Origin of the sequence: Celerinatantimonas marina (assembly GCF_046054165.1) — a bacterium.
Classification (GTDB): Bacteria; Pseudomonadota; Gammaproteobacteria; order Enterobacterales; family Celerinatantimonadaceae; genus Celerinatantimonas.
Genome location: NZ_JBFNXK010000006.1, coordinates 56,976 through 114,646, shown reverse-complemented (window position 1 = coordinate 114,646; position 57,671 = coordinate 56,976). Strand labels below are relative to the sequence as shown.

Here is a 57,671-nt window from a genome sequence, read left to right as displayed (position 1 = left end):
AATCCTTTTTAAGATTGTATACAATAATTTATACAATCTTGATGCCATGTTTATAATAGATTGATAATTAAGATAATATTGTTTTTTACCAGAGAATGGTCATTATGTTTTGCACAAAACTAGAGCAAAATGCATCCCGTAATGCGCTTTTTTTGTGCTTTATCTTCTAGCTATGAGGGGAAAATGAATTTGTAGCAATCTTTGATAGCCTAAATGACTTTTAATTGTATACAATGATGTTTATCGTACGAAATTGTCTGAACAGTATGAAACGAGATCAACAAATCTATCAACAGATGCTGAAAGCTATTGTCGAACATCAGTTGGCTCCGGGGTTGCGGTTGCCAGAAGATAAGCTGGCCGAAACATTCCAGATTAGCCGGACGGGTGTTCGTAAAGTGTTACAGCGACTGGCCTTGGAGAAGTTTGTCACGATTGAGCCAAACAAAGGGGCGCATGTTGCCCGGCCTTCGGTAGACGAAGCGCGGCAGGTGATTGACAGCCGTATTATGGTGGAACCGTTATTGATTGAAGGGGTGATTCAGAATTGGAGTCCCCGGGGATACAGTCGTCTGGTGCGGATTGTTGAGCAGGAAAATGATCCGGAATTACGGAGTGACTTGGCGGTTCAGATTGATTTGACCGCACAGTTTCATATTGAACTAGCTGCATTATCCGGCAATTTAGTGATGGCGGATTTTGTACGGCAGTTAGCTTATCGTTCATCATTGGTGGTGGCTGTTTATGGCTCCCGACATAGTGTGGGATGTGACTGCGGCTGCCATCATGAATTATTACATATGCTGGAAGCCAAACAGATTGCCCCCTCGATACAATGGATGGATCGCCATCTACAGGCGATTAAGCAGTCTCTCCAGTTTAAGGATACCGCTGTCACCGGTGTCGATTTTCAGAAAATTTTCCAGCCCTTGAACTGATTGGAGATCTCATGCAGATCCACTTACTTAATCCGAATACGTGTCAGGCCATGACGTTACAGATGGCCGAAGCGGCCAAAGCGGTTGCGCTGCCATCAACGGTAATCCTCCCGCGGGAACCCGAACATGGACCTTTATCCATTGAGTGTGCTCGTGACGAAGTGATTGCGTCAGCGGCTTTATTAGATGAGATCCAAAAAGCTGAAACCTTAGCCGTCGATGCCCATATCATTGCTTGTTTTGGTGATCCCGGTTTAGATGCTGCCCGTGAAATAGCATCGGTACCGGTGATCGGGATCGCTGAGGCTGCATTTCATTTGGCCACTTTGGTGAGCTATCGGTTTGCGGTGGTGACGACCATGAAACGCACTATTGCGACCGCAGAACATTTGCTAGGTCGCTATGGGTTTGAGCAACAGTGCAGTGGGATTTATGCCAGTGATTTAGCGGTACTCGATCTGGAGCAGTTATCCGGTGAGCATTATGAGCTATTGCTCAGTGATTGTCGGCGAGCCCTAGCCGAAGGCGCCGAGGCGATTGTATTGGGCTGTGCCGGAATGGCTTATTTGGCTGGAGAACTGTCGGGAACATTGGGCGTTCCGGTGATCGATGGGGTATGCGCAGCGGTTAAGTTGGCCGAATCATTGTCTCAATTAGGTTTATCTATTGCCAAGTCTGGCCAATATGGTGCGCCATATCCGAAGTTATTCAAAGGACGCTATCAACATTGGAGCCAGCGTTAAGGAGTTATCAAGATGTCGATTCAGTTTTCAAATGCGCGTGATTATGTCGGTTATGCTCAGCAATTGCCGCAGGTCTGTTGGCCAGGAAACGCTCGTATCGCAGTCCAGTTTGTAATGAATTACGAAGAAGGCGGCGAAAATTCAGTGCAGCATGGGGACAGTCACAGTGAAACGTTTTTATCGGAGATGTTTGGAGCCGAAGCGTATCCTGATCGCCATTTGAGTATGGAATCCCTGTATGATTATGGGTCTCGGGCGGGCGTGTGGCGAATTTTAAATGAATTTCAGCGTCGGAAATTACCCTTAACCGTTTTTGCCATTGCGAGTGCCCTTCAGCGTAACCCAGATGTTACTGCAGCCCTGATTGAACAAGGGCATGATATTTGTGGCCACGGTCTTAAATGGATCCACTATCAGAATATGCCGATTGAAGAGGAACGGGAACAGATGCGCGAAGCGCTGGCCATCTACCAGCAACTGTTAGGAAACCATCCTTTGGGATGGTATACCGGGCGTGATTCCCCGAATACACGGCAGCTTGTTTTAGAACAAGGTGGTTTTAGTTACGACTCTGACAGCTATGCAGATGATCTGCCTTTTTGGATGCCTTATCGGGAAAATGGTGAAGATAAAGCCCATTTAGTTGTGCCTTATACGCTAGATAATAATGACATGCGTTACTTTTCACCCTATGGCTTTAGCCATGCTGATGAGTTTTTCTCGTATCTTAAAGATAGTTTTGATTGCCTGTATCGTGAAGGTGAGCAGACACCAAAAATGATGTCCGTGGGTTTACATTGCCGGATTACCGGTAAACCTTCGCGTTTTAAAGCATTGCAGATGTTCCTCGATTATATTCAGAGTAAACCGGATGTTTGGGTGGCCCAGCGGATTGAGATTGCTGAGCATTGGCGAAAACATCATCCATATTGTCCTGAATAATCTCAGCTATTTATCTTACATTTAAATTAAAACAGGCCCGAAATCGGGCCTGTTGTTCATGGCATCAACGAAATCGTCTCGATGTTAGCAAAGTTCAAAATGAGACATCGTTTGATCGAGCTGATGGGTCTGTTCTTTCAGGGATTTACTATTGAGTGCAATCTCCTGAAGATTTTCATTGAGCATATCAAGATGCTGATTCGATGAATGCACATAACTGCTCATATCTTGGCATATTTGGGATTGTTGGGTGGTTGCTTCAGCGATGTTTCCGTTCCGTTCTCGTAAATCGTTGACACCGGAAAGGATCGTACTGAAACGTTCACCTGTTTTATCAATCACTTGTAAGCAATCACTCGCAATCGCAATACCTTGCTGACTACCGGAAACGGCTTCGTCGGCTTGGGTTTGCAATTCTTGGATCATTTGGGCTATTTGCTCGGTAGCTTGTTGAGTTCGGGATGCCAGCTGACGCACTTCGTCGGCGACAACGGCAAAACCGCGTCCGTGTTCACCGGCCCGAGCTGATTCAATGGCTGCATTCAGGGCTAACAAGTTGGTTTGTTCGGAGATCTGGGCAATCGTTGATACGATGGACTGGATCGTAGTCACACCATTATTCACCGATTCGATCGCTTCTTGGCTATGCCCGAGCTGTTCATGCAAGCGGGTCATAAACTCAACCCCTTCTTTTAGCTGCGACTGTCCACTTTGACTTTCCTGGAAAGTCTGTTGGGCCTGTTCTGACGTATCACGAGTGTTATCCTGAATTTCACCCACGCCTTCTAAGATTTGTTGCATGGCTTGCTGTAGCTGGTCGGTTTGATGAAGCAACTCGTTAGTTTTCTGGGTAGCTTGATTCAGACGTTGATCAATCTGTTCCGATGCTTGGGTCACATGTTCCCCCATGAGAACTTGTTCTTGCATCAAATCATTGAGTTTTTGGCGACCCTGATCCAGATATTGGGCCAGCGTTGCAAATTCATCTTTCCCCTGAAGCTGTGTTGATTGGGTGAATTTGCCATCGGTTACCTGAGCAATACCGAATTTTAACCCTTTAATGCGTTGCCGGATATGTCGGGAAATTCCGAAAATACTGATTAACAGAAAGAGGCAACAAGCTCCGATGATGGAAAAAATCCCAATGGTAAGCCGTTTGGATAACTGATTTGAGGTGCTTAAAAATGATCCACCGATTAATACCGGTTGATCTTGATTGACCGGGTAGAGATAAGAGACCTTTGGTTCTTTTTTCTGAGTGAGTGGATTCAACATCATGTATTCAACTAAACGAGGTTGGTTCGTTTGGCTTACTTCGGCAATGGCTTGTTGCAGCGTTTCATGGCTGGTCAGTTGGATTGATTCGATCACCTTTCCTTCTTTTTTATGATCGTGAGGATCAATTAAGATCCGCCCGCTTTTTCCATCAACCAATACGTAATAACCGGAGTTATCTTTACCCCAACGAGCCGCATTGATTAGATATTTCAGAGCGATAAAGTTACCGGACATTTTTGTGGCTACATGACCGATGACGGTAACCTGACGTACTAGCGTCATTTTCTCATAACTTTCAATTTTATTCGTCAGTGTATACGTTGCCACTAAAGCACCTAAAAGAAGGACTAAAATGATAACGCCACTTTGTAATGAAATGAGAGTGGTGAGTCTGAATCGACGGTAGATGGCACCCATAAGATCTCCTGGACGTGTTGATAGCAACATCCTTACTCTGTCGCCCTGTTTGAACTAGAAATACTGATATTTCGTATACTAATCTGCAGACTCAGAATCCAGATGACAATGGATTCTGACCAAATTATTGAACTGTGTTGCAATAATAATGTGTTTAAGACAGGTTCTGTTAAATAGGATGTAAAAAAATAAACGTAGATCACAAATTAAAGTGTAATCGATTACAAATCATAAGGAGATCCTTGTACCTAAATCCATTCAAATTCTGAATTTGCCTTGGGGGTTAATTTCCCCCTCGGCTTTTGGACTGCATGTGAGTGAGGTCTATTGGGGTGGGATAGAACGATTGATTGAGTGTGTGTCGATTGATGATAAAGCCATTATTTTTGAAAAATAAATCTGTCTCTTTTATAAGATTGATCGGATGCCGGTTAAGCGTCATAACGAATGCAAAGTTGAAGCAATATGCTCCACTATATTGTTCGGATGAATAATGGAATTGACACAATATAAAGAGGGATATACAGCGCTATAATTATTTTATTCTGCTTGACTCCCCCATTAGGAGGCGATTTGTAGAATATTATAATGATCTTTTTATCAAAAACTAATGATTTAATGGTTAATTATAATTGATTAGTATGTTACTATCTGCCGTGAGATAGGAAAAGCTCTTATATCTGCAAAGGGATTTCCCGCTTTGCTTTTGCTCTACATCTATCAAGATATATTAAATACCCAAAGGTCAACTGGGTGTTTAATTAATGATCACTTTCCATTCAAAGATGAATAAAATAGGAACGGAATCATGGCTAATTACACTGAAATATTTAAAAGTAGTAAAGGAAATATATACGTTGAATGTTACTATAGCCCTATGGCAAAAGAGAGCGCTATTTTAGTCAACGGAGCCATGTCAACGACAGCATCTTTTTCTGCGACAGTTCGTAATTTAAAAGATAAAATGAATTTAATCTTATTTGATCTTCCTTTTATTGGTAATTCTGCACCTCATAATCCGGGGCTGAAATTGATTACTAAAAAAGATGAAGTTGCGATTCTTGAAGAGTTAATTGAGCACTATCAGCCTGATAATCTTATATCCGTTTCATGGGGAGGACTGGCATCATTGATGACATTGTCACATCGACCCAGTTCGATTAAACGGGCTGTTATTACGGCCTTTTCAACGAGGTTGAATAAAGCGATGTATAGCTATGTGATACGTGCTAAGGCATTGATGGAAAACCATCAATTTGAAGCTTCATCTGAACTTTTGAATCAGGAAATCGGTAAGTATCTACCTCGGGCATTGAAACGGGTTAACTACCGTCATCTTTGTCAGCTGAGTGAAGAAACGTATGCACAGGTTATCTTCCATATTGAACAGATCATGAAACTGGACCATCAGGATTATGTCTCTATGTTTGATAAAATTGATATTCCACTACTGTTTATTAATGGTGAAAAAGACGAGTACACGACGTTAGAAGATATTAAAGTGATGGGAGATTATCTCAAAAATTGTCGTTTTTGTGGTATTCCTCAGGCGGGACATTTTCTCGATCTGGAAAGTAAAGAGTCCTCTGAAGCGGTTGGAAGAGAATTACTGACATTTTTTAATCAGTCTGCCCCGGTTCGACAAATTGCCTAAATGATTCAAAAGGGTATTCGGTGGTTGGGAATAGCTGAATAATGGTTATAATTTTAACATTAATAAGCCTTATTTAAGTCATAATATAGAGATTATCATCGGTTTACCCTTTATTTTTATCAGGTATTCAACTTTAAAATTGATTATATATTTATCACATGGCTATTTAAAATATATAAAAACATATCTTGAGGTGAATAAATTATATCGCATAATAGCGATTATTTAATAATCGATTTAAATGACTGATAAAATGAATCTGATAAATATTCATACAGATTAGGTTGACTGTAGGTAATACTGTGCAGCTTTGCCAATATAGTCCTATTATGACTCATCGGATCGCATCACTAGATGAGATATTTTGTATGTTCACGACGTCGTGAATAAGAGCGATAAGAATTCGCTAAATTTAATCCTTCCATATTTCTGCCTATTGGATTTTTCGCTTCGATTTTAACCTTTCATGATGTAACTTACTGGCGTTTTATAGGGAACCATGAATAATAAGTGCTAGGATCTGCTGATCTTTTATGGTTGAGTCTTTGTTCAAATACAACGCATTTTGAACAAAACTGGGGTCTGTGACGCTGCATTAAAATCCGCAGGTAATCTGAAGATTGCTGTGTCCGAAAGTGTGGTAGGCGAGATTAAGTCATCACGGATCAAAAGCCTTTTTGTATTGGGGGCTGCACGGATGACTCTGAGTGGTTAGTCAGATCACGGGTTGATCCTGTTCGTCTCATCTATGGGGTGCTCCCATTAAAAAATTTATGAATAAGTAAGGGCTTGCATGTCACAGCTACACCGCATTATTTTGCTGCATACCCACCTGGCCGGGGTGGTTGAAATTGATGTTGATGCACATACCAATTTTTGTGGGACTAATGCTTCCGGAAAAACCACATTGCAACGATTGATCCCGGTTTTTTATGGGGAGCAACCTAATCGAGTGGTGCCGAAAACTCGTAAAAAATTTGATGAATTTTATCTGCCTTATCGAAATAGTTACATCATTTACGAATATCAGCGTGACGATCAAAGTCTCTGTCAGGTGGTGTTGACTCGTAAAAGTGAGGGTGGGGTGGAGTATCGGTTTGTCGGGGCACCCTATCAAAGTGAGCACTATTTAATTCAAAGTGAGCAAGGGCTAACCGCTCGAGCTTATGCGCAGTGGGCGGCTGCGATGCGTCAATATCCCGATGTGCAGATTTCTCCTAAAATCAGTGCCACGAGTGAGTATCGTAGCATTATTCAGAATGATGTTGCCGGGCTGCGTGGTAATCATTCGGATAGTTTGCGACTGCGTCGGCTTGCGGCTGAATACGGACTGGTGAGTGGTCCTCATCGGCTGCGGCACATCGAAAAACTGGTCAGTGCCGTGCATGCTAAAGAAGGCAAAATGGATACGCTGAAATCGATGCTGGCTGCGATTTTTGAGGAAGATGGCGTCACGTTGCCGACCACCAAAGTAAAAAATACCAAAGCACGGGAATGGATCCAGCAGATGCGTCAGTCGATGCGTCTTGAACCGTTGCAACAAAATTTTGAGATGCTCCAGCAATTGGCTGTGCAATTGGCGGGACATGAGCTCCAGCTAGCCCAATTATTGCCGGTACTTGAAAAGGACTATGAGCAGCAAAAACGTCTTTTCGCCGACGCTCAAGCGCAACTGGCTCAGGTTCGTGACGAACTCAAAAAAACACGGGAACAATATGTAACCGCCCGAGATGTTGCGCAGGCCGAACAGAGCCGAGTTGATGCGGATTTACAAGAAAAAACGATCCGGTTAGACAATTTGCAGCAACGGTTTGATGATTATGAAAACCAAAATATGCCCCAGTTACAGCGAGATAGTGCATCGTTGCCACTGTGGCGTGAAACGTTGGAAGAGCTCAAAGAACAGCATCATTTAATGCTGGAACAGCATCAGGATATTGAACGTCAATTAGCCCAGCGTAAGGCAAAGCTGGGCGATGCGTTGCAGCGTTTAAGTGAGCAGCATCGGGTCAAAACCCGCGATTTGCAACAGCAAAAAGATGCCTTGCGTGAGCGTCAACAGCAAAAACGTAGCGACCATGAGCATGACTATCAAAGCCAGCGGCAACACCTGCAAAACCAATTTCATCAACAAATTACCGATACGCTCAGTGAAATTGCCGTCTTGGAAAGTCAGCTGAATCATTCCTCATTGACGCCGGCGCAGTTGGAACCTCTACAACAGGCCGAATTGCGTTTGGAGCAGCTACAACAAAACTATCAGAGCGTCAGTCGGCAACAGGCTCGTTTGCAGCAACAATGGCAGCAAAGCCGTGAACTTCGTGAAAAAGCTGATCAGGCGCTCTCACAGATGCGGTTGAGTGTGCGGCAACAGCAGCAGGCGCTCGCACAGTTGCAAACTCAGCTGACCCCTCAAGAAGGAACGCTGCGTCAGCTGCTCCGACAGCATCAGCCCGGCTGGGAGCAGCGCTTCGGTAAAGTGATTGAAGCCAGTTTATTAGAACGTACCGATCTTTCACCGCAGTTTGACGACGCGGGTGAGACTATTTTGGGTGTCCGTCTGGATCTCAATGTGATTGATGCGCCTGAATATGCGCAAGATGAGACCGAGCTAACTGCACAGCTACACCGAGCTGAATTGCAGCTTGGATCCCTGCAACAAAAACAGCAACACGCCGAAAAAGAGCTCAATCAATGTCACGAAAATAGCCAATTATTGCGTGAGCAGGTTGAGCAAGCTCAGTGGCAGGTGACGCAAGCTGAACAGGATATCGATTATGCCCGCGAAGCTCGGGATCGCTTGCGTGATGAGCTCCAGCAACTCAATGTGAAAAACCAATGTAAATGGCGGGAACAGTTTGAAAATGCGCGTGCGCAACAACAGCAAATTGAGCAGCGCCAAGATAAAGCGTTGACCGCCTTAAATGATGATTATCAGGCGCAGAAACTAGAGTTTCAGCTGGATTGGGAAAGTGAGCTGCAAACCGTTGATGATGCAATTGAGATGCTGGAACGACAGCTGGAACAAAAACGGGATAGCCATCGGGCTCAGCTTCAAGAGCTAGAACAGGCCTTTAATGAAGAATTGTCGGATAAAGGGGTTGATCCGAGCCGGATTGCGCAATCCAAACAGCGTCAGCAGCAACTGCAGACTCAGATTGAATCCGTGGCGGCTCGTCTGGATGAGCTGGTGCAATGGCAGCGTTTTATGGAGCTGGACTGGCAACAGTACCGGCCTAAATTGCTTGAAGAGGAAACTCAACTTAAACAGATGCAGCGACAGTGCGTGAGTCAGCTTGAGCACCTGCATAGCGATTTCACCCAACAGCGTCAGCGCTTAGATGAGCGTAAAGAGCAGTGTCAGAATGAGTTGCATTATGCTGAAAGCTGGGTGCAGCAATTGACGCCACTCTTGACGAAGTTGCGCGTGTTGGATTTGGCCCCGGCGCAGCAGTCGCTGGCGGCCGGTAGTGATCTGACCGAGCGGATGAGCCGTGCCAGTGAAACTCTGGCCTCGCGTAGTCAATTGGAAAAACAGCTGCGAGATCAGTTGGAACAGTTTGAATTACTGTTGAGTAAAGATGCTGGAGTTGAGTTTTTAGATCGTCTTGATTATGAGAAACGTAAGCTACCGGAAAATAGTCCCCTTCGCGCATCACTGCATATTTTGGGAAATTTGCTGCATATTTTGCGTGATCAACAGCGGCAATTGCTGGAAATGGGCGAAAATATCGGCGGTGATTTAAAAAAATTCTTTATTGTGTTTCGGGATATCAATCAGCGGATTGCACGCCAGAGTAAACGACTCAGTGATGCGGTGGCCGATGATCTCACGTTGGAAGGCATTGAGCGCTCAGAGGTAAAAATCATTTCGACGATCGATGAACTCGGCTTTTGGGAACCATTGAAGCATTTTGCCAATCTGTATGATGAATGGAGCCAATCGGGTAAGGCACTGCCTTCCGATGCGTATTTAGATGCTTTGGCTGATGTGGTCGAATTGCTGCGAGCTAACGAACAATATCAGATGGAATCGCTCTTGCGTTTAGAACTACATCTTCGGGAAAGTGGCTCCGAGTTGGTGATTAAAAATGATCGGCAATTGCTTGAATCATCCAGCCACGGAATGGCGTATCTGATTTTATGTAAGTATTTGCTGGCATTTACGCGATTGATGCGCGGTGATGCGGTGGTGACGATCCATTGGCCGATCGATGAAATTGGGACACTCGCCTATCACAATGTTGAGAAACTCTTTCAGGCTTGTAGTGATAATCAAATTATTATTGTCGGCGCGTTTCCGAACCCGGAATCAGATGTTTTGATGCTCTTTTCACATCGTTATCTGCTGGCCGTGAATCAGCAGGATCCCACGCAGCGTCAACTGAAGCGGATCCAACCGAAACTGAGCCCGCTGGCCCAAACTTTGGCGCAAACGATGGAGATCCCCTCATGATCCAACACGGCCCGTTATTAGAGCGTTTACTGCGTGGTGAATTTATCTGTCAGGTCAGTGATGAGGATGCTTTTCGACATTTAAGTGACCTTAAGACACATGAGGATATTGATCACTATTTACGGCCATTAAACCGTCGTTTGGTGGCCAGTACCGATGGTTCCGTATTTTTTTTAGGATATGTGGAGCTCAACGGTGCCGCCCGTGAACAACTCACTCGCCAGTTTAACGAGACGATTCAGGCTTTATTACCGCTGCTGGAATGGATGCAATTGGTACAGGAAGCGATGGGGCAAGATCGGGCGCTCAGTGCGGGGGATACCCTGAAGTTACAGGAGTTTGTGCTGCGCTGCGAAGATAACCAAAGTCTGCGTCAGCGGCTGAATCAATTGGCCGCAGATCGGTTTTTTAATAGTCACAGTGAAGCATTGGATAATCAAATTAAACTGATCTTCCGCCGGCTGAAAGAGCATGGGTATTTGCTCCAGCCACATACGGAACGTCAGTATTATATTGTGACCGGGAAGATCGACTATCTGATTGAACTGATCCAGTTTATCCGTAGTGAAGAACATCTGCCGATCGAGAGTGAACCCACTCAGGAGGGCCTGCTCTGATGAGTGAAATGGCGCCGACTTCGGCGATTTTTCAAGTGGGTGCTAAACGGCTGGCGCTCTTGGGTAAGCATCATCAGGTGTTAATGAGTGCTTATGTCGAGGGGCAGGTTCCAGAAAATGCCGTCAGTGAATTGGCACTGAAAAAGCTGATCGATGCACGTATTTTGTGGCGACCGAGCCCCGATCAACCACTGATGTTACGGCCTTTGATGAGTGAGCTGATCGCTAGCATGATCGCCGATGAAAATCGGCGTCAGATCAATGCGGATGTTGCGGATAAACTGGAGCAACTTCGCCATCGCGTTGGCACTTATCGCCGCGCCGAGCAACAAGGGGATTATGCGATTGCTGAACTTCAGTTGCAGCGTTTAACTGAACAGGTCCATGATTTAAGTGGTCAGTTTGCCGAGGCGATTGATAGTCTATGGCATCGGCTCAATAGTGATTTTGGTTTTGTCGCCACACTTGAAGATAAAATCCGTGAAAATGAGCGGGCGCAAAGTCAACTGCGACGCCTACTGGATGGTTTGGAACTGATCGATTTTGAAGAACTGATCGGCCTTTGCGAAGGGAGTAATGGGCTGCGTAAGTTATTGGTGAGTCAGCTACAGATGCAATTGAGTGCGCATCACAGTAGTTTGCTTGAGGTTCAAAAGCGACTTGTCGAGTTGTTGGCGAAGTTCCGGCAACAGCAATCTCGTTCACTTCTGATCGCCAATACCGTTGCCTTTTTACGGCAACATCCGGGCTATCGACCATTGGATTATCCGAATCGCAGTGAGCTCCCCAGGTTGTTTAATGTGGCAGAAGCTATCATCCCGGCCGCAGCTATTGCATTGGATCGCAGTAGTGACCAAGTGCAATTGGCTGAGATTGTGAAAGCCGTACCTCGATCGCTGTCTGCTGAGGAACTCTCGGCTCCGGCCTCTATTGCAGGGGCCAGTCTTCCGGTGAATGATGCGGTGGCTTTGCGCCAGCAGGCGTTAAAGGCCGCAGTTGAACAGTTTTATTTGGATGTCGCTCAGTCCGGGAAGCGCATCAGTGCATTGGATTATCTGACGACCCACTCGCTTTCGTGGGATAGCGAGATGTGGTTGTATCAGATTATTGCTGAGTATCAGTCGTTACCGAGGCATTTGCAGCGACACCTCGAACTTAAGATGTGTGAGCAAAAGGCATCAGCGGATAATGACCTGCGATTGATTGAGGATCTCTTGATCAAAAAAGTGGTCTGACAGGCCCCTTTCCCCTTTCTGAATCGTTCACGACCGTGGATTTCCCGTTGTGACTGATTCCCTTGCGTTGATTCCCTACTGAGAGGTCGTTCAGTCTCTTTTTTGTAAAAACTGACATGGCTGGTCGACAAAGCCGAAGAAACTTATTAGGTTAATTATTTTGTTAATAAGGATGTTGTAGCAATGAATGATCCATCATCGTCGGGACTGTCGTTAACTTTGTTTCGGGGGCCTTATCAGTCCAACGGGGCTACACCTTGGTATGCTCAGATCGGCATTGGTACGCCGCCTCAGATCCTAAAAATAGCGCTGGATACCGGCAGTAACTTTAACTGGGTCTCTTCGGGGGTGAGTCCGGTGGCTGATCGTCAGCACTATGGGGGGCTTGCATTTAATAGTGAGTATTCGAGTACCTTTAAACTCCAGCAGCCTGATCATCCCGATGTTGACTTTGGACCCTGGGGAACCATGTCGGTTGAGCAGGGGGCGGATCGGATGAGTTTCCCGGTTGTCGCTTCTGTGGATGCGTCTGCAATCACGACACTTGACTCTGAATTATATTTATCTAAAAAGTACAGTGGTAACCAGTTTCAGGAGTTGAACTGGGATGGCGGTCTTGGTCTCCCTAGTTATAGTTCCCTGCCGAGTAGTCCGTCCCATCAACCGATCGCTTATCGTGGGATCCATCGCAGCCGTGAAGATCAGTCCTTTCATTTTGTGGAATCTTTGTTGGAAGCGGGCATCATGGATCCATCGCATTTATGGATTGCATTTGAAACTGATGCCGCGACTAATCAGGGAACCGTTAGTTTTGGTCAATTGGACCCTCGTTATTGTGAGAGTCATGAATATCTATTTCTGCCGTGGCAAAAGTCGAGTGTGGAATCGCTTTATTATGTTTGGACCAGTGAGTTTCAGTCGATGACGGTGGGCCAAGAGTTGATCTGTGCCAGTGATAGCGCACATCCTTATTATTTGTGTCTGGATTCGGGATCCTCACTGTTTAAAGGTGACCCTACGGTGATGCAAAAATTGCTGGAAGAAACCACTCGTACAGGAGATGTGCTGACGATTGATCTGGGGCCGGATGATAAGGGGTTACCGCAGCAGTTGGCGATCCCGTCGGATGTTTATCAGGTGACGATTGAAGCGGGGGACCATATCGGGGAGACGTTCCCACAGTTTCAACCCATGCAAGGGCTAGAGCAGATCGCGTTAGTCGGTTCCGTCTTGATGGACCATTTATATACCGTTTATCAGTATCAGATGGGCGCGAATGGTGCGATCGAACCGAAAGGGATCTGGTTATTTAATAAACTGGGGGGCGTGCCCATCATTCAGACTCAACAACCCACTTCAGCCGCTATTTTCAGTTAGGAGATTTGCATGAGTGAGTCACAATATCAGTTAGCTGGGCGCTGGGAGAACAGCTATCACTCAGTTATGGATCTGAACGTGGATCCTTTGGGCGTGATTACTGGCAGTTATTTTTCAACGACCGGTGCATCGGGAACCTATCCAGTATTTGGGCGTTGTGTTCCACAGGAACCGACGCAGGACAAGGGACAGGCACTGGTGTTATCCATTGACTGGCAAGCTCTGAATGCTAAGCCAAGTGATTATAATGGAACCTGGCATTGGGTCTCGACCTACTGTGGACAACTCAATGACCAAGGTGAACTGTCCTTGATTAATTCACTGGTTGCGACCGTCGATTATGACAATATGGCCGTGGGGGATTATGTGGATAAACTGGGTTTTATCCGCACCGGGGCTGCTCAGCCCTGCTCTTTGGATTGGCAAATACCACAGAAAGTCATCGACAATCCGATCAATGGCTCTTGGCGTGAGCTAGGCAGCGGGATCCAACTGAAATTGAAAGTCGTTAATTCCTACGGATGGGTGAGTGGTGTTATCGTATTTGCGGAGGGTTCGGCTCAGCCTTTTCAGGGATTTACCGATACGCTGTCATTGGCCGGAGTATCCTACCGACAGAGTCTCTCGTTAGCGACGATGAATCCTGACGGGAAGCCTTTTTCGTTAAGTGGTTATCTGGATTTGCAGCAAGCTCAACTGATCCTTACCGCCTGGCAAGCGAATGGAACCTCGATAGGTAATGCTTATTTGCAAGCGAATGCCGCATCCCTACGCTTGACGACAGCTTAGTCACTCCGATATTCATCTCTCACATAAGTTTCAAACCGCTGATGATTTTTGATGAGCGGTTTGTATTTTCGCTTTTCCATGCTCGTTTTCTATCAGGGTTGACTTGATCTTGATATCTATTTATCAATTATATTGATAGATTAGTTGATATTTTACGATCTTGGGTATTTTTGTTGACAGACGCTTTCAAAACAGGTCAGTTTAATAAGCATGCAGCTTGGATTGAAGCGGCCTGTAGGCTGTTTTAGTAATGTTTTGAAAGGGAAGGTGTAAGGATACTGAATGACTTCTTATCCGCATGACGACATTGATCACCAACAGGTGATGAAGGAGTGTTTTGCTCAGTTGTGGGAACATTCTGCTGATTTCATGTTTATTATGGCTGTCGAGCCTGATGGCGAATTTTCACTTTATGATAATAATCCGGCTTCCCGGGCTATGATGGGATTAAAGGAGGAGGAGCAGTATTGCCGATTGAGCCTTCGGAAATTCTGGAATGACGAGATTGTTGAGGGTCTCTATGCGGCTTATCACGAGGCGATTGAGGCCAGAAAACCGGTGAGTATTGAACAATATGTCACTGAATCGGGTCGGGACTTGTTTGCCAGCACTTTGTTCGTTCCCATTTTTGATGAATCTGGTCACCCTGCTTTTGTCTGTGGGGTCAGCCGGGATATATCCGATATCAAAGCTGCTGAGCAGATGGCGCTGGCTGCCAATATCAAGCTTCAGGAATATAGCCAGGCACTTGAAAATATTAATAAAAATCTGGATGACAAGGTTAAATCCAGAACTCGAGACTTAGAGCAGACGACTCAGGAATTAGAGATTGCTCTGGAAGCTAAATCGTCTTTTGTCGCGCGGATGAGCCATGAAATCCGTACTCCAATCAACGCGATGCTTGGAATGTGCTCACTATTACACAAAACCCCCTTAGATCATATTCAGCAGGATTATGTGGCTAAAATTCTGGATTCCGGGGAAGTTTTGCTGCGGTTGGTGAATGATATTTTAGATTTTTCCAAAATTGAAGTGAATGGGATCCAAATTGAACAGATTGAATTTGATTTAGAATCGGTGGTCTGTCAGGCCCTGAATGTGGGGGATCTGAAATCCCATGAAAAAGGGATTGAAATGGTCTTGGATATTGACCCCGCCGTTCCGGATAAATTGATTGGCGATCCGACCCGGATCCAGCAAATCGTGATCAATCTGATTGGGAATGCGCTTAAATTTACGGAGCAAGGGTCAGTATCGTTAAAAATTTATGCCGAATCGGCTCAGTTAAGTGATCAGATATGGTTGCATTTTGAGGTGACTGACACTGGGATCGGAATATCCAAGGCTCAGCAGGAACATCTGTTTCGGGCCTTCGCTCAGGCTGATGATAGTATTACTCGGCGTTATGGGGGCAGTGGATTAGGATTGTTTATTAGTCAGCGATTGTGTCAGCTGATGGGCGGTTCTATCTCTTTAGACAGTGAAGAGGGAAAGGGGAGCTGTTTTCATGTAGCCCTTCCTTTAAAAATCGCAGAGTCATCTCCCATGAGTCGGCATTTTAAAGAGGGAAGCGGACATAAGGTTTTAGTGGTGGATGATCTGGAATTATCCCGCAAAGCATTAACCGGTATGCTGGATGAGTTAGGTTATCAGGTCGAAACGGCGACCAATGGTCATCAGGCGCTTGAAAAAATCGCGCAGGCATTTACATCCGATCGGCCTTTTGAAGCGGTTCTGTTGGATTGGAAAATGCCCGGTATCGATGGTGTGGAAACTTCCCGACGGATCAAAAAGCTGTTTCATACCCAGCCCCCGCCGATTTTGATGATTTCTGCCTATCAGAAACAAGCGGTACTGGAACATTTACAATCAGGATTAATTAGTCGTTTTTTAGAAAAGCCGGTTTCGCCCTCCTCGTTATTTGATGCCGTTGAAGAAATATTATTTCGTATTGGACCGGTACATGCCCCAAGCACAGTATCAACCCCCATTGATTTATCAGCCTATCGTTTGTTGCTCGTGGAAGATAATTTAGTGAATCAACAGGTAGCTCAGGGATATCTGGATGACTGTGGGATTGAAGTGCTGATTGCCAATGATGGTGAAGAGGCCATTGAATTGCTCAAACAGCAGCCCGTGGATATTGTGTTGATGGATATCCAGATGCCGAAGCTCGATGGGTTATCGACCACTCGTTTACTCCGCAAACAGATGCATTTTCGACAGCCGATTGTCGCTATGACCGCTCATGTCAGTGACAGTGCCATCCATGAGTGTTTAAGCGCAGGGATGGACGCTCATATTGGTAAGCCCGTGGCTCCGAGCGAGTTATATCAGGTCTTGGCGGAATGTTTACATCAACCGTTACCTCACCCGGCAACTATTGCTGCGGCCACAAAATCTGTGGCGAATCCGCAATCTTTACAAATTGCAGCGTTATCGGCTATTTCAGGATTAGTAGTGCCTCGGGCTCTAAAACAGTTGGGAGGGCGTTATGATCTGTATCTGTCACTGGTCGAGACTTTCTATCAGCAATATGCCGCATGGTTGGATCGAGGGGCATTCGGCACGATGGCTGATGAGCAATTGGCGGATGTGGCTCATACTTTAAAATCGAATGCCGCGTATATCGGAGCATTTGAGTTGTCAGCTTTGGCTACCGAGGTTGAAAAACGGTTGCAACATCAATTGGATGTGGATCCGAAGCCGCTACTATTGGAGCTTTCGGTGATCATGAAACAGTTGGCACCCTTATTTCAGGAACGTCAGGAGCATGGGGTTGATCATCCGCAAATCTTAACGGCTGCGGATTTAGAAATATTGTTGGAACAATTGCAACAGTCTGATTTTTCAGTCGAAGTTACATTGAAATCATTAATGTCTCGTGTCCGTCATTATCCAGATGCTTTGGTCCGGGTGATGCAAATGAGCCAATATGTTAACGATGTCGAATTTGAAAAAGCATTTGAGATTGCAATTCGATGGAAAAATGAGCTACCGTAAATTTTAATGGTAGGGCATAAGTCGCTAAAGGATTGGATATTTAGATACGCCTACTGATATAAATCAGGTCTATTCTTAGGCTATCTGGTTTATCACAACGAAAAATAAAATGGCCGATTCGGCTATCTACCGGTTTGATCGTTCCGGGGAGAGGTATTCCTATTATGATTCGCAGCAAATATCGAATTAGGTGAGTGGATGGTGATAGCGGTAGAACAGCAAACAGGCCGGACCCAACGCGTGTTAATCGTCGATGACGAAGTGATTAATTTAAAAGTACTGAGTAACTTACTGCGCAGTGAAGTGAACGTTATCTTAGCAAAAAGTGGTGAGCAGGCGCTGCGGAAAGTGCGAAGTAGTGTGCCGGATTTGATTATTCTGGACGTGAAAATGCCAGGGATGAATGGATTTGATACGTTATCGGCATTACGGCAATACCCGCCGACTCATTCGGTGCCGGTGATCTTCATCACGGGTTTGAGTGATGAACACTATGAAGAAAAAGGGTTATTGCTTGGTGCTGCTGATTATATTTTTAAACCCTTTCATCCGGGGATCGTCAAAGCTCGGGTGCAGACGCATCTACAATTAGTGCATCAGCGGAATATGCTGGAGCATTTGGCTAACAGTGACAGTCTGACTTCGCTGGCCAATCGTCGACATTATAAGAGAATTTTGAGTCAAGAGTGGTTGAAAGCGATTCAGACCGAGCATCCGCTCTCACTAGCGATTTTTGATATTGATGATTTTAAGCGTTACAACGATCAGTTCGGACATGATGCCGGGGATCTGTTATTGCAGCAGGTTTCTGATTTACTGGCCCGGCATTTTGCGGATGAATCACTATTGATCTCCCGCTTTGGCGGAGAAGAATTTGTGGCTTTGTTGCCGAACTATCCGCAGGAACAAGCTCGGCAGCTGATCATGGCTGCGGTCGCGCTTATTGCCCGTGAAACGGACATCACCGTAAGTGCTGGTGGCTCAACGTGTATTCCGATCGATACGAGCTCCAGTTCCGATCTATTTTCGAAAGCGGATAAAGCGCTTTATGTTGCCAAAGATCGAGGGAAAAACTGTGTCATCTGGTCTGAAGAACTTTTTTTATGATCCCCGAAGTGTCTCCTGATTCGGGGCGGGTACTGCTTTGGTTAATCGATTAAATCCTGCTGTTTAAGCCAATGAAAAACCTGAAGCGCGGCCAGCGAGCAAAGTTGTTGATTGCTACTATCTACCCAAGCGAGCTGTTCTATCTCTGAGCTGGCTTGGGGGAGCCCGTCAGCTTGTCCAAAATAACAGGTGAGTTGGACGTCAATGCCTTCCGCTTTGCCATCGGCCTGAGAGCGGAATGTTTGAGCATAGCGTAGTGAATCGGCTTGAAGTGCAACGCTGAGTTCTTCCTGAATTTCCCGAAGCAATGCTTGTTGATCGCTTTCCCCGGCTTCTCGTTTGCCGCCCGGCAGATAAAATAATGTTTTCCCGTAAGAGCGAGTTAATAATATTTTACGATTCTGAATATGGATCCAGGCTAGTTTATCGATGATGGCTGTCATTCGCAGTATTTCTTTGATGATTCAATAAATGGCAGAGTACCGTGATTCTCAAACGGGTTCAACGGATAGGAATGAAAGAAAGCCTCACCGCCCTTGATCGTTTGAACCCGTGTTGTTCTTGGTTACGGACCATTAGTGCCAAATCTAATTTGGCTGTGTGCTTTGCACTGCATTCAAAATGTTTTATGGGAACAATATGCAACCACAGAAGGTCAATAGGCGCTCACTTTTGAAGGGATCGTACCCCAATTTTTATTGGTCGACTCACAATTTCTGCCAAGTTGACTCTTTTTCGGTGGACGGCCAATACATCTGGATCTTAATGAGAATAATACATGATTCTTGTCGTTTAATAATCCTGAAGACCACTTAAGAGGGTAAACATTGTCAGCCATGTTTTATCCCAACGTGGATGGTTTCTTTAATGGCCAGAGGCGGCTCTCTTGCGGATAGATGTCACGGATATGCGGGTCTTTTTTCGGTACAATGACGTGAGATTAAGGTGTATGGAGAGGCCTGATGAATCAAGAGCAACCCCCTATTTCAGATGGTATCTATGCGCCGGTGACGTTGATGGATATCGAACGGATGCTCAGTCGGTGGATCCAAGACAGCAGCGGCTTGCGGCAGATTGAATATGCCAGAGCGTCCGGGCATCCATCTTCACTGGCGTATCATGTCGATTTTCCCCGCTTAGAGTTGGTGATTTCGGGGCAGGTTTGCATGACGGTTGCCGGAGAAGATCAAGAATCCCGTTCGATTGTGCAGACACCTCAAATGGTGTTGTTTGTGCCGAAAGATGGTTGGAATGAACCCGATTGGGATCAACCCGTCAGAACGTTAAGTCTGTTATTTGGCAAGCAGCGTTTAGGTTTTAGCGTTATGGACTGGAATGGGCAGCAATTTACTTCGATGGGAAAATATCATGTACTACGCCGTGGCCCAAGAACAACGGCCTTTATGTTGCAGTCGCTTACCGAATTGAGCCTGCAACAATTCGATCAGCAAACGGCATTGTTGTTGGTGCGAGCGGTGCTGAGCTCGGTGCTGGATCTGATTCATCATCCCATTGAAAATTTATCGCGCAGTAAAGCCTTATTTGAAGCAATTCGTAATCATATCGGAACGCATTATCAAAGCCCTATGACCCGGGAAAGTCTGGCTCAGGCTTTTTATATTTCGCCTAGCTATCTGTCGCATCTATTTCGTAAAGAAGCTCATTTGTCATTTAACGAGTATTTAAATTATGTCCGGCTAGAACATGCGAAAGAATTGCTGAAACAGTATGATTTGAAAGTAAAAGAAATAGCTATGCATTGCGGGTTTAACGATAGTAATTATTTTTGCCGTTTATTTAAACAGCAGACGCGCCGCTCCCCTTCGCAATATCGGGTGCATTACCACAGTTTGCAGCAATAAAAGCGAAGCTTTAGGTAATATGGATACAGGTTTGTGGAGATAAACCGGAGATCTGTTCAATGGTTTTCATCACCCGGTTCGCTTCTCGTAAAAAAATGTTGGTTGAAACGCGGATTTGTCGGCAATGAGTGAATCGTTCTTCGCCTTCAACATTGATATCGGTAATGAGTAAAGCGACATCGGCTTTGGCAATATCGTCTTCCGTCAGTTTATTTTCGGTCCCTAATGCGCCTTGTGTTTCAACCCGGATACGGATCCCGCGTGCCGCACAGAGTTTTTCAATTTTCTCGGCCGACATATAGGTATGCGCAACTCCGGACATACAGGCTGTGACAGCAACTATGAACACAAGGTCTCCTTGGTTTTGAGCCAAAAACGGCGGATCGGCCGTTTTTCTCCGGTATCGATCCGCTCTTGATCATAGCATGTCTAGTATGGTTTTCCCTTCGCCGAATGCTTGTTCCCAATCGGCATGAAATTGAGCCAGACCGGAATCGGTGAGCGGATGACGGATCAGATTTTCAAAAACATCCGGCGCTACGGTGACACTTTGGGCTCCAGACATGGCTAAATCCTGAACCTGCTGCACATTTTTAAAAGATGCTCCCAACACTTTGGCGGGTAATTGGTGAACTTTTAACAGATGCACAATATCTGCGGCTACTTTGCAGCCATCACCGCCGATATTATCTAATCGGTTAATATAAGGCGCGAGGAATTCCGCTCCGGCGACCGCAGCCATCAGTGCTTGTTGGGCCGATAAAATAGCGGTTGCCGTAACGCGCATACCTTCTTGAGACAGTAAGCGAATGGCTTTCATTCCCGGTGCTGAAACCGGTACTTTTACAATAAATTCACCGCCGACAAACTCGTTTAACCGATGAGCTTCAGCGATCATGGTTTCGGTATCTGAGGCTGAAACCTGAGCGTGCAGCATGCGATCATCGCCGATGACCGCGCGAATGTCTTTAAGGATATCCGCCAGTGGCCGGTGTTCCCGAGACACAATGGTGGGGTTGGTGGTGACGCCTGCGACTGGATAGAGATCCACACAGCGGCGAATCGCTTCAATGTTGGCAGAATCAATCATGTAGAGCATAACGGTTTCCTGTAAAACAGAGTGTGAGTTTCAAAATTGTCTCCGGACTAGCCCCCAATAGTGACGGCGTAGCCCACCTGACTAAAACGGTCTTTAATGAGCTGGATCTGATCCGTTTCGGGAACTGGTGTGTCTTTCAGTGCGTAGTCCATATTCAGTAGGGTATATTTGTTGGACCCTAACTGGTGGAATGGCAACAGATGCACTTCGGTTACAGGAAGGGGGGCTAGAAAATCCAGGATCTCGTTGAGATTTACTTCGCTCATGGTGTAACCGGGGATCAGCGGTATCCTCGGAATCACCGGGTATCCTCCCAGGCTGAGCGCCCGAAAATTATCCAGAACTTGTTGGCTGTGAATCCCGGCAATAGCTTTGGCTTGTTCTGGATTGATGATCTTTAAATCAAATAAAATTTCATTGCAGGAAGCGGCCATTTTCAGTAATGGTTTTTGACCGCCGTGGCCGGTGGTTTCGATAGCTGTGCGAAAGCCGGCTTGTTGCAGTCGTTGTAGCAACGCGGTCGCAAATGGGGCTTGTGCCAGTACCTCACCTCCCGACAAGGTCACCCCCCCGGATGAGGTGCGATAAAATACCGCATCGCGTTTGCAGATGGCCACAATCTCATCAATGGTCATATCCTGACCAATTTGCTGATAAGCCCCGGAAGGACAAGTTTCAACATCGTGTGTACATGCTTGGCAATGCAGGCACTGCTGTTCGTGTCGGACATATTGAATGTCCGGTGACCGGCTTTCCGGATTCGAACACCAGGGGCAATGTAGCGGGCAGCCTTTAAAAAAGACTACCGTGCGAATGCCGGCCCCATCATGCAGTGAGTAACGCTGAATGTTGAAAATTCGTCCACGCATAATAACCTCAGAGTTGATGAGCGGTACGACGAATAATGTCGTCTTGGATTTCTTTACTGAGTTCGACAAAAAAGGCACTGTATCCGGCCACGCGAACCACTAATCCGGCGTAATCTTCAGGATGTTGCTGCGCTTCACGCAGGGTTTGTGCATTGACGACATTAAACTGAATGTGCACCAGTTTGAGTTTCATAAAGGCTTCTAAAAAATCGGCTAGTTTGTTTAGCCCCTGTGGCCCTTCGAGAGTGGCTGGTAAGAATTTCACATTCAGCAGGCTGCCATTGGACAAAAGGTAGTTATCCAGCTTACTGACCGAACGCAGTACCGCAGTTGGGCCCTGATGATCTTTTCCGACCATCGGGGAGAGCCCCCCATCGGCCAGCTGCTCACCCGTATGGCGGCCATCTGGTGTTGCGCCGACCACCATGCCCAGTGGAATATGCGCAGAAACGGTGTATGAACCGGGAACAAAATGGCCGCCCCGCGGGTTTGAGTATTGTTCGACTTCTTTACAGTAAACGCGCAGTAGATGCGCGCTGATATCGTCAACCTCGTCAATATCGTTCCCGTATTTATGATATTTATGGCTCAGTTGGGCCTGTAATTTGCGGCCTGATTCACCGGCATAATCGCTGTTCAGACCATCCATTAATTGTTTGAAGCTCATTTGTTTTTCAGTAAATACAAACTTCTGCAGTGCAAATAGCGAGTCGCTTAAATTAGCAATCCCAATGCCCTGAACGCCGGAGAAATTATAACGGGCACCTCCTTCGGTAATATCCCGACCATTGACCACACAATCGTCAATAAACGATGACAGCAGCGGTACCGGAGCCCAGTCGCGGTGGCCGATATCACAAATATTGGCACCTTGAACCATCAGTTTGACGTAATGGCGGATATTGCTCTCGATGTCGGTGAGCAGACGTTCGTAGGTTAAATCTGGGGTATTTTCATGGGCACGCATGGTCAGTTCCATCACTTTAAGTAGATTGAACATCGCAATGTCATGCAAGCCGTATGTGCGTCCCGGAATCGACAATTCAACACACCCGACCACGGAGTAATCGCGGGCATCTTCCAATGACACGCCCCGGTTCAAAAAGGCCGGAACCACCACTTCATCGTTGAAAATTTGCGGGATCCCTGTTCCCAGTCGGATGGTTTCGGCTGTTTTCAGTAAAAATTCCCGCTCCATCAGTTCGTTGACGCGCACGCCTAAATTAGGTTGGGGTAACTGAATATGCTGGTACGCATCCAGACAGAGCGTCGATAACGTATTTTCGGCGCTGCGGCCGGTTTCGGTTAATCCGCCTAATAAGATGGTGTAGCCGGTTGGAAATCCAGCAAAGAATTTGGCACTACTGCTGGATCGCAGTAACACCACATCATTGGTCTTAATCCATAAAGATTGCAGAAGTTCCTGTAATTGTGCGGGATCATCGCCGCGATCGAGCGAGGCCTGATAAAACGGCATCATGTATTGATCAAACCGGCCCAGCGACAGCGAGCTGGCATTGGATTCAAACTGCAAAATAATATTCATATACCAAAACAGCTGACACGCTTGTTGAAAATCATGCGGGGCCTGTGTTGCTACGGTGGCACTGATGCGGGCGATGTCACGTAGCTCCTGACGGCGCTGGTTGTCGTGGCAATCGTCGGCCATTGTTTCAGCCAACACCTGATAACGGCGGATATGGGCGCTGGCGGCTTCGAGCAGCAGGGCAGCTGCGCGATAAAAATGATTATCGGGATGCTCGCGGCAACAGGTTTGCAATTCCTGTGTCAGCAGTCCCAGACCGCTATTGAGCAAGCGCGGAAAATTAATGATGATGTGACCCTGACCCTTATCGGTTTGGTTCACACTGAAAATGCGAGTGCTTTGCGCTTGTTTGACCTCATCGGACATCCGTGAATTAATGAAATCTTTCATCGAACGGCCTTGCCAGTAGGGCAGCAGCTGTTCGCGGTAGATTTGTTTATCGCGTTCAGAAATAAAAAACTTGTCTTGTGGACGTGAGTCCAGAGTATCGAGTTCTTTATCGATCCAGTACGGATCCATTTCCGGCGAAATAATTCCGCTGCGGGGATTGATTGTGCGATTTCCGGCAATTAGTTCATCATCGCGGATCGATATCTGTACGTTTTCCAGAATGTATTGCACCGCTTTAGCCCGTCTGATCTGAACGTGTTCACCTTCGGTTTGACGGTGACTTTCGGTATAGAGCAAAGCTCTTTCGAGGGAGATTTCCCGAGGGCGAGCAAATAACGCTGTTTTCAGTCGGGTGATACGTTCACTGGGCATGGTAGGCGCTCCTTAAACAACATGAAAATGAAGGCGGGGTCTGTGGTCAGACCCGCCGGTTGATTTAGGCTATTTTGGCCAGTAATGCTTCAAGTTTATTCATTATCGCATCGGCTCGTTTGACGGCGTCACTCACGCCAATCCGGACGATTTTTTTACCGGTGAAACGATCTTCTTTTTTAATGCCGATATCGTTGGTGAGTAGCACAATGTCGGCGTCTTTAATATCAGAGGCGCTTAGTTCGTTTTCTAAACCAATGGACCCCTGAGTTTCCACTTTGACGTCCCAGCCTTTGGCTTTGGCTGCATTTTGAATGGCTTCAGCAGCCATATAAGTATGGGCAACACCAGACGGACAAGCGGTTACAGCAATTATTTTTGTCATGGTAAAATCCTCATTGATTGATTCGGGAGACAACCTTATGGACATTTCAGATCCATCAGCCAATTTCAATTTCCAGATCCAAGTCATCATCCGATGCGTTGGTCTCTTGTTTTAAATTTTTCTGTGGAATGATGTGTTTCAGCAGAATAATCAGCGCTGCGGCCACTACGGCACCGAATAGGGTACTGAGAATGTAGGCTATACGGCCTTCAACAACCGGTAACACGATAAAACCACCCCAGGCGGCATAGCTGCCGACACCCGATAGCGCAACGGCGACCGCACCGACAGCTGCTCCAATCATGTTGGCCGGAATGACGCGGAGTGGATCAGCGGCTGCGAATGGAATCGCGCCTTCGGTAATGCCGACACAACCCATGATGATGGCGGCTTTCCCGGCTTCATGTTCTTCTTTGGTAAATAATTTTTTGGAAGCCAAGCTGGCAAACCCGCAAGCCAAGGGTGGGATCGCAATGGCTGCTGCGTTAATGGCAACCACATTGGTAATCTGTTGGCCCACACACAGCACCATGAAAGAATAAGCCACTTTGTTAATCGGCCCTCCCATATCAAATGCGGTCATACACCCCATGATAATGGCCAGAATGACAATGCTGCCGCCTTGCATCCCCTGTAGCCAGTGGGTCAGTGAAACGGTCATGGCTCCGATGGGTTCAGCAAGCACCCATTGCATTGCACCGGCGGTAATTAAGGTCCCGAACACCGGGATGATCAGAATAGGCATGACCGAGCGCAGGACTTTGGCGACCGGAATTTTTTTCAGGTAATAAACCACGATGCCACCGAGCAAGCCGGCGATAATGGCACCGAAGAAACCCGCGTGGAAATTCTGTGCAACCCAGGCCCCAATCGCCGCGGGGGCCAGTGCTGATCGATCGGCAATTGAATAACCAATGTAGGCGGCCAGAATCGGGATCATCAGCGCCAGTCCTGCACCCCCAATGGTAAAGAGGTCCTTCAGTACGCCATGATCAGGAACGGCACCTTTGCCGGAGATCATCACGGAAGCTGCCAGTAGAATACCGCCGGAAACCACGAACGGAATCATATGTGAAACTCCGGTCATTAGATGCTGGCGAGTGTTTTTTAGTATGTGGATAAGTTCACTCATCGTTCCCTCCCGGGGATTACTGTGTAGGGATACAGAACTGGCGACACACGCATGTATCGCACCTCCCAATTCATTCAGCTCATGACTGAATCAATTGGATTGCTGATTACTATAGAAACTCGACGACAGGTTCGGGAGAAGAAAAAATAGCTAAATACTGGATAATTGTGCTGTTACTGATAAATAGTGATCAGACTCGCAAATGTCTCTGATAAAGGGGTTATTACGGATATAACAAATTTGAGAACTGCATCACAAGCTGAATGAAGTGAGCACAATTATCTAGTTTTTAGCCGCTCTGTCCCGTTGCGAGCCAGCCACAGCTTTTTATGATGAATTTAATTAATCTCATTTATCCAAAGCAGGTGCTCTCATGGCGAAAACAGTCTCTTTTACTTGTGAACTGCCGAATGGTATTCATGCTCGTCCGGCCAGTCATATGGAAAAATTCTGCAATGGATTCGCATCCTCCATCCAGTGGACCAATACCCGGACGGGAGTCACAGGTGATGCGAAAAGTGTTCTCTCTCTGGTGGGGACTGATACCCTGTCGGGGGATGAATGTCTGATTTCTATTGAAGGACAAGATGAAGATCAGGCCTTTGAACAACTCCAGCAGTTTTTGGGTTCCGAATTTATTCATTGTGATCAACCGCTCCCCGAAGCCATCCCCGATGATCAAGAGCAAACTCCATTGCCGCGTTCTTTAGCGCATCTGAACCCGACGGTGTGTCGCGGTAACAGTGTCAGTCAAGGTGTCGCGATGGGTAGACTAGTTGAACTGGCCGGCTTTGATTTTGATCAGCTCAATGACCTGCCTGATGCCCGCAGCCTTGAAGAGGAATCTACCGCGTTAAAATTGGGCCTGCGGACCTTACAGAACACCTTGGAAAACCAGAAAAAACGGGCGCGTGATACTGAAAAAGAAATTGTCGATGCGCACTTGTCTATTGTGATGGATCGATTGTTTGGGGCGCAGTTGCATGAACAGGTGGAAGCGGGCCATAGCTGTGCCACCGCCATTATTGAAACCGCTAAACATTTCTGCCAGCAACTGCAAAATTCTCAAAGTGAGTACATGCGCGAACGTGTGCTGGATATCCGCGACGTCAGCTTCCAGCTTTTGCAGCAGGTCTATGGCTCAGGTAGTTTTGATCAACACGCGCAATTGACCGAAGCGAGTATTTGTATTGCCGATGATTTGACCCCCAGTCAATTTCTAGAATTGAATAAAAATCATCTCAAAGGACTGGTCCTTAACCGTGGAGGCACCACATCACATACCGTGATTTTGGCCCGGTCATTTAACATTCCCACATTAGTGGGTGTCGATTTAGCCCCGCTGCGGTTATTGGTAGGACAGAGAGTAGCGCTCGATGCCAATGTCGGCGCGGTCGTCAGCCAGCTTGACGAAGCCGTCACCCGCTATTATCAGCAGGAGTTACGGGTTCAGCACCAGCTGGCTGAACAGCAGCAGGCATTTATCCACCAGCCGGGTCTGACTCGTGATCAACGCAAAATGGAAGTGGCTGCCAATATTGCCTTGCCCATTGAAGCCAAACCTGCGTTTGACGGGGGAGCTGAAAGCATCGGTTTATTTCGAACTGAAATGCTGTATATGGATCGGGAACAAGCGCCAGATGAAGACGAACTGTACAACCTCTTCTGTCAGGCGATTACGGCGGCCGACGGTAAAACTATTATTGTCAGAACGATGGATATCGGTGGCGATAAACCCCTAAATTATCTAAATATTCAGCCAGAAAACAATCCATTTTTGGGGTATCGGGCGGTGCGGATTTATCCAGAATTTGAAGCCCTGTTCCGTACTCAACTGAGTGCTATTTTGCGGGCCTCTGCTCATGGCGCGTTAAAAATTATGATCCCGATGATTTCTTCAATGGACGAAATCTTGTGGGTTAAAGAAGTGTTGGGTGAAGTGAAGCAAAAATTACGGGCCCAGGAAATCCCGTTTGATGAACGCATTAAACTGGGCATTATGCTGGAAGTTCCCTCGGTCATTTTCATTATTGATCAATGCTGTGAAGAGATTGATTTCTTTAGTATCGGGACCAACGATTTAACCCAGTATCTGATTGCGGTGGACCGGGATAACAAAAAAGTCGCCAAACATTACAATAGTTTGAATCCCGCCTTTTTACGTGCATTGGATTATATTGTTCGCGAAGTACACCGGCACGGCCGTTGGATTGGGCTGTGCGGCGAACTGGGTGCCAAAGGTTCTGTGCTACCGCTTTTGGTGGGAATGGAACTGGATGAAATTTCTATGAGCGCGCCCAGCATTGCGACAACCAAACAGCGATTGGCCCGGCTGGATAGCCGCCAGTGTCGATTGTTGCTGAATCAGGCTATGAATTGTCGCACCGCACTGGAAGTCGATCATCTGCTGGCGCAATTTCGCATGAGTCAGGAAAATATGCCGATGATTGCCCGCGATTGTATTTGGGTGGATGCCGATTTACGCAGCAAAGAAGAAGTTATCAAAACCATGACCGATAATCTGTTTTTGGCCGGGCGTTGTCGTTATCCGGTCAAACTGGCCGCGGACGTTTGGGCGCGTGAAGATGTCTTTTCAACCGGTTTAGGATTTGGTTTTGCCATTCCGCATACCAAATCAGAGCATATTGAACAGCCCACTATTAGCGTGGCGCGTTTGGCTAAAACCATCCGCTGGGGCGATGAAGACGTGCAGTTTGTCATTATGCTGACGTTGAACAAACATACCGCTGGTGATCAGCATATGAAAATTTTCTCAAAACTAGCCCGCCGGATCATGCACGCTGAATTTCGGGATGCCTTATTTAAGGCTGTGGATAGTGAAGCGATAGAACAATTATTACGACAAGAACTGGTCATGGAATAAAAAATAAGTAACTAAACGTGCAATACATCAAATCCGGTCTAAAGGGCCGGATTTTTCAAATTGTAGCATGCCATAAAATTCACGAGATATTGATAGCGCTTGGGCGTTCTTTCAGTGTGCGATGAATGGCAGTGTGGTAACCATAGAGCCCTGCTTCTTTGTGTCCAAACTTGGGCTGGCGTGTTGAAATTGAATTTTATAGTTCAACATGCGATTTAGAGCATGCGACTAATTTTGCCTTTTATCCTTGTCTGAAAGGATATTGGTTGGATATTGAATCGAAGAATTCAGCATTAATAGTTTTTTTGTCCACTTTTATCCCCGCATCCACTTCTTTGAGAATAGTGACGATTTGGGTTTTAGAAAATCGTGATTGTTTCATGGTTCTCTCCTACATCTATCAGTGTAGAAAACTCCATTTAATTTTGTGTCAGTATAAGGGAAGTGGACAAGAGTGGACAGTTGTACGTTTTTGCTAGGTCTACAGATTATTACCAATAAGGTAATGTTGTGTAGACCACTATCTTGTACAAATCGAATAGTAGGTCTACACTAAATAACCTATTTGGTAACTTAGTGTAGACCTATGGCTAAATCTGATGAGCTACTAACTGTATTTTCGAAAGCGGTTAGCGCTGGAGGAGGCGTTCACAGTGCAACTGAGCTTGCTTTTATGTTGGGTGTGCCCTGTGACTCTGCTTTTAGAAAGTTTCTGACAGATAGCGTAAAGAAGGGCTTACTAAGACGAGTGGTGAAAGGTTTCTATGAAAGTATGATCACCCCCCCTGAGCCTGAGATCGCTATTTATAAAACAATCAAAAAGTTACGTAGTGGCGTATTGAACTACATTAGCTTAGAAAGCCAGCTCAGTCATACTGGTGATATTTCGCAAATGATGATGGGTAGAGTCACAGTGGTAACTAAAGGCCGAAGTGGTCGTTTTGATACGCCTTATGGCGTGATCGAACTTACCCACACTAAGAAGCCAGTCGAACAAATCGCCCCTAATTTGTATTATGACCCCGACATCAAAATGTATCGCGCATTCAAAGAACAAGCGATGGCAGATCTAAAGCACTGCCGCCGCAATTTACATATGCTGGAGAGCTAAGTATGGTGCGTGTAGGAGATAAAGTATGCTGAAGCAACAACTTCGCCAAATTGTACAGTCAAACCCTGACTATGCAGCAGTCACGCCCGTGATAGAAAAAGAGATCTTGCATCATGACATTATGGACGTGCTGATTAAGCAAGGCGTTATGCAGCGATTAACCTTTGTTGGCGGCACCTCATTACGCATGTGTTACAACAGTAGTCGGTTATCGGAAGATCTTGATTTCAACGGCGGACATGACTTCAAACCATCCGAGTTTGAAGGGCTGGAGTCCGAAATACAGACCTATATTCAAAATAAGTATGAAACCGAAGTTTGGGTAAACAAGCCCTCGGGCGAGCAGCAAGGGGATACCGTTTCGTGGAAGATTAGTATCGTGAAAGAGCCTAATCGTCCTGATTTACCAAGACAAAAAATGCATATTGACGTTTGTGCAATACCCTCATTCGATATCGAAAAGCGTCCGTTAATCAATCATTACGACATTGTTGTGCCGACTGAAGGCATCCTAGTCCCTGTTCAATCACTACAAGAAACACTGGCCGATAAGCTTATTGCGTTAGCGTATCGAGCAAGGCGTATCAAGCCTCGTGATATCTGGGATATTGTTTGGATTAAACAGCGCGGGATTGATTTATCCAAGATATTGGTTGAAAAGAAACTCAACGCCCGACACAAGCAAGCAGATGACTTTCGACAGGCGCTATCTACTGCGTTAGCTAAGCTAATGTTGGAAGAGGAAGTACACAATGACTTCAATATGGAAATGAGCCGCTTTATCCCGAAGCAAATTAAAGAGAGAACCTTAGATAACCCAGAGTATTGGGCATACGTTCAGGGTGAGGTAAAAGCCATTGCATCTGAGTTACTGAATGATGGAACACCCCAAAATCCATTTGATATGGGCTAGTCTTTCCCCTTTGATCTTTATAACTTCGCTAGGTGTTAACGAACCCTCTTTAACTCTTTTATGCGTATAAAAATGTGGCCGACATTCGCAGGATCTTTTTGCCCATCACTTAAACAGGAACTGGTACTAGGCTAACTACCAACGAGCCCGAACGTGCAACGTTAAAGCTTATGGTAAATGGCAGATTGAGGCGTTTTTTTTTGCAGGGATACAGGAGCTAGAAATTGATGACTAGCACAGCTTATATCCCAGTTCCCCATTTTCCCCAGTTAGTCTTCGGAGAAAAATGTAATGAGTGAACAAACCTTCGTTTTGCCTAGTGAAGAAGTTCGTCCTCAAATGCTCAATCAATCAGGTCAGTGTGAGCGATTGATCAAAGAGTCTGACCGTAAGATGATCACTGGCGTCAGTCGCACTACGTGGTGGATGATGGAACGGCAAGGATTAGCCCTCCAACGGGTCAGACTGTGTGGTTTGGCAACTTTCAGATCTACTGTGGTGGATTGAGTAGAGAAAAGCCGCTTGAGTAAAGTCAGAGCCCTGTCCCATGTAGGGTGGGGCTTTTATATCGTCAATATTTGTTGAAGCCGATGGTAAGCTTTTGAATGTTTCTCTGGGTTCATTTTGGCGAGATTCTGCATTTTCCAACGAACAGCGGGTAACTGGTCGATTCCTGAAAGCTCCAAAAGAGACCAGTCGGGGGAGCGATTTTTGAAAGACAGTAAAAATGATCGCTCTTGAGGCGTCAAAGACGAGTTTGTGAGCCTCACCAGCTGCTCGCGAGTCGCTTCGAGTTCCGCTTGTGGAATGTCTTGCTCGGCCATATTCCGAAACTCCCCTTCATAAACACCTGAAATGTCCTTGAAGTTTGGTCTAAGTAGTTCGGCAATAGAACGTGGGTGGCTAATAATATAAACCAATAAGGCTTTGCGAAGCTCATCGGTGAGCCCCTCGTTATCAAGCAGTTGCTTGACGTCGAAAAGATCTCTCGGGTGTTGACGATCCAGTGCTGCACAGATTTTCCCTGCGTATAAATCGGCAAAACTCACCACAGCCATTTCGGCAAAGCCAAACTCATATTCAACGGCTTCACTTACCTGCATGACTTTGGGTTCGTAAACTGTGCCGCGTAATACGGGGGATAGCTCAATTTTAACTTGAACATTATCTCGCTCCACCAATAAACGTAGTGCATCTGATTTATCCTGGAAAGCGCGGACAATACGAGTATTGTCGATGTTAGCCGTGATCGTGGAGGCTAGAGTGTTTAGGTTGCTCTTGATAGTCTGCAGGGCTTCATGCCGTTCCATCATGGGCAGAAAAACCAAGTCGATATCAACCGAAAGTCGAGGAACGTCACGAACGAACAAATTAATAGCGGTTCCACCTTTAAGGGCGAAGCAGTCGTGCCGGGCAACGAAGGGAATGAGCTGCAGCAAGAGCTGGACCTGTCGGTAGTAGTGGCTTTGTCTATTCATGTTTTCACATATCCTTAGGCACTGTTATTTGCCAGGTTGGCTCTAGTTTGCCGCCTTTAGCGATCAGTCGTTTACCAGTGCCTAGTGCATACTGTTCTGGTGTGAGGTGCTTAAGCCAAGTGTGTTGATGTCTTCCTGCCAGCCAGAGAAAGAGTCGCTTTGCTTTGATACTGCTACAGGCTTTCAGCAAGGCGTCTAACTTTCGAGGCGAGAGGTTGTGCAACCCCTGCATAAGCTGGTCGGCATGTTCAAAGCTGATGCTGTTGGGCACCGCGGCCAAGAGCTCAAGGATGGCTTTTTCTGGACAGGAATACTGAAGTGGGTGGCATGATGCCTGCCAGTTGTCTTGCCGGAGATACTTATCGTCTTGCATCAACGTCTCGGGCCACAGGCGGCGCGTACCGTGCCACTCAAACTGTGCCGAGGCATCGATTCGGCTGAGCCATCTGGGGAGCGCTACATCGGAATAGAGCTGGACCCTTGGCTTGCTTCCTTTAGACAGGTAATGGCCAAGACCTTCTAACTCTAACGCGGTTAAACCTCCGACATGGACAGGCACACTGGCCATGCGTTGCAACGAGGCCGTGATTCCTTTCCAAGATAGCCTCGCTTCTTGCCTAGTGTAAACACCGGCTGCGACAGGGATCAGTGTTTGGCTCCGTACTGCATTGTCCAGAAAATGCAGGTTGAGTCCTTGCGTCTCCAGCCATGATTTGGTGGCGAGCATATCCAACGGCAGCAGTTTCTGTAGTTGCTGTCTGGCTTCAGTGTTCAGCATGACTGCTCCCATTTTGGTTTATAAAAAATAAAATACACGTTGATTATTGACGTGATTTTCACATTTTTCAAACTAATTTGAATTTTTAGTTTGTAAATTTATAATTTCACGTCAATGATTGCCGTGAAAATTGTGATTTAAAAACCGTGTCAAAATTGACAATCTTATTTGTCTCATCGCAATCAACAAAGCACAAGCCAAATAGTTCTCTCGACTGAATTGCGCAGGGATCACTCTGAGTTTGGTAAAGAACTCAACGACTTCGGTTTCGATCATAGGGTCGTTTGTAGCTTGTTCCTCCCCACCTGCATCTTTGGGTCGAAAAGGGCTTGCAGGGTTGAATTGAGGAACATCGAGCTTGAGGCCATGATCAAAAATGCGCTTGAGCATACGCATTACGTCGTTAGATATGGTTGGTTTTGGTGGTTTATCACCATAACTATTAGCGATATCCAGTAGGATTTCATCGATGTCGAGTGGTCTTATTTTATCCAGCTCGACTTTACCGATACGCCAAGCCACCTCTCGTTCGTAAAGGTTCTTTTCCTTTTCGTGGATAGTAATTTGTTGCCGACAGAGCTGATGATAGTCAACATACAAATCATTCAGTATTTTAAAGGGATTCTAATTTATTTTCTTGCGTTTTTGGGCAGGATCAACTCCTTCACGCTTGATCGCTAACCTCAGCTTAGCGGCCTCATCACGAGCATTGGTCAGTGACCAGTCATCAACTTTACCGATAGCGTATTCGCGCCGAAGCTTAGTTGCTGATGTGGTGTAGCGAAGCATCCAGTAGGTATTCCCGCGTTTGGGAATCATCAATACAGTCCATCGCCATCGGAATGTCGGACGGATGATTTTCCCTTGATCAGTTTTTTAACGGTTTTGTCATGCAAATTGCCAATTTTTCGACCTCAAAAAATTGGGGAGTACAATTTCGCTAAACAAACTATAGCGAGAAAATACTCCCCAATCTACTACTCATAACTACCCAAACTTAGTAGGTTTGTAATGGATGTTATGAGTGTCATTTTTTCATAATCTAATAATTTATAATGATTTTATGTCTATCTTTGACCACTGGTGAAGATTATTCGATGTTTTGGATCTGTTCCCGCATTTGCTCGATTAAAACTTTTAGTTCAACGGCGGCTTTGGTGATGTCAGCATCGATTGATTTGGAGGCGAGGGTGTTCGCTTCGCGGTTGAATTCCTGCATCATAAAATCTAAACGACGTCCGCATGGACCGCCTTTTTTTAGAATGTTGCGGGTTTCGGTGACGTGCGCATCTAAGCGATCCAGTTCTTCGGCTACATCTAATTTTTGCGCCAGCAGGACGATCTCTTGTTCAACTCGGGCTTCATCCAGCTCTTCCATTACTTCAGTCAGGCGGCTTTTAAGTTTATCACGCTGCCATTCAATTACCTGTGGCAGGCGAGAGCGAACAAAGGCTGCCTGTTCGGTAATGGCATCGAGACGAGTTTCGATCATGGTTTGTATTTTGCTGCCTTCACTGGCCCGGCTGGCTAGAAAATCGGTGATGGTTTGCTGCCACAAGGCCAGCAGTTGGTCACTGATGGCATCGGTATCTTGCTCCGGTGTTTCCATCACACCCGGCCAGCGCAGAATATCAACGGGGTTAATTTGTCCGCCGGCTTGTTGCTGAACCCATTGGGCACTGTTAATCAGTTGATCGGCCAGAGTCTGGTTTAGTTTTAATTCACCATTCTGGTTCTGGTTGGATTCAAAACGTAGATTACTTTCGACTTTGCCGCGTTGGAGCTGTTTGCGAATTTTATCTCGCAGTAATGGCTCCAATCCCCGGAAGTTTTCTGGCATGCGCCAGTAAGTTTCCAGATACCGCTGGTTTACGCTACGGATTTCCCAGACGGCATTTCCCCATTCGGCGTTCAGTTCGCGGCGGGCATATCCGGTCATGCTATGAATCATACGTTCAGTTCCAGAAGAAAATTTGTCCGATTATACCGGTTTCGTAGGATTCCGTCAGTCGGATTCATGGTCGTGATGCGTTAAAATCCGTATAATTTAGTTTATCTATCACCTCAAACAAAGGATTCGCAATGCGTCCAAATGGCAGAGCTGTCACTGATGTTCGCCCTATTTCTATTACTCGCCACTATACCCGACATGCTGAAGGTTCGGTTTTGGTCACTTTTGGGGATACACAAGTGCTGTGTACTGCAACAGTGGAAGAGGGCGTCCCCCGGTTCCTGAAAGGCAAAGGGCAAGGTTGGATTACGGCTGAATATGGGATGTTACCACGCTCGACTGGCTCGCGAATGGGCCGAGAAGCAGCGCGGGGCAAACAAGGGGGCCGAACACTAGAAATTCAACGTTTGATCGGGCGTTCTTTGCGGGCTGCGGTGGATCTGAAAGCGTTGGGTGAATATACCATTACTTTGGATTGTGATGTCTTACAGGCCGATGGGGGAACACGTACCGCGTCGATTAGCGGTGCATGTGTGGCTCTGATGGATGCTCTGTGGTGGATGCAGTCTCAAGGCAAACTCAAAGTGAATCCGATGAAATATCTGATTGCTGCGGTATCAGTTGGGATTGTTGAAGGCGAACCCCGTTGTGACTTGGAATATGTGGAAGATTCCAATGCTGAAACTGATATGAATGTGGTGATGGCAGAAGATGGCCGGATGATTGAAGTTCAGGGGACGGCTGAGGGCGAACCGTTCAGCCATGAAGAGTTATTGCAATTGTTAGAGTTGGCTAAAAATGGGATACAGTCCATTTTTGAGCTGCAACGAACCGTATTAAATGAACAGAAGTAACGACTGAAGGAAAAGGCAATGAAACCATATCAGCGAGAGTTTATTGAGTTTGCACTCAAACGTGGCGTTTTAAAATTTGGCGAATTTACCCTGAAGTCCGGCCGTAAAAGTCCTTACTTTTTTAATGCTGGCTTGTTTAATTGTGGCAGTGATTTGGCTCGACTTGGGGGCTTTTATGCGGCGGCATTAGTGGATTCTGGTGTTGAATATGATCTGATTTTTGGTCCGGCTTATAAAGGGATCCCGCTGGCCACCGCGACCGCGATTGCTTTAGATGAGCAGTATGATATCGATATTCCTTACTGTTTTAATCGCAAAGAAGCGAAAGATCACGGGGAAGGCGGAAACTTAGTGGGTGCTCCTTTGCAAGGGCGGGTCATGCTGGTGGATGATGTGATTACGGCTGGGACGGCAATTCGTGAATCAATGACCTTGTTTGAGCAGTATCCTTGTCAGCTCGCCGGAGTTTTAATTGCTTTGGACCGTCAGGAAAAAGGTAAAAGTGAGTTGTCGGCCATTCAGGAAGTTGAACGGGATTATCAGGCCAAAGTTACAGCGATCATTACGCTGACAGATTTAGTCGAGTATTTGGAGGTCTCTGAATATGATGAGCAGGCGCTCACGCTGATTAAAGCCTATCGCAAGCAATATGGCGTTGTTGCGGCTTAATCCGCCATGTGATGCGCGTGGTTTGTCGCTCCTCTAAAAGGCCAAGATCCAGTCTGCAAAACTAGAGTCGATAAATGCTGATGGATGGGGATTGGATGGTCGCCTGAGGCGGGCTCTTAATGATGGGAGAGGATCGATAGCCAATAAAGTGGATGAGGATTTGTTAATTTATAGGACGGTAAATTAACCGAATCCTCATCTAAGACTGCTCGTGCTTGTTACTTCTATTGGCAAAAACTTATTATTTTTAGAGGGCTGTCATTCAATGGTGAAAGATTAATCACCAATATTGAATTTTTTCATGGTATGAGCCCATTTTGCTGGTATTTTGTGAGCCATCTGCTGTACAGGACTAGCATTGCATGTTGAATCAGCAGGATAATCTTTGGCTATGGCATTAGAGCTTAAAGCAGCGAAGGCTGCACCTGTTGCAATCGCAACGATGACTGATGTTAATTTCATATTCTAGGTTCCACTGTTATTATTTTATGATTGTGCTCTTTTAATTGTAGGATCGGGGTTCATCTTAAGATAAGCCACCGCTACAATTCATTACTTCAAAAATCTATTAAAACATTGGGTTAGTGATTATCACCGATGTTAAATTTGTTCATGGTGTCATTCCAACGCTCTGGTGTATGGTGTGCCTGGCTATGAACGTTGGTTACTTGATCGGAATGGCCACTTGGCTGATCGGCTGCCATGGCATTGATGCTGAACAAACCTAATACTGAGGCCAAAATAGCGGCACTTAGCTGGGAAGTAAATTTCATCTGATTTCTCCTTTATTCTTGCTCTTTTGTTTTAAGGGCCTGATTTTTATCAAGCCGAAGCCGCTGCTAGCTTTAATAAGCTGCAGTGAGGTACCGTGAATCCTTCATTTTTATTTTTAACGGTATTTTGAGACCGTAACAGCCGAAATAGTTAGCTGTTAGGCAGGGGTTCGTCCTGGACCTTCGCCATGAAGTTGCATCCAAATAAGTTATAAAATACATAACTCATTTGTGTTTTAAGCCAACGAATTATCTTGTACATCTTGGGCAACATGCGTGCCTAAAATAGATAACACCGTTAGCATTAACAATAATTGTATATGGCAACTATTATCACTTTAACTTCAAAAAACATCAACATAATTTTGGTGTTGTTTTGATTGCATGTTCAACACATCTATTGTCGATAAACGCTATTTCAACGCAATCTGATTATTTTGTCATCCAAAATAAACTGAATAGAGTGTTCAATTTTATTCATAAATCATTAAGGATTCATCAACCTTAATCCTTAAATAGAATATGGGGGGATAAATTTATATTTCAATGCTAAAGCCAGAAAAATAAGTTTAAGCGCCGAGGAACACAACGCGGCGGTGGGCGATGGTGCGCGATAGCGAATGGGAAATATCTTAGCTTAAGGATAAACCAAGAGACCGGGTGGCCTCTTGGTCAACGCGTTATTGATCGGCGCGATCCAGGTGGACATCCATTTGTGGGAATGGAATTTCAATCCCGGCCTCATCCAGAGCATTTTTAATGGCTTCTAGCAGTGCAAACCGTACCGGCCAATAATCAGCGGTTTGTACCCAAGGTCTGACGGCAAAGTTAATCGAGCTATCGGCCAATTCCAGAACACCAATCGTGATCGGTTCACTAGTCAGAATGCGGGATTCTTGATCGAGTACGGTTTGGATCACTTGTTTCACATCCGCCAGATTAGATTGATATGAAACCCCGATGATTAAATCCAAACGCCTTTTAGAGTGTCGAGAATAATTCGTGATATGGCCATTGAAAACAGCCGAATTGGGAACGATGACTTCTTTATTATCGGGTGTGGTTAAAATGGTCGTCAGGATCTGGACATTCTGTACTGTTCCGGCGGTTCCGGCCATTTCCACATAGTCTCCCGCTTTAAATGGGCGGAATCCCACAATTAAAACACCGGCTGCAAAGTTGGATAAGCTGCCTTGAAGGGCTAAGCCAATGGCTAAACCCGCAGCCCCGATGACGGCGACAAATGATGCCGTTTGGACGCCTATTCGTGATAACGCTGCGATAATGACAATGGCGACGAGAGCGTATTTGCTCAAAGATGCCAAGAAAGAACTGATGGTCTTATCCACTTTGCGTTTAGTGAGTATTTTCTCCAATGTCGAAGCGATAAAACCGGCAATGATAAAACCGATAATCAGGATGGCAATGGCTGCAACAATATGCATTAAATACTCAATAATGAGTGCATTATTGTCTGATAACCAAGTAACCCCTTGGGAAATGATGCTCATAGTTGTGTGATTCGTGTGATGTATAGATATTTCAATTTAGCATAGCTCTGAGATTGTGTCTGAGAGATTTTTGGGGGGAATAAAAAAGACCCGTGAGGGTCTTAAAATGGATTAACTCTGAAGCAGTTGCTGATGAATGAACTGCCATTGTAATTCAAAATAATCAGTCGGTTTGAGTTTGAAATTGCTTCGAACAAACTGTGCAATCCGTCCTTCCGCATAGGCCAGTAATAAATTGGCTAACTGCCCTTCATCCAGATCAAATCCTTTGCCTTCCCGCAGCCGTTTTTCGCGCAAGATTTGTTTGAGTTGGGATTCGATTTTGGCATAGAGCGTATCAACTCTGACTCGTAATCGTTCATGCTCACCCTGCAAGGCATCCCCATTTAATAATCGGGTAATCCCCGGGTTTTTCTCCGCGAAACTAAGCAGCAGTTGCAAGACATGTTTGCAACGGGTCAGTGTATCTTTCTCTTCATCCTGGATCAGATTGATACGGGAGAGCAAAGAGTCTTCAATAAATTCCAGTAGCCCTTCAAACATCCGAGCTTTACTAGGAAAATGCCGGTATAACGCGGCTTCAGAAACACCGACTTGTTCGGCTAGACGAGCGGTGGTGATTCGTTTTCCCGGGCTGGTTTCCAACATCATGGCTAATGCCTGAAGGATTTGTTCTCGCCGATTCGTTTTATTTTTACCCGCCATTCTGACTTCCTGATTATCTGATTAGCGTAAAATAAATTTTAGTGGGTGCCTGAGTGACCGAATCCACCGTCACCCCGTTCACTTTCATTGAACTGGTTGACGATGGAAAACTGGGCTTGTACAACCGGAATAATGACCAGTTGTGCCACACGTTCACCAGGCTGGATGGTGTAGGCGGTTGCGCTGCGGTTCCACAGTGAAACTTTAAGTTCACCTTGATAATCTGAATCGATCAGCCCCACCAGATTTCCGAGTACCAGACCATGTTTATGCCCTAATCCAGAACGGGGCAAAATGGTGGCCGCTAGGCTGGGATCATGGATATGTATGGCGATCCCTGTCGGGAGTAATTCGGTTTGCCCAGGTTCTAGTGTTAACGGCTCATCCAGACAGACGCGCAAATCCATGCCGGCCGAACCGGGGGTTGCATAGGTTGGCAGTGGAAATTCCTGACCTACCCGGGGATCTAAAATTTTTAGTTCAATTTGTTTCATGCTGATATTGAGTCGCTATGAGTTGCATTAATTGGATCGCTAGTTGTTGTTTACTGGCCCGAGGTAAGGACTGCTCGCCATCCTGCCAGAATACCTGTAGCGCATTGTCATCGACATTAAAGCCGCTGTCGCTGCTGGATACATCGTTAGCGGCAATCATATCTAAATGTTTACGCTGCATTTTATCTTTTGCATATTGCGCAACATTTTGGGTCTCAGCCGCGAAACCTACGGTAAAAGGTTTGTTTTCTAATGCGGCAACGGCGGCGACTATATCAGGGTTACGAACTAACGTCAGCCGCATTTGCTCATCATTTTTTTTGATTTTTTGTTCTGCGACGGTATCCACCCGATAATCGGCAACGGCTGCACAGGCAATGAAAATATCACTCTGTGGCGCTGTTTTTAAGGCGGCCGCATGCATCTGCAGTGCTGTAGTCACATTGGTTCGTTGACAATGGGGTGGGGTCGAAAGTTGTACCGGCCCACTAATAATGTGGACGTGGGCTCCGAGTGCGATGGCGGCTTCAGCCAAAGCATATCCCATTTTCCCGGAACTATAGTTGCTGATAAAGCGAACCGGATCGATGGCTTCCTGAGTGGGTCCTGCGGTAATGGTGACGGTTTTACCGGCTAAAAGGCGTTCTGAAGGGGCTAGAAACTCGCTAATTGCTTCTGCCAGCTCTTCGGGTTGCAACATGCGTCCAGGGCCAACATCACCACAAGCTTGCTCACCAATGCCCGGGCCAAGCTGTAAAACACCCCGCTGGGCGAGTATGGAAAGATTATGCTGTGTCGCCTGAGCCAGATACATTTGTTGATTCATGGCGGGAGCAATCGCAATAGGGGCCGGAGTGGCCAGCAATAGGGTGCTGACTAGGTCATCGGCGATCCCATGGGCCAGTTTGGCAATGCAATTTGCCGTCGCAGGTGCCACGAGTACTAAATCGGCCCATTTAGCCAGCTCGATATGGCTCATCGAGAGTTCAGCATGTGAGTCCATTAACGCTTGGCTGACTGGATAACCGCTTACCGCTTGAATGGCCATCGGAGACACAAAATGACTGGCGTGTTCTGTTAATGCAACACGTACGGACGCGCCTCGTTCTCGAAAGCGCCGAACTACATCGGGGAGTTTATAAGCGGCAATGCCCCCGGTTGCCGTAATAAGTATTTTCTGGTTGGTTAACACGGGTTTCTTCCATGATCCAAATTGCTGTTACTCTATCATAAAATTGCTAAGGCACAGTGATTTCTATCAGGAGTTATTGTGGATGTATCGTTGATTTCGCTATGATAACATTAACTGATAATTTTATTATTAAAGGTTATTTGAATGGCAATTCTGGACTGGCCTGAAGCGGAACGGCCCCGGGAAAAGTTGTTAAGCCAAGGGGCTCAAGCGCTCTCCGATGCCGAATTATTAGCCATTTTTTTGCGGACGGGCGCTAAAGGCATCGATGCTGTGGCACTGGCCCGGCAGTTACTGCATGCTTTTGGATCACTGCGAAATTTATTAGGGGCCAGTCAGCCGCAGTTTTGTCGGCAACATGGCGTTGGAATAGCCAAGTATGTGCAATTGCAGGCGGCATTAGAGATGAGTCGGCGTTATTTGCGTGCATCATTGGCTGAACAGTCGGTTGTAAACTCTCCGGTGATAGCCAGAGACTATCTGGAAAGTGAATTAGCGAGCTATCAGCGAGAAGTCTTTGCATTATTGCTTTTGGATAATCAGAATCGAGTGATACAATTTGCGCCGATTTTTTTTGGAACCATTGATGCAGCCAGTGTTTATCCGCGGGTTGTGGTTCAGTGTGTATTGGAAAACAATGCGGCGGCTGTTATATTAGCGCACAATCATCCATCAGGTGTTGCTGAACCTAGTCAAGCGGACCGGTCGATAACAGATCGATTGGTTCAAGCGCTGTCTTTAATTGACGTCCGGGTTCTGGATCATATTGTGACTGGATGTGGACAAACTGTATCATTTGCACAGAGAGGTTGGCTGTAGCTGATTTATTCAGCAAATTTGATCTTTTTGTTGATTTCCCGCACGTTTTGCTGTATAAAATGCGGCCTTTCTGTCGTCCCGGGCGACGGCCTCACGGGGCAACAGATGCTCGAGCAGAAGTAATTTTTGGAGAAGACTGACATGTCTAGAGTATGCCAAGTCACTGGTAAAAAACCAGCCGTTGGTAACAACGTATCACATGCAAAAAACCGTACTCGTCGTCGTTTTTTGCCTAATTTACAATCACACCGTTTCTGGGTTGAAAGCGAGAAACGTTTTGTAAAACTGCGTGTTTCTACTAAAGGAATGCGTATCATCGACAAAAAAGGGATTGATGCTGTTTTAGCTGACATCCGTAGTCGTGGCGAAAACGTTTAAGGAGCTTAATCATGGCTAAGAAAGGTGCACGCGAGAAAATTCGTTTGAACTCAACAGCTGGTACTGGTCACTTCTATACCACTGACAAAAACAAACGTAACATGCCTGAAAAAATGGAAATCAAAAAATACGATCCCGTTGTTCGCAAGCATGTAATTTATAAAGAAGGTAAAATCAAGTAATTGATTGGTATCTTTTAAAAAACCCGGTTCATTGAACCGGGTTTTTTTATGCCTTAAAAAAGTTTGCAGCGATGGCATGTCAAGCTGCGCTGAAGTTGTTAAAACTAATCGTTTCATCGATGCCGGTGTTGAGCGTGATGTATTGAGCCTTCAGGCCGCTCAGCCGCATTGGTTTTGGCTGGCGATGGCGTGTCGCCCCAAGATGAAACGAGGATTCGCAAGGCGCTGTCTCAGGCCCCTGAATATCATCAAGCCAAAGGTGCTTATCATTTTATCTATCTCGCGCCTTGTTCCGCTCGTCTTGAGCCAATAATCCCACAGTTTTGTGACGACCCTAAAGGGGTGGACCGTCGGGCATGGCATCAGAAGATGAATGCTGACATCGTCCGTTTTTTTTCAAAAACATCTGCACTAAAGATTATCAAATAAAGTTTATGGCTGCGGGATAAATGAGTAAGGATCTGGGGCGTTTGTTCCCACAGATAACGTGCGTTGCATCTGCCGCGTTGATATTTATCGATATTTTATCTGAGAGTCTGCACAAATAGAGCAGAAGCCATGGTCAGCTGTGCCGAAAGCTGTTTATACTGACGGCGGTGTTGAACAAGAGGGATTCGATATGCGCTTAGGCCGTCGTGGTTGGAATAATGTGCTCATTTTTGTCGCTTTAGCGATGATCCTATTGTTTAAATTGACAGGAGAGCGTTTAAATCGCTCACCGTCCAGTGATGAAAAAGCGGCTCAGCAGGTGATAGAAAATGCCAGTGAGGCGACATTACTCCCACCTAATGTGGTGGTTCTGGAGTTGGATCTGCCGGGACGGGTGATCCAACGGGTGGGGACGGCTTGGCAGAGTACGCCTCCGGCTGGGCGTCCGGTGGTGACAGTGGATGCCTGGTTACACATTGTATTGCCGATATGGAAAAAAGCTTTGGGAGGAACGGTTCAGGGCGATGTGATCCGAGTTTTTGTGGCCCGCAGTAGTGAACCGCTGGAATTAACACTGTTTCACGTGAATGATCAGTATTTTATTTCCAACTGGCAGGGGCAACTGCTGAAATTAGATCAAAGCAGTTACAATGCTTTGTTTAGTCTGAATCCTTAATGGAATGAACTGAGTTATGCCGGAACTTCCAGAAGTTGAAACCAGTCGTAGGGGAATTGAACCTTGGGTGGTTGATCAAGTCGTTGAGCAATTCGTTGTCCGTCAGCCTAAGTTGCGCTGGCCTATTCCTGAGCAATGTTCCCAGATCGAAGGGCAGCGGATCCAAAAGGTTGCGCGGCGAGCTAAATACCTGTTATTGGAAACATCGGCGGGTATTTGTATTATTCACTTAGGCATGTCAGGAAGTTTGCATGTCGTTCCTGTCGGGACTCCGGCGCAGAAACATGATCATGTTGACTGGTGTTTGTCGAATGGTTCTTGCTTACGGCTCAGAGATCCGCGGCGTTTTGGGGCGGTGTTGTGGTGGGAGCTGCCTTTAGACGCGCATCCATTATTTAGCCGACTGGGGCCAGAGCCGCTCTCAGATGCTTTTGATGGGGAACGCTTATTCCAGTGTTCAAGGGCGCGTAGCATCAGCGTAAAACAGCTGTTAATGGATAATGCCGTCGTGGTCGGAGTCGGTAATATTTACGCGAATGAGGCTCTATTTTTGGCCCGATTACATCCGCAGCAAATGGCGAAAAGCATTTCTCTGGCATCCTATCAGCATTTGGCAAAGGCCATTCAGCAAATATTGGCTGTTGCGATAGAACAAGGGGGGACGACTCTGCGGGATTTTTCCCGAGTGGATGGCAAACCGGGTTACTTTAAACAACAATTAGCGGTCTATGGTCGAGCGGGCGAAGCTTGTTTAAATTGCGGGGCACCGATTCAAAGTTTACGTATCGGGCAGCGTAACAGCTTTTTCTGCCCGGTTTGTCAGCCGAAAACCAAGTCGTAGCATTAGCATTCTGCTGGGGTCGAGGCCGTTTTATTTCAGACCGTCCAGAAACTTCGATTCAGGGCTGTGACGGTGGTTGAGAAATTTAAAGAAGTATGGGCATGATAGGCTATGGATTTTCAGTTAATCCGCTTATCATTATGTGCTCAATCTATATTATTGAAATATAATCAAGGTTATGCATCCGTTGCTGTGAATTTTGCCGTTAAGGCTGCACACACTTCAGGCGCTACAAATTGAGTGACGTCTCCATGATGCATGGCCACTTCTTTGACAATCGTTGAAGAGATAAATGAGTAGTGTTCGGCCGGGGTTAAGAAAACACTTTCTAATTTGGGATATAAACGGCGGTTGAGATTAGCCAGTTGAAATTCATATTCAAAATCTGAAACGGCACGTAATCCCCGAAGTAAGATATTGGCTTGGTAATTTTTTGCAAAATCAACTAATAATCCTGTAAATCCGACTACCTGGACATTGTTTAAGTGCCGGGTGACCGTTTGGGCTAAATTAACACGTTCGGTTAAATCAAACAGGGGTTGTTTCGTTGGATTGGCTGCGATGGCAACGATCACTTCATCAAAAAGTGAGGCGGCCCGGCAGATGAGATCGTGATGACCATTGGTGATCGGATCAAAAGTTCCAGGATAGATGACCCGGTTTGTCATGGCGAATACCTATACGATGTGTCATTGATGAAGTAGGTATTATAACGGTTGAATGCAGCAGGGTGAACGATTTGAGTCACTTCTGTTTCTTCGTCACAATGAATAACGGGGTTAAGGAGAAATACCGTGGCGTCTAGCCAGCGAATTTTAGTTGCGATCAGCGATATTTCCGGTGATGGTATGCTTGCCTGGCCGGCGTTACAGATGCTGGTGCGTTCTTATCCCGGATGCCACATTGATTTGCTTGCGGGTCGATCAAGCGCGCTACTGGCGGCTGGCCTGGAAGGTATCGAGCAAATTTATGATGAGACTTTATTACGCCAGCAGTTAGGCGCCAGAAGATTACGGCAGCAGCTGCGTCATCAGCAATACAGTGATTATCTGTGTTTGTCTCCGCTGCGGCGGCATCGCTGGTTAGGGCGGTTGCTCGGGATCCATTTTCGGTTTTTGCCAACCCGAGGACGGCGCCGGTTTTGGGATGGTGAAGCGATTGGTCGTCCGATAGGTCCGATGTGCTGGCGACGAGTTTATGAAAAAGTCGTGCTGCAATGTCTGCAAAAGCATAAACAGGCCGTTGTTCAGCCGCAGAGTCCATATTGGCGGCATGCCGAGCTTTCTGTCCGAAACATGTCAGACCATGCGCTTGTGGTTGTTTATCCGGGGGTTGAAACAGGACCCAATATCGGTATTGATCAATATCAGCAGCTGTTGAGTAGTTTGAATTTGGTCTCGGGAGCGATCGAATTTGTTTTATGCAGCCGGGTTCATGAGTTGAGTTATTGCCAAGCGCTGGCATCCGGTTTGGCTCAGGAGCAGGTCGCGTGTCGGATTGCTGAATTCTCGCATGACTGGGATAGTGTCTCGAAGTTAATGCTGCAAGCGGATTTAGTCATCGGTGCTCAGGGCCCTATTTTATGGCTGGCCGGAGCGATGGATATCCCGTGTGTCGGTTTTGGGGCATTATCGCTGGGGTCGGAGATGTTACGCCATCCATTAGCTAATCTGGATCGTTGCCTCATGTTTACACCCCCTTTGGGGCGTCTGACTCAGGAAGATATTTCACTGATTAATGCGACTGACTCGGCCGTACGGATTCGGCATTGGTTTCATCAGCTCCATGCTTGAGCATTCGGAACTCAGTAATTTCAGCAATTTTCGCTAATACTTCTTCCGGTCGGATTTGTGCCATGGCTTCAGGATCACGGACTCGACAGCGCCAAGGCAGTTGTTCCGGTTCTTTTCCGGTTTGTTGGCGGATGAGTGTTTCCCAGTGATTGACTGCAAATTGTTCAAATCCATAAGGCCCTACTCGAGCTGGATTATGATGCGCATACAGCCCGACGACTGGGGTGTGCATCGCCGCAGCCATATGGGCTGGACCGGTATCAGGAGTGATTAATAGGTTGGCATATTTAAGTACCGCCATCAGTTGCTCCAATGTGGTTTGTCCAACGATATTAATGACAGGCTCAGAGAGCATGGATTCAATTTGCTCGGCCATTTGGAGTTCATTTTTAGCGGGACTGCCGACGAGTACAACGGGATAACCGAGTTGTTGCAGGGCTTGAATGACGGTGATATAGCCCTCGGGATACCAATTCTTATAGGCTTTACTGGCTGCCGGACAAATGGCCACAAATGGATGGACACAGCGCGAGGCTAAATCTTGGGCGTAAGTCAGGGCACTGTCGGATAGTTCAAATGGCCAACGAACCGGTGTGACTTTACAGCCTAATGTATCGGCAAAAGCCTGATAGTTGTCAATGACATGCATTCCTTTCGGGCAAGATGTTTTTTCATTGGTAAATAGCCATTGCCACTCATAGGCCCGGCTGCGATGATAACCTAATCGACGTTTAGCTTTGATGCCAAGCGTTAAAAAACTGGCTCTCAGAGAGGCCTGAAGATGGAGTAACACATCAAAATGTTGGTCAGATAAGGTTCGCCATATCGATAAGTAGGCCGCAAGCCCGGCTCGTTTATCACAATCGATAAGGGTTATATTCGGGATCATGCTCAGCAGTTGTCGTTCAGCTTTGCCACAGATCCATGTAATTGAGGCTTCTGGCCATGTGTCCCTGATCCGGCTTATGACTGTTGCGGCGTTACAAACATCACCGATGGCAGATAAGCGAACAATACAAAATGATGGCTTTGTTATTAAGCTGAATTGCATAGTTGCTATGAGTTAAGTTTTCCATTAAGGCTTTATTATGCAAATCCCGGTGAGCAATGTAAAATCGCTATGAGTAAATTAAATCAATCATCTAATGAAGATCATAAAAAACACGGAACCGCATAGTTGTATCTGGTTTGATGGTGACTTGTGGAGTGAGTGTCCATCTCAATTTTTCGACCCTTCTTACTGGCGTCAGCAGCGAGCTGTGGTGGGTCAGGCGCAGGGGCGAGGACAAGCTGTTTTTTTTCAGCATGCAGAGAGCCAGTATGTGCTGCGTCATTATCGTCGAGGCGGTATGGTTGGTAATATCAGCCATGATCGCTACTTGTATCTGGGGGCTGCCCAAAGTCGCTGTTGGCAAGAATTTCATCTGCTTTCTGAAATTGTTAAACGAGGATTACCAGCACCGGTGCCGGTGGCGGCGAGACTGGTTCGAGACGGTTTGTTTTATCGGGCGGATTTGATTACACAGCGGATCCGTCATGCACAGGATTTGTCTGAATTGTTGGTAACGCAGCGGTTATCCGTTGAAATATGGCAACAGGTCGGATTTGTCATTCGGCAGTTTCATAAAGCGGGCGTTGATCACAGTGACTTGAATATCCACAACATTATGCTGGATAGAGAGGGCAAAATTTGGATCATCGATCTGGACAAAAGTCGGTTGCGGAAAAAAACAGGTCATTGGGCTAAGGCTAATTTAGAGCGGTTGTATCGCTCTTTGGAAAAAGAGCAACAGCGAATGGCTCATTGGTATTGGTTGAAAAGTGATTGGCAGGCGTTATTGCAGGGATACCTAGGTGAGCATTAGCTGTCCCTGATCTTTGTTGAATCTTATGTCGATGATACGGATTTTGTTCTTGGTTGGGCTCTCGCCCATAAAATTTGTAAAATTATTCTGATTGTCATCATTTTTGCATCTTCATTATCTATCCTTAGACAAGAATATTGAATTGCTAGACAAGGAAGGATAGTGATGATGCAGGATATTATTTCAAGAATTGACTTTTCTAAGAATAAAAAGCTCAATTATTACTTGAGAAGCTATTTTCATTTGTTATTGCCAGAGCCGCTCTATCGGAAAACGCTATCGCTAACTCCGTTAACGGAAGCGAATCAGCAGATGATTTATGATCGGGTGGATTACTATCATAAATGGAGTCAGCCCTTCCGATTAGGGGAACACGCCATCTCTTTACAGCGTTTCCGGAGTGTTCCCAAAAAGACCTATTTTTTCGATTTATATCAGTACATGCGGTTGTTTCCTGAAGCTCATTTTAACTATTTGTTTGGCGATATTCGCCATGTCCCGGATGTACCCTCGTTTGTTAAAAGCCGCCCCATTAAGCCTCAAAATAGTGCCTCCATTCTATTAAATTTAAATAAAGTTAGACACTTTATACAGGTACAGGATCCGTTCTCTTTTGCCGAGAAGAAACCGTTATTAGTCTGGCGTGGCGCTGCTTATCAGCCGCATCGGATCCAGTTTTTAGCGCAGTATATCGGTCATCCACTTTGTAATATCGGACAAACGAATCAGTGTCGGAATCGTCAATTTATCAAACCCCGGATGACCATTGAGCAACAGTTACAGTATAAATTTGTGCTGTCGTTAGAGGGCAATGATGTGGCTTCGAATCTGAAATGGATTATGTCCTCCAATTCACTGGCGGTCATGCCTAAACCCAAGTATGAAACCTGGTTTATGGAAGGTCGGCTTCAGGCTGGGGTGCATTATGTGGAGATCCGCCCGGATTATGCAGATCTAGAAGAAAAAATGAAATTCTATCTGGATCATCCAGAACAGGCCCGGCAAATTATTGCCAATGCTCAGCAATGGGTCCGGCAATTTCAGGATCCAGCATTAGAAAATACCATTGCGTTGGCGGTCATCGGTCGCTACTTATATTTATCGACCCGATTAGAACCGGCCAAACAGGCATTAGTTCATCTGCCTGCCCGTCCGATCCTGAGTCATTAAAGTAGGGCCACTTTGCGATAGAGATCACTATAGCGCTGGGCGGTGGTTTCAATCGCAAAAGCTTGCATCGAGCGTTGTGCCTGTGCGGCCAGTTGCTGACGAAATGGTGGGTTTTGATAAAGCTCTAAAATCGCAGTGGCGAGTTCTTGGTCATTGCCCGGTTCGATGAGCAGGCCATTCTGACGGTCCTGAATGATGTCAACGATGCCTCCGGCCCGTGAGCCGATTACGGTCAGCCCGCTTTGCATCCCTTCGAGGATGACGGAGCCTAAACCCTCGCTATACGAGGGATGGACCTGTAAATCCGCCGCTGCAAACCAGTTTCCCATTTGCTCGCGAGGCTGTTTCCCGGCAAAGGTGACATTTTTAAGCGCATGGGCCTGTTGTTCTAACGCTGCTCGTTCTGGGCCATCACCTAAAAAGACCAATTGGATCGCCGGGGCTTGTTGCGCTAATACTTGCGCCGCTTTTACCGTCACATCAAAGCCTTTATGAGCCAGTAAATTTCCGGCCTGAATGACGATGAATTGATCGGCAAAGCGAGCTTTAAGCTGGGCCACCTGCTGTGGATCCACCGGATAACTGACCGGAGAACTCGGAATAATATGAATATTCGGATGATGGGTGGCCTGCTCGATACGGTCCGCGATCACTTGGCTTAATGCTACAGCGGCACTCGCCTGACGATAACTCCAGCGGAGTAGTTTTTTATTTTTAATTGGGTTATCGATACGACGGGTGACAAGATAAGGTACCTTATACAACCAGCCTTGAATGGCCGCCCAATAGATCGCTTTTCCCTCGTGCACATGAATGAGCTGACAGCCTTCGGTGAGCTGACGAGAATGCTTGAGCAAAAAATGGCTACAGGTGTATACCGGTATATCGAGTTGGCGAATTTTATCGGCAAATGGACTTTTCGGGTTGGCAACCACGGCTAATTGATAACCCAGGCGCTGTTGTTCCTGAATCAATTGCAGAGTTTGATTTTCGCCACCGCTATATCCGGAAGCTAAATTCACATGGAGGATTTTCATGATTTATCACCAGATATTTTTAAAGTCATCTTGCTTGGTGACGCTTGGATCACGATAGTATTCGATCAACTTTGCATATTTTAGATAACTGTTGATTGCGGAACTTATCGAGACCGTTAGGCCATCCATCCCATCTAAAAAGCCAAGTTTAAAAAAGTATTTTCGACAAAAAGCATTAAATCCATGCATGACTGGGGAAAAACGACTGACTTTTTTGTGCTTGGCATACATGATTTTGGCACTGCGGGAGCTGAAGTTTCGCCCAGGTTTAGCAAACAACTCGCCAATATTTTTGAATGAGTAGTGAATGATATCTTCCGGAAGCTGAGTCACATTGGCGGTATCAAGGCTACTGTGTTGCTTTACTTCTTTAAATTTAACGAATTTTCGATTGTAGAGCCGGGCACAATAATCCGGATACCAGCCACAGTGTTTGATCCAGCGCGAGCCGATCATATTCCGGCGGCGAAATGCAAAAGCCGTTTGTTCTTGACCTTCAAGCGTTAAATTTTGAATTGCTTGCTGCATTCCGGGTGTGACACGTTCATCGGCATCCAGCGAGAGGATCCAGTCATTGGAAGCATGTTCCAGTGCCACGTTTTTCTGAAAGCCATCCCCGAGATAAGGTTGGTGAACAATTTTAGCGCCCATCGATTCGGCGATACGAACGGTGTCATCATGGCTTCCGGAATCCACAACAACAATTTCATCACAGACAGGCTGCAGTGATTCGATACATGCCTTAATATGTTTTTCTTCATTCAGAGTAATGATATTTGCTGTTATAGGCATTCAATACACTCTCATTTTTCATTAGGTCCAACAGATCCTAGATAATATTCAATAGCGCTGATCGGGTCGATAAACTTCGGTGGTTATCTCAATAATGCAGCAACTGATCCAATGTTTTTTGTAAGGCGCCCCGATTGCGAGTCACAACCTGATGTGCTGCGTTAGAAGCTTGCGTATAAGCTTCACGTTGGCTGAGCCACTGAGCAATTTGTTCGGCTAGCTGATCGGTTTGGGTGTCAACGACCAGCGCGCCGGCGTGTTGGAGCTGCTGACTGATCTCACTAAAATTAAAATCATATGGGCCACTGACACAAGGCACGCCTAGCGCAGCCGGTTCTAGATAGTTATGTCCCCCGATAGGTTCCAGCGATCCACCCATAAGGGCAATATCACTCATGGCTAACAGATCGAGCAGCTCTCCCATTGTATCGCCGACATAAGTGAGTGTTTTTGCGGAGACGTCACTCTTTTCGCTACGGCGTACGATTGGACCAAAGCGCGAGGCCAACAGAGCGACTTCATCGAATCGTTCTGGATGGCGCGGGACTAACACCAGCAATAGCTTGGGATGGTTTTGGCGCAGCTGATGGGCCATTTCTAAAATCGGCTGATCTTCACCGCGATGCGTACTAATGGCCGCTAATACCGGGCGATCGCCGAAGAGACTATGCCGCTGCGCTCGGGCGGCGCCGATACGCGATTCATCGAGCGTGATATCAAACTTAATCGAACCGGTGGTTGCCACTTGATGGGCTTTAGCACCGATTTGAATAAAGCGTTTTGCATCATCGGGGTATTGCGCTCCAATCCAGTCGAGTCGACCGAATAATAATTCGGCGACGGTTGCAAAGCGTTGATAACGGCGTGCAGAGCGCTCCGACATGCGCGCATTGATGAGCGCTGTAGGAATGTTTCGGCGTTTGGCCAGCCACAGCCAGTTTGGCCACAGCTCGGTTTCCATGATCCATAATCGGCGTGGCTGATAGCGATGTAAAAACAAGGCAATACAAGGTAATAGATCAAAAGGGGCGAAGCGATGTTGTACGCGGTCACCTAAACGTTTTCTTACCTCTTCAGCCCCGGTTGCGGTAGTGGTCGTGACTAAGATCTGCCAATCGGGACGGGCTTTGAGCGTGGCTTTAATCAGGGCCGTGCTGGCAATGACTTCACCGACCGACACCGCATGAAACCAAAGATCGACAGGCTCGGTTCGTTTGCCAAAGCCAAAATGTTCGATCCAGCGGCGGCCAAATGCTCGCTTGCCCTGACGAGGCCAGTACAGCTTATAACAGGCGAAGAGCAGCCCGGGGCATAATAACAAGTTATAGGCGATAGCGTAGAGCGCTCGTTTTATCATCAGCTTAATCGAGCTCCTGCAGAGGAACTAACTTGCTTAAAGCGGCGATAGCCCCTGAAGCCGGTAACTCGGTTAAACATTTGAGGTGGCCCAGTGGGCAGGTGCGTTTAAAGCAAGGACGACAGTCGATATCCGTATGCAAAATTTCGACGGTTTGACTTAGCGGCGGTGTGTAATTGGGCGATGTGGAACCGTAAATGGCGACAATCGGTCGGCCCAGCGCCGCACCGATGTGCATCAGGCCGGAGTCGTTACTGATGACAGCACTGGCCACACTCATCAAATCGATCGCTTCGCCTAGCGAGGTCTGTCCCGCGAGCAGCTGGCAATGAGTACGCTGGTTTTCTCCAAGATGAGCTTTAATTTGCTCTGCAACCGGCAGGTCTTTTTTCGATCCAAAAATCCATACCTGACCGCCACGCTGAGCGATCCAGTGTTGAGCCACTTCCGCATATTGGGTTTCCGGCCAGCGTTTGGCGGGACCAAATTCGGCACCGGGGCAGATGGCAAGCACCGGTCGCTGCGTCGTGAGCTGCATTTTTTCCAGAACCAGCGTGACATCCTCAGGGTTGACCTGTAGATAGGGCGGTGGGATCTCTGGCAGATCTTGATCACTTCGCATCGCCGATTTATCAAACGCTAGCGCGGCGTAACGAGCCACCATCAGTGTAAAGTCACGTTTGTTGGATCGCAGATCGTTGAGTAGGCCATAGCGGCTTTCACCCTTCCAACCACAACGGTAAGGGACACGCGCAAAAAATGGGATCAGCGATGATTTGAGCGAATTGGGCAGAATATAGGCGCGGTCATAATGGCCTTTGAGTTCTCGACCGAGTTTCCAGCGTTTTTTCAGGTTAAATTCACCGTGGCCGAGTGGCATCCGGATCGCCTGAGAGACTTCAGGCATGCGCTCTAGCAGGGGACGGCACCAGTCGGGGGCCATCACGTCGATCCGGGCATCCGGATAGCGCTGTTGCAGTAACTGATAAAGACTATGCGACATGACCATATCGCCGACCCAGGCTGGGCCAATCACTAAGATATTCATATGAAGACAATGATCCGATCAAGACACAGCAACCACGCGGTGGCGTAGTTGCCGTGAAGATGGTTAATTAATTGCGATTGAGCCAAGCCATGTACTCACCGACCCCTTCGGCGACGGTTTTAAATGGTTTGTCGTAACCGGCAGCGCGCAGTTTATCGATATTGGCTTGGGTAAAACTCTGATAGCGGCCACGCAAGTGATCCGGGAATGGAATGTACTCGATTTCCCCTTTCTGGTGATAATGGACCACCGCTTCGGCTACCGCCTGGAATGGTTCTGCACGACCGGTGCCTAAGTTGAAAATACCGGATTGCTGCGGATGTTTGAAGAACCACAGATTTACGGCACAGACATCACCGACATAGACAAAATCTCGCAGTTGGCCGCCGTTTGCGTAACCATCCACGCCTTCAAACAATTTAGGATTTTCACCTTTATGGATCTGAGTATTGAGGTGGAAAGCGACACTGGCCATGCTGCCTTTGTGTTGTTCGCGTGGGCCATATACGTTGAAATAACGAAAACCCACGACCTGAGATTGGATCGAGGGCCAGATTCGACGGACATAGTTGTCAAATTGCAGTTTGGAATAGCCGTAAACGTTTAATGGACCTTCACAGGAAGGATCTTCAACGAAAGTTTCTGTAGTGCCATAAGTGGCGGCCGAAGACGCATATAAAAATGGAATTTCCCGATCTAAACAGTAATGCAGCAGCTCTTTGGAATATTCATAGTTATTTTCCATCATGAATTTCCCATCCCACTCGGTTGTGGCTGAGCAAGCCCCTTCATGGAAAACGGCTTCGATAGGACCTAAATCTTCACCGGAGATAATACGGGCAATGAATTCATCTTTATCCAAGTAATCTGCGATTTTGAGATCGACCAAATTGACGAATTTAGTGCCGTCAGTGAGATCATCGACCACAATGATATCTTCGTAGCCTTCATCATTCAGCGCTTTGACAATATTTGAGCCGATAAAACCAGCCCCTCCGGTAACAATAATCATCTGAAGTGTCCTTAAGATTCGAATCTGAGTAAATTTTAAAGGGCCGCTGCTTTAATAGCAATTTATCTTGGTCATCAATAACGGGATACCGCAGTAAATTGCTGGCAATAGTGAAGTGCGGCGGCGATCACCTGATGCATGTCGAAATACCGATACTGACCTAAGCGCCCGCCAAAATGAACTTGGGGCAGCGCCCGAGCGAGTTCCCGATAGCGTTTATATAAAGCCATATTTGGTTCATCATTAATGGGATAATAGGGTTCAGTGCCGGGTTGCCAGGCTTGGGGATATTCATAAGTGAGGTAACTGTGAGAGGTCGAGACCTGAGCAAAATGCTTATGTTCGATGGTGCGCGTGTAAGGCGTTTCAGGATCAGTATAGTTGATGACCGCATTACCTTGTACATTGGCGGTATCAAAGCGTTTGAGATCAAAGCGTAATGACCGATAGCCCAGATGACCTAATTGATACCCAAAATAGCGATCGATTGGGCCGGTATAAATAATGTGTTTAGCCTGTAAGGCCCACTGTGATGAGGCATCAAAAAAATCACAGTTGAGTGAAACGTCGATCCCTTCCAGCATGTTTTGTACCAGAGCGGTGTAACCATCCACCGGGATCCCCTGAAAATGATCGCTGAAATAATTATTATCAAACGTGAATCGCAGCGGCAGTCGGCGAATGATAAACGCCGGTAATTCACAGGCCGGACGTCCCCACTGTTTTTCGCTATATCCTTTAATCAGGGTTTCATAAATATCCCGGCCCACCAATGCCAGTGCTTGTTCTTCAAGATTCGTTGGGGTTTTCCCCTGCATTTCGGCTCGTTGTTGCTCTAATTTATGCAAGGCTTGCTGGGGTGTCGTCACCCCCCAGAGCTGATAGAAAGTGTGCATATTAAAAGGCAGGTTGTAGAGTTTGCCTCTGAAATTGGCTAGTGGCGAATTGGTAAAACGGTTGAACTGGGCAAATTGTTGCACGTAATCCCAGATGGCTGCATCACTGGTATGAAAAATGTGCGCGCCATAGCGGTGGATGGCAATGCCTTCTTTGTTTTCGGTATAGATATTTCCCGCGATATGATCACGTTGTTCGATGACTTTGACGCGATATCCGCGGCTAGAGAGTTGTTGGGCACATACCGCACCGTATAACCCACTACCTACAATTAAAAAGTCCCATTGGCTCATATCGTGGTCGTCTTTGTGGCCTGAATAAATGGAATAACCAAGCTGTTCTTACTTTTTTGATGGTTTATGTACTATGGTAACAATACTGAATTGTATTGTAGATAACCAGTTAGGGTCTCGTTCGTTATTTCAATAACGGGATGATGCGCGACTCATGTTGATCATGGACATCCAGATTTTTGCTATTGGGAAAGTGTTATTGGAGTGATGTCACTCAGCATTGAGTGACCCGTAAGAAAGTGGTTGGATCCGGCTATATCCAACCATGAATGAATCCTGATTAAGAGTAACGATGGCCGTTTGAGTTTCCAGAAGTGAGCGGTTCAGGCGATCAAAGGATTTCCTAAATGATAATTGGATTATGGATCTTTACGGGACTCGTTTGTATTTTTGCCGGGTGGCAAATGTGGCGCCGCAAACAGGCCTATCAACAGTTAGCCGAGTCTCAGGCTGGTTTTCAGTCTTTTTTTAACCAATCTTTTCAATATGCTACGGTTTTAGATCGCAATGGCGTCATCATCGCTGTGAATAAGCCGACGGAGCAATTGCTGAACAAAACGTTTGAAGAACTCCAGGGGGCTTATTTTTGTGATATCGAAGTGTTTCAGGCACAGGTGGAGCTGCGGAGTAAATTAAAAGCAGCGCTGGAACTGGCTGAACAGGGGGCTGTGGGCTGGGCTAATGTTGAATTCATGGATGACTATAACAAACATCATTTTATTGACGTGTCATTTCAGCCGGTATTGGATGAGCATCAGCAATTGCAACAGATTTTGGTTGAAGGCCGTAATATTAATCGGTTACATGCGGCTCGTCAGCAATTGGAGCAGAGTCGGCTGGAGTTTTGGACATTATTTGAAGAAAATCCGCTGTTATTGTGTCGTATCAATAATTTGGGAATGACGGTGCGCTGTAACCGTCAGGCGAGTGTTGAGTTGGGACGGGAAGCCCGTGACCTGGAGGGCAACGTTTGGGGGAATTTTTATGCTGATCCCGAGCTCCGGAGCACTTTTATGGATTACCTGCAACATGCGGAATCCGGGCAGGTTTATAGCCGGGATTTATGTTATCTGCATTGTACGGGAAAACATATCTGGTTTAATGAGTCGATTCGTAAACTGCCCAATAGCCATGATTTTTTATTAGTCGGCGAAAATATTACAGAGAAACGACGATTAACAGAGGAGCTGGCGTATCAGGCGAGCCATGATTTTCTCACTGGGATGTATAACCGAAGCTATTTTGAACAGCAGTTGGAAATTTTTTTGGAATCCGCACAGAACGGCAAGAAGCATGCCCTGATGTTTCTGGATTTGGATCAGTTTAAAGTCATTAATGATACACAAGGACATCTGGCTGGTGATCAGGTTCTCAAGCATACCGCCCTGTTATTAATTAATACACTCCCTCAAAATGCAGTACTGGCCCGTTTGGGGGGAGACGAGTTTGGCATTCTATTGCCGGAGATTACATTGGAAGATGCTCGTAGGATCGGGCAGTTATTGGTTCGTAATATCGCCGCGTTCAATTTCCACTGGGAAAACAAGATTTTTAATCT

At 46.4% G+C, this 57,671-nt stretch carries 55 protein-coding genes (1 of these 55 only partly in view); 27 read left to right on the top strand and 28 right to left on the bottom strand.

Annotated elements, in window-relative coordinates:
* The first annotated feature begins 266 nt into the window (after positions 1 to 266).
* The 3 genes from ABUE20_RS08375 to puuE are packed head-to-tail and all read left to right on the top strand — an operon-like array spanning position 267 to position 2,623.
* Positions 267 to 938 (top strand): GntR family transcriptional regulator, encoded by a 672-nt coding sequence (locus ABUE20_RS08375; protein WP_408619438.1) that lies wholly within the window; start codon positions 267 to 269, stop codon positions 936 to 938.
* An 11-nt stretch (positions 939 to 949) separates the two neighbouring features.
* Complete coding sequence (locus ABUE20_RS08370; RefSeq protein ID WP_408619437.1) at positions 950 to 1,681, top strand: aspartate/glutamate racemase family protein; 732 nt, start codon at positions 950 to 952, stop codon at positions 1,679 to 1,681.
* 12 nt (positions 1,682 to 1,693) lie between these two features.
* Positions 1,694 to 2,623 (top strand): allantoinase PuuE, encoded by a 930-nt coding sequence (gene puuE / locus ABUE20_RS08365; RefSeq protein WP_408619435.1) that lies wholly within the window; start codon positions 1,694 to 1,696, stop codon positions 2,621 to 2,623.
* A gap of 84 nt (positions 2,624 to 2,707) precedes the next feature.
* Here puuE and ABUE20_RS08360 read toward each other — a convergent pair whose 3' ends face one another.
* Positions 2,708 to 4,318 carry a methyl-accepting chemotaxis protein gene (locus ABUE20_RS08360; protein WP_408619433.1) on the bottom strand — a complete coding sequence of 537 codons (1,611 nt, stop codon included), beginning with the start codon at positions 4,316 to 4,318 and terminating at the stop codon, positions 2,708 to 2,710.
* Positions 4,319 to 5,126: 808 nt separating this feature from the next.
* Here ABUE20_RS08360 and ABUE20_RS08355 point away from each other — a divergent pair.
* The 8 genes from ABUE20_RS08355 (at position 5,127) to ABUE20_RS08320 (ending at position 18,556) form a co-directional block, all read left to right on the top strand.
* Entirely contained in the window at positions 5,127 to 5,972 is an 846-nt protein-coding gene (locus ABUE20_RS08355; RefSeq protein WP_408619432.1) for an alpha/beta fold hydrolase, read from the top strand.
* Between the two features lie 793 nt (positions 5,973 to 6,765).
* Complete coding sequence (locus tag ABUE20_RS08350) at positions 6,766 to 10,428, top strand: ATP-binding protein (protein ID WP_408619431.1); 3,663 nt, start codon at positions 6,766 to 6,768, stop codon at positions 10,426 to 10,428.
* Positions 10,425 to 11,045, top strand: coding sequence for a condensin complex protein MksE (locus tag ABUE20_RS08345; protein WP_408619430.1), 621 nt, complete (start codon positions 10,425 to 10,427; stop codon positions 11,043 to 11,045). The genes ABUE20_RS08350 and ABUE20_RS08345 overlap by 4 nt, the downstream gene beginning before the upstream one ends.
* A complete protein-coding gene (locus ABUE20_RS08340) occupies positions 11,045 to 12,280 on the top strand; it encodes a hypothetical protein (protein WP_408619429.1) in 1,236 nt (411 codons plus the stop codon). Before ABUE20_RS08345 ends, ABUE20_RS08340 begins: the two co-directional genes overlap by 1 nt.
* A gap of 183 nt (positions 12,281 to 12,463) precedes the next feature.
* On the top strand, positions 12,464 to 13,657 hold the full coding sequence (locus tag ABUE20_RS08335) for a pepsin-like aspartic protease (protein WP_408619428.1): 1,194 nt from the start codon (positions 12,464 to 12,466) through the stop codon (positions 13,655 to 13,657).
* A 9-nt stretch (positions 13,658 to 13,666) separates the two neighbouring features.
* Entirely contained in the window at positions 13,667 to 14,446 is a 780-nt protein-coding gene (locus ABUE20_RS08330; protein WP_408619427.1) for an avidin/streptavidin family protein, read from the top strand.
* A gap of 282 nt (positions 14,447 to 14,728) precedes the next feature.
* Positions 14,729 to 17,449 carry a response regulator gene (locus tag ABUE20_RS08325; protein WP_408619426.1) on the top strand — a complete coding sequence of 907 codons (2,721 nt, stop codon included), beginning with the start codon at positions 14,729 to 14,731 and terminating at the stop codon, positions 17,447 to 17,449.
* Between the two features lie 198 nt (positions 17,450 to 17,647).
* A complete protein-coding gene (locus tag ABUE20_RS08320; RefSeq protein WP_408619425.1) occupies positions 17,648 to 18,556 on the top strand; it encodes a GGDEF domain-containing response regulator in 909 nt (302 codons plus the stop codon).
* Between the two features lie 41 nt (positions 18,557 to 18,597).
* Here ABUE20_RS08320 and ABUE20_RS08315 read toward each other — a convergent pair whose 3' ends face one another.
* Positions 18,598 to 18,999 carry an NUDIX hydrolase gene (locus ABUE20_RS08315; RefSeq protein WP_408619424.1) on the bottom strand — a complete coding sequence of 134 codons (402 nt, stop codon included), beginning with the start codon at positions 18,997 to 18,999 and terminating at the stop codon, positions 18,598 to 18,600.
* A gap of 519 nt (positions 19,000 to 19,518) precedes the next feature.
* On the opposite strand from ABUE20_RS08315, the gene ABUE20_RS08310 reads away from it, so the two are divergent.
* The gene (locus ABUE20_RS08310) at positions 19,519 to 20,418 is read left to right on the top strand and encodes a helix-turn-helix transcriptional regulator (protein ID WP_408619423.1); all 900 of its coding nucleotides are present in this window, start codon (positions 19,519 to 19,521) and stop codon (positions 20,416 to 20,418) included.
* Between the two features lie 10 nt (positions 20,419 to 20,428).
* Here the strand turns inward: ABUE20_RS08310 and ABUE20_RS08305 are convergent, their stop codons facing one another.
* The 6 genes from ABUE20_RS08305 to ABUE20_RS08280 all read right to left on the bottom strand — a co-directional run bounded on the left by ABUE20_RS08305 (position 20,429) and on the right by ABUE20_RS08280 (position 26,211).
* Entirely contained in the window at positions 20,429 to 20,767 is a 339-nt protein-coding gene (locus ABUE20_RS08305) for a PTS fructose transporter subunit IIB (protein ID WP_408619422.1), read from the bottom strand.
* Positions 20,768 to 20,836: 69 nt separating this feature from the next.
* Positions 20,837 to 21,517, bottom strand: a complete 681-nt coding sequence (locus tag ABUE20_RS08300) for a transaldolase family protein (RefSeq protein WP_408619421.1) — start codon at positions 21,515 to 21,517, stop codon at positions 20,837 to 20,839.
* 47 nt (positions 21,518 to 21,564) lie between these two features.
* Positions 21,565 to 22,386: a [formate-C-acetyltransferase]-activating enzyme gene (locus ABUE20_RS08295; RefSeq protein ID WP_408619420.1), complete on the bottom strand. Its 822-nt coding sequence runs from the start codon at positions 22,384 to 22,386 to the stop codon at positions 21,565 to 21,567.
* A 7-nt stretch (positions 22,387 to 22,393) separates the two neighbouring features.
* Positions 22,394 to 24,694 carry a formate C-acetyltransferase gene (locus ABUE20_RS08290; RefSeq protein WP_408619419.1) on the bottom strand — a complete coding sequence of 767 codons (2,301 nt, stop codon included), beginning with the start codon at positions 24,692 to 24,694 and terminating at the stop codon, positions 22,394 to 22,396.
* Between the two features lie 64 nt (positions 24,695 to 24,758).
* Entirely contained in the window at positions 24,759 to 25,079 is a 321-nt protein-coding gene (locus ABUE20_RS08285) for a PTS fructose-like transporter subunit IIB (RefSeq protein WP_408619418.1), read from the bottom strand.
* A 55-nt stretch (positions 25,080 to 25,134) separates the two neighbouring features.
* Positions 25,135 to 26,211, bottom strand: coding sequence for a PTS fructose transporter subunit EIIC (locus tag ABUE20_RS08280; protein WP_408619417.1), 1,077 nt, complete (start codon positions 26,209 to 26,211; stop codon positions 25,135 to 25,137).
* A 373-nt stretch (positions 26,212 to 26,584) separates the two neighbouring features.
* Here ABUE20_RS08280 and ptsP point away from each other — a divergent pair, with 373 nt between their 5' ends.
* A complete protein-coding gene (gene ptsP, locus ABUE20_RS08275; RefSeq protein ID WP_408619416.1) occupies positions 26,585 to 29,095 on the top strand; it encodes a phosphoenolpyruvate--protein phosphotransferase in 2,511 nt (836 codons plus the stop codon).
* 241 nt (positions 29,096 to 29,336) lie between these two features.
* On the opposite strand, the gene ABUE20_RS08270 is transcribed toward ptsP, so the two are convergent.
* Positions 29,337 to 29,477 carry a hypothetical protein gene (locus ABUE20_RS08270; protein WP_408619415.1) on the bottom strand — a complete coding sequence of 47 codons (141 nt, stop codon included), beginning with the start codon at positions 29,475 to 29,477 and terminating at the stop codon, positions 29,337 to 29,339.
* A gap of 204 nt (positions 29,478 to 29,681) precedes the next feature.
* On the opposite strand from ABUE20_RS08270, the gene abiEi reads away from it, so the two are divergent.
* The 3 genes from abiEi to ABUE20_RS08255 all read left to right on the top strand — a co-directional run bounded on the left by abiEi (position 29,682) and on the right by ABUE20_RS08255 (position 31,626).
* Positions 29,682 to 30,206, top strand: a complete 525-nt coding sequence (gene abiEi / locus ABUE20_RS08265) for a type IV toxin-antitoxin system AbiEi family antitoxin (RefSeq protein WP_408619414.1) — start codon at positions 29,682 to 29,684, stop codon at positions 30,204 to 30,206.
* A gap of 25 nt (positions 30,207 to 30,231) precedes the next feature.
* The gene (locus ABUE20_RS08260) at positions 30,232 to 31,119 is read left to right on the top strand and encodes a nucleotidyl transferase AbiEii/AbiGii toxin family protein (RefSeq protein ID WP_408619413.1); all 888 of its coding nucleotides are present in this window, start codon (positions 30,232 to 30,234) and stop codon (positions 31,117 to 31,119) included.
* Between the two features lie 291 nt (positions 31,120 to 31,410).
* Positions 31,411 to 31,626, top strand: a complete 216-nt coding sequence (locus tag ABUE20_RS08255) for an AlpA family transcriptional regulator (RefSeq protein ID WP_408619412.1) — start codon at positions 31,411 to 31,413, stop codon at positions 31,624 to 31,626.
* A gap of 56 nt (positions 31,627 to 31,682) precedes the next feature.
* Here the strand turns inward: ABUE20_RS08255 and ABUE20_RS08250 are convergent, their stop codons facing one another.
* From ABUE20_RS08250 to ABUE20_RS08230, 5 genes are all read right to left on the bottom strand, one after another.
* A complete protein-coding gene (locus ABUE20_RS08250; protein ID WP_408619411.1) occupies positions 31,683 to 32,597 on the bottom strand; it encodes a nucleotidyl transferase AbiEii/AbiGii toxin family protein in 915 nt (304 codons plus the stop codon).
* Between the two features lie 4 nt (positions 32,598 to 32,601).
* Positions 32,602 to 33,375, bottom strand: a complete 774-nt coding sequence (locus ABUE20_RS08245; protein WP_408619410.1) for a type IV toxin-antitoxin system AbiEi family antitoxin domain-containing protein — start codon at positions 33,373 to 33,375, stop codon at positions 32,602 to 32,604.
* A 111-nt stretch (positions 33,376 to 33,486) separates the two neighbouring features.
* On the bottom strand, positions 33,487 to 33,897 hold the full coding sequence (locus tag ABUE20_RS08240; RefSeq protein WP_408619409.1) for a hypothetical protein: 411 nt from the start codon (positions 33,895 to 33,897) through the stop codon (positions 33,487 to 33,489).
* Between the two features lie 102 nt (positions 33,898 to 33,999).
* A complete protein-coding gene (locus ABUE20_RS08235) occupies positions 34,000 to 34,194 on the bottom strand; it encodes an integrase arm-type DNA-binding domain-containing protein (RefSeq protein WP_408619408.1) in 195 nt (64 codons plus the stop codon).
* Between the two features lie 271 nt (positions 34,195 to 34,465).
* Entirely contained in the window at positions 34,466 to 35,326 is an 861-nt protein-coding gene (locus tag ABUE20_RS08230) for a YicC/YloC family endoribonuclease (RefSeq protein ID WP_408619407.1), read from the bottom strand.
* Positions 35,327 to 35,457: 131 nt separating this feature from the next.
* Between ABUE20_RS08230 and rph the strand changes: the two genes are divergently transcribed.
* Both rph and pyrE read left to right on the top strand, forming a co-directional pair.
* The gene (gene rph / locus ABUE20_RS08225; RefSeq protein ID WP_408619406.1) at positions 35,458 to 36,180 is read left to right on the top strand and encodes a ribonuclease PH; all 723 of its coding nucleotides are present in this window, start codon (positions 35,458 to 35,460) and stop codon (positions 36,178 to 36,180) included.
* 18 nt (positions 36,181 to 36,198) lie between these two features.
* Positions 36,199 to 36,849 (top strand): orotate phosphoribosyltransferase, encoded by a 651-nt coding sequence (pyrE, locus tag ABUE20_RS08220; protein ID WP_408619405.1) that lies wholly within the window; start codon positions 36,199 to 36,201, stop codon positions 36,847 to 36,849.
* A gap of 276 nt (positions 36,850 to 37,125) precedes the next feature.
* Here pyrE and ABUE20_RS08215 read toward each other — a convergent pair whose 3' ends face one another.
* From ABUE20_RS08215 to coaBC, 6 genes are all read right to left on the bottom strand, one after another.
* A complete protein-coding gene (locus ABUE20_RS08215) occupies positions 37,126 to 37,311 on the bottom strand; it encodes a hypothetical protein (protein ID WP_408619404.1) in 186 nt (61 codons plus the stop codon).
* A gap of 119 nt (positions 37,312 to 37,430) precedes the next feature.
* On the bottom strand, positions 37,431 to 37,622 hold the full coding sequence (locus ABUE20_RS08210; protein ID WP_408619403.1) for a hypothetical protein: 192 nt from the start codon (positions 37,620 to 37,622) through the stop codon (positions 37,431 to 37,433).
* A 680-nt stretch (positions 37,623 to 38,302) separates the two neighbouring features.
* Complete coding sequence (locus ABUE20_RS08205; RefSeq protein ID WP_408619401.1) at positions 38,303 to 39,133, bottom strand: mechanosensitive ion channel domain-containing protein; 831 nt, start codon at positions 39,131 to 39,133, stop codon at positions 38,303 to 38,305.
* Positions 39,134 to 39,244: 111 nt separating this feature from the next.
* A complete protein-coding gene (slmA, locus tag ABUE20_RS08200; protein WP_408619400.1) occupies positions 39,245 to 39,838 on the bottom strand; it encodes a nucleoid occlusion factor SlmA in 594 nt (197 codons plus the stop codon).
* Positions 39,839 to 39,876: 38 nt separating this feature from the next.
* Entirely contained in the window at positions 39,877 to 40,332 is a 456-nt protein-coding gene (gene dut / locus ABUE20_RS08195; protein WP_408619399.1) for a dUTP diphosphatase, read from the bottom strand.
* Positions 40,319 to 41,524, bottom strand: a complete 1,206-nt coding sequence (gene coaBC, locus ABUE20_RS08190) for a bifunctional phosphopantothenoylcysteine decarboxylase/phosphopantothenate--cysteine ligase CoaBC (RefSeq protein WP_408619398.1) — start codon at positions 41,522 to 41,524, stop codon at positions 40,319 to 40,321. The genes dut and coaBC overlap by 14 nt, the downstream gene beginning before the upstream one ends.
* A 144-nt stretch (positions 41,525 to 41,668) precedes the next feature.
* Here coaBC and radC point away from each other — a divergent pair, with 144 nt between their 5' ends.
* The 5 genes from radC (at position 41,669) to mutM (ending at position 44,849) form a co-directional block, all read left to right on the top strand.
* Positions 41,669 to 42,343, top strand: a complete 675-nt coding sequence (gene radC / locus ABUE20_RS08185; protein WP_408619397.1) for a RadC family protein — start codon at positions 41,669 to 41,671, stop codon at positions 42,341 to 42,343.
* Positions 42,344 to 42,484: 141 nt separating this feature from the next.
* Positions 42,485 to 42,721 (top strand): 50S ribosomal protein L28, encoded by a 237-nt coding sequence (gene rpmB, locus ABUE20_RS08180; protein WP_408619396.1) that lies wholly within the window; start codon positions 42,485 to 42,487, stop codon positions 42,719 to 42,721.
* Between the two features lie 11 nt (positions 42,722 to 42,732).
* Complete coding sequence (gene rpmG, locus ABUE20_RS08175; RefSeq protein WP_408619395.1) at positions 42,733 to 42,903, top strand: 50S ribosomal protein L33; 171 nt, start codon at positions 42,733 to 42,735, stop codon at positions 42,901 to 42,903.
* A gap of 568 nt (positions 42,904 to 43,471) precedes the next feature.
* Positions 43,472 to 44,008, top strand: coding sequence for a hypothetical protein (locus tag ABUE20_RS08170; RefSeq protein ID WP_408619394.1), 537 nt, complete (start codon positions 43,472 to 43,474; stop codon positions 44,006 to 44,008).
* Positions 44,009 to 44,024: 16 nt separating this feature from the next.
* A complete protein-coding gene (gene mutM, locus ABUE20_RS08165) occupies positions 44,025 to 44,849 on the top strand; it encodes a bifunctional DNA-formamidopyrimidine glycosylase/DNA-(apurinic or apyrimidinic site) lyase (RefSeq protein ID WP_408619393.1) in 825 nt (274 codons plus the stop codon).
* Positions 44,850 to 45,025: 176 nt separating this feature from the next.
* On the opposite strand, the gene coaD is transcribed toward mutM, so the two are convergent.
* Positions 45,026 to 45,517, bottom strand: coding sequence for a pantetheine-phosphate adenylyltransferase (gene coaD / locus ABUE20_RS08160; RefSeq protein ID WP_408619392.1), 492 nt, complete (start codon positions 45,515 to 45,517; stop codon positions 45,026 to 45,028).
* Between the two features lie 126 nt (positions 45,518 to 45,643).
* Between coaD and ABUE20_RS08155 the strand changes: the two genes are divergently transcribed.
* Positions 45,644 to 46,642, top strand: a complete 999-nt coding sequence (locus ABUE20_RS08155) for a glycosyltransferase family 9 protein (RefSeq protein ID WP_408619391.1) — start codon at positions 45,644 to 45,646, stop codon at positions 46,640 to 46,642.
* On the opposite strand, the gene ABUE20_RS08150 is transcribed toward ABUE20_RS08155, so the two are convergent.
* On the bottom strand, positions 46,584 to 47,531 hold the full coding sequence (locus ABUE20_RS08150) for a glycosyltransferase family 9 protein (RefSeq protein WP_408619390.1): 948 nt from the start codon (positions 47,529 to 47,531) through the stop codon (positions 46,584 to 46,586). The two genes, ABUE20_RS08155 and ABUE20_RS08150, sit on opposite strands and share 59 nt — an antisense overlap.
* A 256-nt stretch (positions 47,532 to 47,787) precedes the next feature.
* Here ABUE20_RS08150 and ABUE20_RS08145 point away from each other — a divergent pair, with 256 nt between their 5' ends.
* Together ABUE20_RS08145 and ABUE20_RS08140 are read left to right on the top strand one after the other, a co-directional pair.
* A complete protein-coding gene (locus ABUE20_RS08145) occupies positions 47,788 to 48,507 on the top strand; it encodes a 3-deoxy-D-manno-octulosonic acid kinase (protein ID WP_408619389.1) in 720 nt (239 codons plus the stop codon).
* Between the two features lie 165 nt (positions 48,508 to 48,672).
* Positions 48,673 to 49,677: a glycosyl transferase family 90 gene (locus ABUE20_RS08140; protein ID WP_408619388.1), complete on the top strand. Its 1,005-nt coding sequence runs from the start codon at positions 48,673 to 48,675 to the stop codon at positions 49,675 to 49,677.
* Here ABUE20_RS08140 and ABUE20_RS08135 read toward each other — a convergent pair.
* The 6 genes from ABUE20_RS08135 to glf all read right to left on the bottom strand — a co-directional run bounded on the left by ABUE20_RS08135 (position 49,674) and on the right by glf (position 56,113).
* Positions 49,674 to 50,714 carry a glycosyltransferase family 4 protein gene (locus tag ABUE20_RS08135; protein ID WP_408619387.1) on the bottom strand — a complete coding sequence of 347 codons (1,041 nt, stop codon included), beginning with the start codon at positions 50,712 to 50,714 and terminating at the stop codon, positions 49,674 to 49,676. The genes ABUE20_RS08140 and ABUE20_RS08135 overlap by 4 nt on opposite strands.
* A gap of 6 nt (positions 50,715 to 50,720) precedes the next feature.
* On the bottom strand, positions 50,721 to 51,506 hold the full coding sequence (locus tag ABUE20_RS08130) for a glycosyltransferase family 2 protein (protein ID WP_408619386.1): 786 nt from the start codon (positions 51,504 to 51,506) through the stop codon (positions 50,721 to 50,723).
* A gap of 88 nt (positions 51,507 to 51,594) precedes the next feature.
* The gene (gene waaA / locus ABUE20_RS08125) at positions 51,595 to 52,863 is read right to left on the bottom strand and encodes a lipid IV(A) 3-deoxy-D-manno-octulosonic acid transferase (protein ID WP_408619385.1); all 1,269 of its coding nucleotides are present in this window, start codon (positions 52,861 to 52,863) and stop codon (positions 51,595 to 51,597) included.
* Positions 52,864 to 52,867: 4 nt separating this feature from the next.
* Positions 52,868 to 53,911, bottom strand: coding sequence for a lipopolysaccharide heptosyltransferase II (gene waaF / locus ABUE20_RS08120; RefSeq protein WP_408619384.1), 1,044 nt, complete (start codon positions 53,909 to 53,911; stop codon positions 52,868 to 52,870).
* 67 nt (positions 53,912 to 53,978) lie between these two features.
* Positions 53,979 to 54,923 carry an ADP-glyceromanno-heptose 6-epimerase gene (gene rfaD / locus ABUE20_RS08115; RefSeq protein WP_408619383.1) on the bottom strand — a complete coding sequence of 315 codons (945 nt, stop codon included), beginning with the start codon at positions 54,921 to 54,923 and terminating at the stop codon, positions 53,979 to 53,981.
* A gap of 74 nt (positions 54,924 to 54,997) precedes the next feature.
* Positions 54,998 to 56,113: a UDP-galactopyranose mutase gene (gene glf, locus ABUE20_RS08110; protein WP_408619382.1), complete on the bottom strand. Its 1,116-nt coding sequence runs from the start codon at positions 56,111 to 56,113 to the stop codon at positions 54,998 to 55,000.
* A 347-nt stretch (positions 56,114 to 56,460) separates the two neighbouring features.
* Here glf and ABUE20_RS08105 point away from each other — a divergent pair, with 347 nt between their 5' ends.
* Positions 56,461 to 57,671, top strand: partial view of a sensor domain-containing protein gene (locus tag ABUE20_RS08105; protein ID WP_408619381.1) — the 5' portion only. Its footprint extends 913 nt past the window's final position; 1,211 of the gene's 2,124 nt are visible here — the first part of the coding sequence; the start codon lies at positions 56,461 to 56,463; the stop codon falls past the right edge of the window.

Coding starts and splice junctions, on each gene's coding strand:
- ABUE20_RS08235 (WP_408619408.1), bottom strand. CDS start 34,194: ATGATTCCCAAACGCGGGAATACCTACTGGATGCTTCGCTACACCACA.
- ABUE20_RS08250 (WP_408619411.1), bottom strand. CDS start 32,597: ATGAATAGACAAAGCCACTACTACCGACAGGTCCAGCTCTTGCTGCAG.
- ABUE20_RS08145 (WP_408619389.1), top strand. CDS start 47,788: ATGAAGATCATAAAAAACACGGAACCGCATAGTTGTATCTGGTTTGAT.
- glf (WP_408619382.1), bottom strand. CDS start 56,113: ATGAGCCAATGGGACTTTTTAATTGTAGGTAGTGGGTTATACGGTGCG.
- ABUE20_RS08315 (WP_408619424.1), bottom strand. CDS start 18,999: ATGACAGCCATCATCGATAAACTAGCCTGGATCCATATTCAGAATCGT.
- ABUE20_RS08260 (WP_408619413.1), top strand. CDS start 30,232: ATGCTGAAGCAACAACTTCGCCAAATTGTACAGTCAAACCCTGACTAT.
- slmA (WP_408619400.1), bottom strand. CDS start 39,838: ATGGCGGGTAAAAATAAAACGAATCGGCGAGAACAAATCCTTCAGGCA.
- ABUE20_RS08205 (WP_408619401.1), bottom strand. CDS start 39,133: ATGAGCATCATTTCCCAAGGGGTTACTTGGTTATCAGACAATAATGCA.
- ABUE20_RS08335 (WP_408619428.1), top strand. CDS start 12,464: ATGAATGATCCATCATCGTCGGGACTGTCGTTAACTTTGTTTCGGGGG.
- ABUE20_RS08280 (WP_408619417.1), bottom strand. CDS start 26,211: ATGAGTGAACTTATCCACATACTAAAAAACACTCGCCAGCATCTAATG.
- ABUE20_RS08300 (WP_408619421.1), bottom strand. CDS start 21,517: ATGCTCTACATGATTGATTCTGCCAACATTGAAGCGATTCGCCGCTGT.
- ABUE20_RS08150 (WP_408619390.1), bottom strand. CDS start 47,531: ATGATCCCGAATATAACCCTTATCGATTGTGATAAACGAGCCGGGCTT.
- ptsP (WP_408619416.1), top strand. CDS start 26,585: ATGGCGAAAACAGTCTCTTTTACTTGTGAACTGCCGAATGGTATTCAT.
- rpmG (WP_408619395.1), top strand. CDS start 42,733: ATGGCTAAGAAAGGTGCACGCGAGAAAATTCGTTTGAACTCAACAGCT.
- ABUE20_RS08295 (WP_408619420.1), bottom strand. CDS start 22,386: ATGCGTGGACGAATTTTCAACATTCAGCGTTACTCACTGCATGATGGG.
- puuE (WP_408619435.1), top strand. CDS start 1,694: ATGTCGATTCAGTTTTCAAATGCGCGTGATTATGTCGGTTATGCTCAG.
- ABUE20_RS08345 (WP_408619430.1), top strand. CDS start 10,425: ATGATCCAACACGGCCCGTTATTAGAGCGTTTACTGCGTGGTGAATTT.
- ABUE20_RS08325 (WP_408619426.1), top strand. CDS start 14,729: ATGACTTCTTATCCGCATGACGACATTGATCACCAACAGGTGATGAAG.
- radC (WP_408619397.1), top strand. CDS start 41,669: ATGGCAATTCTGGACTGGCCTGAAGCGGAACGGCCCCGGGAAAAGTTG.
- ABUE20_RS08130 (WP_408619386.1), bottom strand. CDS start 51,506: ATGCCTATAACAGCAAATATCATTACTCTGAATGAAGAAAAACATATT.
- ABUE20_RS08320 (WP_408619425.1), top strand. CDS start 17,648: ATGGTGATAGCGGTAGAACAGCAAACAGGCCGGACCCAACGCGTGTTA.
- ABUE20_RS08270 (WP_408619415.1), bottom strand. CDS start 29,477: ATGAAACAATCACGATTTTCTAAAACCCAAATCGTCACTATTCTCAAA.
- ABUE20_RS08370 (WP_408619437.1), top strand. CDS start 950: ATGCAGATCCACTTACTTAATCCGAATACGTGTCAGGCCATGACGTTA.
- waaF (WP_408619384.1), bottom strand. CDS start 53,911: ATGAATATCTTAGTGATTGGCCCAGCCTGGGTCGGCGATATGGTCATG.
- mutM (WP_408619393.1), top strand. CDS start 44,025: ATGCCGGAACTTCCAGAAGTTGAAACCAGTCGTAGGGGAATTGAACCT.
- ABUE20_RS08230 (WP_408619407.1), bottom strand. CDS start 35,326: ATGATTCATAGCATGACCGGATATGCCCGCCGCGAACTGAACGCCGAA.
- ABUE20_RS08255 (WP_408619412.1), top strand. CDS start 31,411: ATGAGTGAACAAACCTTCGTTTTGCCTAGTGAAGAAGTTCGTCCTCAA.
- pyrE (WP_408619405.1), top strand. CDS start 36,199: ATGAAACCATATCAGCGAGAGTTTATTGAGTTTGCACTCAAACGTGGC.
- rfaD (WP_408619383.1), bottom strand. CDS start 54,923: ATGATTATTGTTACCGGAGGGGCTGGTTTTATCGGCTCAAATATTGTC.
- ABUE20_RS08355 (WP_408619432.1), top strand. CDS start 5,127: ATGGCTAATTACACTGAAATATTTAAAAGTAGTAAAGGAAATATATAC.
- ABUE20_RS08360 (WP_408619433.1), bottom strand. CDS start 4,318: ATGGGTGCCATCTACCGTCGATTCAGACTCACCACTCTCATTTCATTA.
- rpmB (WP_408619396.1), top strand. CDS start 42,485: ATGTCTAGAGTATGCCAAGTCACTGGTAAAAAACCAGCCGTTGGTAAC.
- ABUE20_RS08375 (WP_408619438.1), top strand. CDS start 267: ATGAAACGAGATCAACAAATCTATCAACAGATGCTGAAAGCTATTGTC.
- ABUE20_RS08215 (WP_408619404.1), bottom strand. CDS start 37,311: ATGAAATTAACATCAGTCATCGTTGCGATTGCAACAGGTGCAGCCTTC.
- ABUE20_RS08285 (WP_408619418.1), bottom strand. CDS start 25,079: ATGACAAAAATAATTGCTGTAACCGCTTGTCCGTCTGGTGTTGCCCAT.
- coaD (WP_408619392.1), bottom strand. CDS start 45,517: ATGACAAACCGGGTCATCTATCCTGGAACTTTTGATCCGATCACCAAT.
- ABUE20_RS08310 (WP_408619423.1), top strand. CDS start 19,519: ATGAATCAAGAGCAACCCCCTATTTCAGATGGTATCTATGCGCCGGTG.
- dut (WP_408619399.1), bottom strand. CDS start 40,332: ATGAAACAAATTGAACTAAAAATTTTAGATCCCCGGGTAGGTCAGGAA.
- rph (WP_408619406.1), top strand. CDS start 35,458: ATGCGTCCAAATGGCAGAGCTGTCACTGATGTTCGCCCTATTTCTATT.
- ABUE20_RS08140 (WP_408619388.1), top strand. CDS start 48,673: ATGATGCAGGATATTATTTCAAGAATTGACTTTTCTAAGAATAAAAAG.
- waaA (WP_408619385.1), bottom strand. CDS start 52,863: ATGATAAAACGAGCGCTCTACGCTATCGCCTATAACTTGTTATTATGC.
- ABUE20_RS08245 (WP_408619410.1), bottom strand. CDS start 33,375: ATGCTGAACACTGAAGCCAGACAGCAACTACAGAAACTGCTGCCGTTG.
- ABUE20_RS08350 (WP_408619431.1), top strand. CDS start 6,766: ATGTCACAGCTACACCGCATTATTTTGCTGCATACCCACCTGGCCGGG.
- ABUE20_RS08290 (WP_408619419.1), bottom strand. CDS start 24,694: ATGCCCAGTGAACGTATCACCCGACTGAAAACAGCGTTATTTGCTCGC.
- ABUE20_RS08330 (WP_408619427.1), top strand. CDS start 13,667: ATGAGTGAGTCACAATATCAGTTAGCTGGGCGCTGGGAGAACAGCTAT.
- ABUE20_RS08135 (WP_408619387.1), bottom strand. CDS start 50,714: ATGAAAATCCTCCATGTGAATTTAGCTTCCGGATATAGCGGTGGCGAA.
- abiEi (WP_408619414.1), top strand. CDS start 29,682: ATGGCTAAATCTGATGAGCTACTAACTGTATTTTCGAAAGCGGTTAGC.
- ABUE20_RS08340 (WP_408619429.1), top strand. CDS start 11,045: ATGAGTGAAATGGCGCCGACTTCGGCGATTTTTCAAGTGGGTGCTAAA.
- ABUE20_RS08210 (WP_408619403.1), bottom strand. CDS start 37,622: ATGAAATTTACTTCCCAGCTAAGTGCCGCTATTTTGGCCTCAGTATTA.